The organism is Candidatus Aegiribacteria sp., assembly GCA_021108005.1.
Taxonomy (GTDB): Bacteria; Fermentibacterota; Fermentibacteria; order Fermentibacterales; family JCC-6; genus Aegiribacteria.
On record JAIORS010000155.1, the window covers coordinates 1 to 54,029 of the forward strand.

Below are 54,029 nucleotides of genomic sequence, written 5' to 3' on the forward strand. Positions count from 1 at the left end.
CGGAATCGGGGCCTGTCACCGTTTCCATTTACGATCTTGCGGGAAGACTGAGAGCGTTGCCCGTTGATGGAGAAATGGATCCGGGCACTCATGAGGTCGAAGTCTCAGGTTTGCCGTCAGGTTCCTACTACGTAAGGATGACAGCAGGTAACGATATCGTGCGGAGGGCGTTTACTCTGGCCGGGGAGTAAAGCTCTTTCTTTAATTCTTCCTGTTAATTCCCGAAGAGTTCCCTTCCTCTCCCGAATGCCTCAAGGTTCACTTCCAGCGCCTTCGGCGGCACGCGCTCTTCTATCGCCTTTTTCCAGTGGATTTCATCGATGGGCAGGTGGGGTGATACCGCGCCTATAAGTACGACATTCACTACCCTGAGGTTGCCTAGCTCCTCTGCAATCTCCACAGCCGGAACGAGTTTTACCGGAAGATGTTCATTTTCAATAATCGCGTTTACATCCGGATACTCCGCAACGCCTGTGTTAACGGTCATGGGGTTGATTTTCAAATCGCAGGTTACAAGTTTGCCATGGGGAGCAAGGTACGGCAACCATCTTAGCGCTTCCATCTTCTCCATAGAAAGGATCAGATCCGCGCATCCCTTCTCAACAAGCGGGCTGTATATCTTTTCCCCGAAACGGACGTGGCTCGATACACTTCCGCCTCGCTGAGCCATTCCGTGAACTTCGCTTTTCTTGACATCGTTCCGTGCGCGAAGGGCAGCCGCGCAGAGGACTTCGCTGGCAAGAAGAATACCCTGTCCTCCGGTTCCGCATATGATAACATTGGTTACGGATTTCATTGCAGTCCTCCCATATCCTTGGAGATGGCGTCTACAGGGCATACCTGAACACACAGATCGCAGTTGGGCCAGCAGAGAAGGCTGCTGATATCAGGCTTATCGACATCCCAGCTGATAGCGGGGCAGCCCAGTTTCATGCACAGTTTGCAGCCGATGCATTTTTCGGGGTCAAGTATTGCTACACTTTTCTTCTTCGGTCTGTAAGTCATTATGCAGGGTCTCCGTGTAATTATCACGGAGAGTTCATCACGGGCCATTTCTTCTTTGAGAGCTTCTTCCATCTCCGGTAAATCGTGTGGGTCCACTACGCGAATGTATTTCACTCCACAGGCTGCAACCATCTGCTCGAGGTCCAGGATCGGAGCGGGTTCTCCTCGAAGGTTTTTACCGGTTGTGGGGTTTTCCTGCCCTCCGGTCATGGCGGTAAGGCTGTTGTCCAGAATCATTACAGTTCCCGTATTGCCGTTATACACCATATCAATGAGCCCGGTTATTCCCGAATGAACGAATGTTGACTCCCCTATGGCCGCAACCAGTTTTCCCATTTCTTCTCTCCCGGTTGCCTTTTCAATACCGCTGAGCACACCTATTGAGGCCCCCATGCATACAGTTGTCTCCAGAGCGCTGTGGGGGGGCATCAGCCCAAGTGTATAGCAGCCTATATCACCCGTTGAGCTGCCGCCGAGTTTGCTCAGACAGTAAAACGCTCCTCTGTGGGGACATCCCGGACACAGCGCGGGAGGACGGGCCGGGAGTTCGATCTCACTGAAGGTTACCTCTTTTGTCGTGCCCGGATGAACAGCTTTCCTTACGATTTCCGGATTGAGTTCTCCCTCTATCGGGATGATATTCTGTCCATCCGCCCGAATGAGGAACCGCGCCCTGATGTTCTCCTCAAGGTAGGGATCGTTTTCCTCAACGAAGATGATCCTGTCAACCATATTGATGAATTTTTCTATAAGGCTCCAGGGTAGCGGATTGGACATGCCTATCTTCAGTACGCTGGCCTCGGGGCTTACTTCTCTGACGTACTGGTAGGATATGCCGCTTGTAATTATACCAAGGGAAGTATCCCTCTTTTCTATTCTGTTCAAAGAACATTCCGAACCCCAGACCGAAATATCTTCGAGCCTTTTTTCAACCCTGCTGTGCATCGCTCTTGCGTGGGCTGGGATTGGAACCCTTTTCTTAATATCACCCACATAGCCCTTTATGGGAATTTCTTTCCTCGGGCCGACCTTTACCATGCTCTTGGAGTGACAGATCCTTGTTGTCACCCTGAGAAGAACAGGGGTGTCGAAATCTTCTGAGATCCTCAGGCCTTCTCCAACCATATCCTTGGCTTCCTGGCTGTCAGAGGGTTCCAGAATCACTACCTTTGCGGCCTTGCCCATCAACCTGTTATCCTGCTCGTTCTGGCTGGAATGCATGCCCGGATCATCGGCGGATACTATTACGATACCGCCCGTCGCCCCGATGTAACTGAGTGTGAAGAAGGGGTCAGCGGCTACGTTAAGACCCACATGTTTCATTGCGGAAAGTACGCGTGCTCCCGCGAAGGAGGCGCCGGCGATTACTTCCATTCCCACTTTTTCGTTTGGAGCCCACTGAGCATCTATCTCATCGTACTCTTCGCCTATCGTCTCGAGAATTTCGGTCGAGGGGGTTCCGGGATAGGCCGCGGCAAAATGGACTCCGTATTCCCAGGCGCCCCTGGCAATGGCTTCGTTACCCGAAAGAAGGAGGGTTCCTTCCTTTATAGTGTTCAGTTTCTTCCTCATTTGCCGCCTTTCTTTCTATTTATCTGTACTCTTTTACATCTTCAACGGAATCGAGAACCCTGAGGACACCTCTCATCAGTGCTTCAAGTTCCTCTTCCCCCGGAAAGATAATGATTTCTCCGAGGTACTCAAGGTTATGTCCAAGCGTATCTGTCATCCAACTGTTGTTAGCTATGCCTCCTGTAATAACGACCGCGTCAACTTTTCCTGCAAGCGCCGCAGCCATAGCTCCGGCTTCCTTTGTTATCTGATATGCCATCGCCCGCAATGCCAGGTCGCAGTCCTTATCTCCCTCATTCGCCCGCTTTCTGGCTTCACCTACATGATCTGTACCTGTATACGCTATGAGTCCGCCGCGTTTCAGCAGCATTTCTTTCATGTCCTTCCAGGTGTAATCTCCCGATAGACAGAGCTTTACAAGCCCGGTTGTAGGTAGTGACCCGACCCTCTGGGGACTGAAGGGGCCTCCATCGTTGGCCTGGCTCGTATCTATCATTCTGCCTTTTCTCAAAGCGGTTACTGATATCCCGCTACCAAGGTGAAGTACAACAAGATTCAGTTCGCTTAGTTCTCTCCCAAGCTTCGCGGCAGTTTTGTATGCTACCATCCGAATATTGAGGGCGTGGCTCAGGCTTGTCCTTTCAAGTGCGGGAAGACCGGACAGTCTGGCCTCGTCTATCATTTCATCGACACAGACGGGATCAACGATAAAGGGCTTGATTCCCGCTGTATTCGCGATAGAACTCGCCAGCAGAGCACCAAGATTGGAAGGATGGTCCGCCTGAAGAGTTGAGCCATCCCTTATATCTTCAACAAGAGTTTCGTTGACTTCATAGGTTCCGCTTTCAAGTGGCTTGAACGCGCCACCGCGGCCAACAACAGCATCGAGATCCTCCAGATTGTACCCCGCCTCGATTAAAGCCTTAAGAACTATACTTCTGCGGAAATCCTGCTGGTCGAATGTTGTATCGAACTCCGCCAGTTCTTCCGGCATATGTCTTATACTTTTCTCGAATAGAAGCTCTGTTTCCCTGAACAGTCCGACCTTTGTGGATGTGCCCCCCGGATTTATGGCAAGTATCAGCCTTCCTTCATCAGCCATTGTTACCTCCAGACACCACTACTCCAAGGGCCAGCGAATTAAGTTTTGTCCTGGCTTTATCAGACCTGGAAAGCATGACCACAGGGGCGGCGGCTCCCGCTATTATTCCCCCCGCTTCCGCGTTCGCCATGTACATCAGTCCCTTCGCGAAAATGTTTCCGCACGAGATGTCCGGAGTTATCAGAACGTTGGCTCTTCCCGCCACTTCTCCATTCATTCCCTTAATCGCGGCTGCTTCCGGATCCATGGCTCCATCAACGGCAACCGGGCCGGCTACGGACAAGCCCGGAATTCCATCTGCGGATATCTTTGCGAACATTACCGTTTCGGGCATTTTCTCGTTCGGGACTTCAATTGCCGCAAGTAATGCGACAAGAGGCTTCTCGGCTCCAAGTTTTATTATCACATCTGAGGCGTTCACCGCTATCTGCCTGATAGCTTCTTCGTCCGGCGTTATGTTCATTCCACCATCGGAGATCGCCACAAGCCTGTCCTGGCGGGGAATGTGTAGCACAACAACATGACTAAGAATTCTGCCTGTTCTCAAACCGTTTTCCTTATCGAGCATCGCCTTCTGGAAAATGGAGGTTTTAAGAAGACCCTTCATGAGAATGGAGGCTTCTCCGGATCTCACAAGTCTTACCGCTTCCAGTGCGGCTTTTTCGGGATCTTCAGAATTCACGATCTCTATTCCATCGGGCAATTCCCTTCCCAGTTCACGGAGGGTTTCCCGGACACCGGCCGCTGGACCTACTATCACCGCTGATGAAAGTCCTTCCTCAAAAGCTGTTATCAATGCTTCAATTGAAGATGCGTCGTGACCCATTGGTATAGCGACCCTTGCGTCTGAAATCTCCCTGGCAGCCTGTCTGATTTCACTGAAATTGCTGAACAAGTGAACCTCCCTGATAGAATGAATCCCGGAGCTTGGATTACCGTAAATGACAGGGTAGAGTATACTATTGCAGTGGTCTGATATCTGTCATTTTTTGTATTATGTAGAGTGAATTTCTTGCAGCCAAGGCGATATTTAACGGTATGGTGGTAAAGCATGAATACTAAACCTGTTACGTCCAATCTAAAGTGCGCATGGAGTACGGCCAATTCGGTTCTTTTCGATTTCGACGGTGTACTTGCGGACAGTGAACCATTTTTCAGAAAATCATGGAACATCGCTCTTGAACCGTGGAATCATTGCATTTCGAAGCAGGACTACTGGAAATACTGGTCCTCCCTCGGAGAAGGTCTTGATGGCGAGATTCTCAGGTGCGGTCTGGAGGGGTTGGATATCCAGCGCATAAGAAAGAGACAAAAGAAAGCCTACGAGGGATTTGTGAATGATGGTCTTGTTCCTCTGTTTCCACAGACCGCGCGACTGCTTGAAATTCTTTCCTCAAAGGAATTTTCTTTTAAACGCCCCTACGGAATAGCTTCCAATACTCCTTTCAATCTCGTCCGGAAGATCCTGATTGCGGGAGGAGCGCCGGTCCCCCTCGTAGTTGGTGGAGACAGACTCAGAAAAAAACCATCTCCGGACATTTTCCTGCGGGCATCTTCAATACTTGGCTGCAATCCTTCATCGACTCTTGTGTTCGAGGACTCGTGGAAAGGCATAACTGCAGCTGAGGGGGGAGGGTTTATCAGTGTACTTGTACTGAATCATTACAACAGGAACCTTGATATCAAAAGCAAATTGGTTATCGATGGACTGGAGCAGCTTCTTGATATGATAACCGGGGGGAGCAGGCGATGAATACAATCCTCGAAGCGGATATTTTTACTTTACCGTATGTCAGTTTTCTGGCGGGACTGGTGTTCTGTCTCCTTGGAAGGAAACTGCTTGGCGTAATAGTCATTATCTTCGGATTCTTTATAGGATACACGTGGGGAGCAGTTCTCCTGTCCGATATCATGGGCAGAACCATGGCTTCGTCACCATGGATACCGTGGGTGGCGGGAGCTGCTGGAGCCGCGGTGGGGCTTTTAGCCTGGAAAGTATCGATGTTCTTTGCCGGAGCTGTTATAGGCCTCTTTATAGCAAGGGGACTTTTCCCTTCGATTCCTGGAATAGCTCATGCCGGAATCTCTCTGCTGGCGGGAATTCTTGTACAGGTATACAAAGACCCTATTATTTCTCTGCTGACCGCAATCGCGGGAGCATACATAGCTGCCGGCTCTGCGGTAATCATGCTGAACATGGTCGGCTTCCTTGACGCGATAGGAGCATATACGAAGTCGTCAAGCGCTGCTCTGGTTATAACGATCGTACTTACTCTTATATTCACATTCGTTGGTTACAAGTTCCAGACCCGCGACCTCAATACTTGAAGAAGCTTCCTGACGGGAGTATATTGCTTTGATTGTTGAATTCTCTTTACTTTCTCCGGAGGATGTTTTTGGGTCAGAGACTTATAGACTATGCTCTTGTTGCTTTAGTGATTCTCGGTGTTTTCGGGCTTTTCAGAGTATCCAGAATACTTATGCGGAGTGTGCTGACAAAACTTAAAAAGCGATACGGTGTTCTCAACGCTGATAGAATGCTTGTAACAGGGTTCTTTTTTCTACTTGCCGGATTGATGTTTCTTCCCGCGTTCACCTCACTGCTGGCGGGAATAAACAGCCGGATGCTTACGGGAGGAATGGTTCTTCACCTTGTACTTGTTGCCATCTCGGTGATACTTTTCAGCATCGCGGAGGATCTTTTCCGTGATTTTTCAAGTTGCCCCCCGCGTGAAAACTGGACTGTCAGCAGACATTTCAAATGTATCTCTATACCATTTATTGCTTTCTGGGCCACAGGCTGCGTTTTCCTTAGCCCTATATTCTACTCCGGCCTTACTGTGATACTCGCTATTTTCTACCTCTTCGCCCTTTCCTGCAGACCTTGTACAAATGCAGATGATGTGGACATGTCCAACTGATGACTGATGGTCAGATTCGCATACTTCACATAATTACAAAGCTGGCTGTTGGCGGTGCTCAGCTAAATACTCTGATATCGACAAGAGATATTTCGCGGAAAGGCTACCATTCAGATATCATTACAGGCCCTGAGCGACCATTGGAGGGGGATCTTTTTTCTCTCGGAGAGAAGTGGAACCTTAATATTATTACGATTCCTCACCTCAAGAGGAACATCTCTCCACTTTGCGATTTTCTGGCTCTGATTGAGATCAAAAGAGTTATAAGCAAAGGCAATTACGATATTGTCCATACTCACGGATCAAAAGCCCGATTTCTCGGCAGGATAGCGGCCTCCTGTTTCGGCGGTATAAAAGTAATACAGACCGCCCACGGCTGGCCATTTTACAAGTCAATGAATTCCTTGAAGAAATTTGTTTACGTCTCGCTCGAGAAAATCGGTTTTAATCTCGCGGATTTAAACATCTGCGTCAGTCCCCGAGACCGGGACAAGGCTCTGCATCACGGAATAGGGTATCTCGATGATTACAGGATAATTCGGAGTGGCGTTGAGTTCGATAAATTCCGTGCGGCAAGGGGCAATAAGGCTGAAGCCAGAAGGAAGCTGGGTATCGGTGATGAAATGGATGTCGTGGGTTCTGTTATGCGATTCTGTCCTGAAAAGGCTCCGGACATCTTTGTCAGGGTCGCTGCGGGAGTAATTGAAAAGAAACCGAAAACAGTGTTCTTCCTCGTGGGAGACGGTCCGCTCAGAATCCGGACTGAAAAACTGATTGACTCATTTAATCTGAAGGATAACATCGTTCTGCTTGGAAGCAGGAAGGATGTTGTGGAGATTCTACCGGCATTCGACGCATTTCTGATTACTTCACGCACCGAGGGTCTTCCCAGAGCTCTTCTTGAATCCCTTGCGGCCGGAGTTCCGGTTGTTTCAACTGATGTGGGCGGAATACACGAATTGATAAAGTGCGGACGTAATGGTTTTCTATCCGCTGAAGGCGATATCGAATCCCTGGTGGCTGATGTAATCAGGATTCTAGATTCCCCGGAGAAAACGAAGGAGTTAATCGCTCATGTAGATGAGGATATTGAACCGTTTTCGGCATCGAAGATGGTTGATGATCTTTTCGAGCTGTATACAAAAATAGCATCGCCCGCCATGAATGTGGTTTTTCTGTGTGATAACGAACCTTTCAACATCCCAAGAACTATTGCATGTATTATCAGAAAAAGCCCTTTCAACAGATATACGGTTATTTCTATTCAGGGACACGGCTCTCTTAAAAAACTTTCTGTAAATTTCAATCGCTACATGTCCCTTTATGGGTTTTTCTGTTTCTTCTCTAAACTTTCCTGTTTCCTGATGCTGAAGATATCGGGAAAGCTGAGGCTTCCCACGAAATTTTCCCACTCTCTGAAACAGACTGCCACAAGGGAACATGCCGGTTATTCAACTCTAGACAGGTTGAATTCAAAGCACTCCAGGGAATATCTTGAATCCCTTGATCCCGATCTCTTCATCTCCATGGCATGTCCGCAGATATTGAAGAGGAAAACCCTTGAAATACCGCGGCTGGGAGCCTGGAACGTGCATTCAGCTCTTCTTCCTGCGAATAGAGGAATGCTTCCAACATTCTGGTCACTATACCACGGGGATACACCGGGGGTCACACTTCACAAAATGGTTCCCAAACTTGATGCGGGTGGAATACTGATACAGAAGAAAATCGATTGTTCAATAAACGATACCTCTCTTCACCAACTCCTGAGCACAACAAAGGAACTTGCCGCCGAAATAGTAACCGAAGGGCTTAATGTTCTTGAAAAAGGCGATTATACGCTACTTCCTAACCTTCCGGAAAAGGCTACTGTCAATACTTTTCCTTCAAGGAAGGATGTTCTGAGATTCCGGGATATGGGTGGAAAAATAACTGGTATTATGAAAAAACGTCCGGATATCGCGATCTCATTCGACGTCGAGGAATGGTTCCAGACGTATGCGGCAAGGAAGTGGTACCCGCGGCAAGACTGGGACAGGATCGATGACAGGTTAAGCATTATCATTGATAACATCCTCCAGATCCTGGATGAACATAAAGCAAAAGCTACTTTTTTCTTTCTCGGCTGGATCGTCGAGCGTCACCCTGAATTAGTTTACAAAGTTTTGGAAAAAGGCCATGAAATAGGTTACCACGGATATAATCATGAGGAACTGAATTCGCTGACAAGGGAGGAGTTCAGCGGAAACCTTGATCGTTTCCTCAAGCTTCTTGCCTCTCTCGCAATTCCACAGCCTGTCGGATTCAGGGCTCCCAGTTTTTCATTAAGGAAAGATACGTCCTGGGCAGTTGACGAAATCAGATCGAGGGGGTTCAGTTACGACAGCAGTGTATACCCTATGTTCAAACTCCGCTACGGTACACCGGAAGCCCCGCTGAGACCATTCAAACTCAATGGCGAAAAGTCTTCCATCATTGAACTTCCGCTTGCTTCAATACCTTTGGCCGGAGAAAAGATACCTATTGCAGGCGGAGCTTATCTCAGATTTTACCCAGAATTATTACACAGAGTAATGCTTAAAAAGCTGTCAAATTTAAATATCACCCCGGTTCTGTATTTCCATCCCTGGGAGATAGATTCGATGAATATCTCAAGAAGAATGAGTTTCGTTCAGAGGTTCAGGCAACATCACAATTCCGGTAAGAATACAATTTCAAAACTACGCTGGATTCTTAGACATTACAGGGGAATTACATTAAGAGAACTGTCTGAACAGTTCAAAGAAAGCGAAATAGCTGATTTCAACTGGTAGGTAAGCCACCTGAAAGATTATTCAGGCGGCTTATCTTTACTGTATCTCTGTCCGGATTTATGGAGCCTCGATTGCTCCTACAGGACAGGCTGGAACACATGCTCCGCAGTCAATGCATGTATCGGGGTCGATCGAGTATTTATCCCCTTCAGTTATCGCATCAACGGGACACTCGGGTTTACATGCTCCGCATGCGATACATTCGTCGTTTATTGTATGTGCCATTCGTACTCCTTTCAGATCTGTCTATTGGTTAGAAAACTATTTCAGCGAGTATATTTTATGAATTGTTTATGGTCAACTATTTGCTTAACTCTCTGACCCGGATTTGATAAAAAGAAGAATCCTGTCAAGTTCATCAAAACTGTGGTAGCTTATCTCTATTCTTCCGGTCTTTCCCTTTCCCTTTATCCTGACCTTTGTTTTAAGAATTCTCTGCATCGTCTCCTGAAGCTTCCTTGTCTCAGCGGATTCCATTGATGAAGAATAGCTGGATTCTGATTTCTCCGGGACATTAAGCCTTCTAACCTTCTCTTCAAGCATCCTTACAGACATACTCCGTTTTGCCGCGTTAACAGCTATACGCTGAATCATGGCTTTGTTATCAAGTCCCAGCAAGGCTCTCCCGTGTCCCATGGTCAGCCGGCCGGCCCTTAAAATGTCAAGAACCTGTTCTGGAAGTTCCAGAAGCCTCTGGAAATTAGCAACTGACGATCGGCTCATTCCAACTTTTTCTCCCATTTCCTCCTGTGTCAAACCAAATTCGGAAGAGAGCCTTTTGAAAGCCTCGGCCTTTTCAACCGGACCAAGATCCTGTCGCTGGATATTTTCAACAAGGGCAAGAGCAAGCATCTGCTGATCATCAGCTTCCCTGACAACTACGGGAACTCTTTTCAGACCTGCTGTACTTGCCGCCCTGAGACGCCTTTCTCCGGCAATCAGCTGATAACGCTTACCTGATTTTCTTATTATAAGAGGCTGAAGGATACCCTGAGAAACTATGGATCTCGAAAGAGATTCTATTTCCTCCTTTTTCCATTCTTTCCTTGGCTGAAATGGATTTGGGTCAATAAGCTCTATGTTTACTTCCCGGGGATTTCTGGTATCGTCTTCCCTGATTCCCGGAAATATCTCATCCATTCCCTTGCCAAGCGCCTTGCGCTTTCTCTTTGTCATCTTTTCATCACCTCCCTGGCCAGGTTAAGGTAGCTTAACGCGCCTTTTGATTTCGCGTCATAAAGCAGCACGGGCATACCGTAACTCGGTGCCTCGCTGAGCTTTACGTTTCTCGGGATGTTTGTTTCATAGAGCGTTGATCCCAGAAATCCTTTCACTTCTTCCTCAACATCGCGGCTTAGTATCAACCTTCTGTCGAACATTGTAAGAACAACGCCGTTTATTGTTAACCCTGGATTCCACAGCTGCTTAACGTTCTTAACAGTATCCATCAGATGAGAAAGACCCTCAAGGGCGTAATATTCACTTTGAAGGGTTACAAGAACTTCGTTTGAGGCAACAAGAGCGTTTATAGTCATTAAGCCCAGCGAAGGAGGACAGTCTATCAGTACATAATCGAAACTGCCTGTGCTGTCTTCGATAGCTTCTTTTAACAGATATTCTCTGTACTCAGCCCCGGCAAGTTCTATTTCAAGACCGGAGAGATTTCTTGATCCCGGAATCAGCATAAGCCCCTCAACAGCGGTTTTCTTCATTACTTCTTCAAGGCTGTTCTCCCCGAGAATAAGTGTGCTGATATTTTTTTCGAGGTTCTGGCTGATACCTAGGCCTGCGGTAGCGTTTACCTGTGAATCAAAATCTATTATCAGAACTTCGCTGTTATTCATTGCCAGGCTCGCGCCAAGATTGATGGTAGTTGTTGTTTTTCCAACACCACCTTTCTGGTTGGCAATGGCTATTATTCTTGTTCCGGTCATGCAAATCCTTTTCTGAACTATCATGATGTAAAGAGTATTCTACACTGTTCTTGTGTCAGTCAGAATCAGAGACGATACTGCACCAGAAATCCGCCACGGTCAAGCGGTGGGTATTTGAGTTCAATGAAATTTTCATACTTTCGGTTTTCTGCAATCTCCGGCTGCCTGTATACGAATACAGAACCTTTCCCTGTGATTTTTCCTATAGTTTCAAGCAACGAATCCGGAGGAGCAACAGCTCTTGCTACGAATTGCTTTACTTCATTACCCGGATTGAAATCTTCAAGTCTTGCGGGAACAATTTCGCAGTTTTCAAGACCAAGCTCCCTTATTGCATAGCCAAGGAAAAGGTGCTTTTTTCTCTTTGGTTCGAGAAGGATCATTCTGAATCCCAGAATCGCAAGCACAATCCCCGGGAATCCGTTTCCGCTCCCTATATCTACCACAGTCCTGTTGATATCAACCAGAAAACCGTACAACATGGATTCCATGAAATGTCTGCTCCAAAGCCTCTGTCTTTCTTTGGGGCCTATCAGATTTACCCTGGAAGATCTTTCAAGAAGAATTCCTGCGAATTTTCCGAAGAGTTCGTACTGCTTTTCATCAATATCTACACCCAGTTCTTCAAGATCATGCTCCATGGTTCCCCTGGGAGGAAATGGCAGAGGAAGTGAAGTCATTTACCTTTCGGCTCCTTCCGCAGTGTTCCACGTGGAACGTTTTCTGCTCAGGTATATTAAAAGTCCATGAAGATCGGTTGGCCTTATTCCCTGTATCTTCTCCGCTTCAGCAAGAGTTTTTGGTCTTTCTTTCTGCAACGCTTCTCTTGCTTCCCAGCAGATTTCGTCAATCTCCATGTAGGAGTTAATTTCCATGAGACTGATCATATCTGCATTTTTTCTTGATTCATTCCTTCTCAGATTCCTTCTTATATAACCGCTGTACTTCTCATCCAGCATTACAGATCTTAGAATGCTTCTTTCAACCCCATACAAAGACGGAACCTCTTTAACAGCATTTTCCGTACTGTTGCCGGTTCTTCTGCACCACTTCAACATTTTTACGCCATCAACCGTCTCTCTTTCAAGAATACTCCTGATTTTTTCCGCTTCCTTCATATTTGCAAGTAATTTCTCTTTCTTCTTCTCTGAGAGTACTCCCGTTCTGCTAGCTTCAGCGCATATTCTTCTATCGGCATTGTCCTGCCTGAGATGCAATCGGTTTTCTGCCCTTGAGGAGAACATTCTATATGGTTCATCGACTCCTTTTCTGACCAAATCATCGATCATTACTCCTATATAGGAAAGCATCCTGGACATCTTTACCGGTTCCATACCCTTTGCCGTTCTTCCTCCGTTCGCTCCGGCTATCAGTCCCAGGCCCGCTGCTTCCTCGTACCCGGACGTTCCGCATATCTGCCCTGCTATGAAAATATTCTCTGATCTTCTAAGCTTCAGTGTGTTATCTATTTCTGAATAGTGAAAGTACGAATATTCCACGGCATATCCGTAATCAGATATTACAGCTTTATCGAATCCCGGCAGCGATCTCACCATTTTTTCCTGCGCTTCTCTTGGAAGGCTGCTTGAAAGACCGTTCAGGTAGAAATATCCTGATCTGTATCCCATTGGTTCAACATAAATTTTGTGACTGAGTCTATCCGGGAATTTTACAACTTTATCCTCGAAACTGGGACAGTACCTTGGGCCAGTTCCTTCAATTCTTCCTGCCATAAGAGGTGAAAGATGAAGATATCCCTTTGCAATCTCCATGGTTTTTCTATTTGTGTTTATCGTGTAACAAACCTCTTCTTTATCTGAAAGAATGCCACTATCGAAACTGAAACTGAAATCCGTATTCTCCGACATCTGTATTTCCAGATCGTTTGTATTTACGGAGCTTCTTACTATTCTTGCCGGTGTTCCGGTTTTAAAACGTTCCACGTGGAACATTCTCTTAACAATGTCCGTTTCAAGCGAATCGGCAGAGATATCCCCTATTCTTCCGCCTTTCCACAATTCATCTCCCCTGAACAGTCTTCCCTTCAGGAACGTTCCTGTTGCCAGCACAACTGTTTTCCCTCTTATTTTCCCGTTCTTCCTGCACCTTACCCCTTCAACCCTTTCAGTTTTACCCTCTAATTCTGTTACTTCGTCCTCCAGAATGTCTACACAGCTTCCACCAAGGTATCTCTGCTGTTCCCTGGCGTAGGCATCTGCATCCGACTGAACCCGAGGCCCCCATACAGCCGGCCCTTTTTTTCTATTAAGCATTCTGAACTGCAATCTCGTGGCATCGGCTGTTTTCGCCATTGAGCCATCCATTGCGTCAATTTCACGTACTATTGTACCTTTTGCAATTCCTCCTATTGCCGGGTTGCATGACATCTCTCCTATTCTGCTCTTTTTTGCTGATATCAAAAGGACGCTGCAGCCAATTCTTCCTGCTGCAAGCGCCGCTTCTATTCCCGCATGTCCACCACCCACAACAATTACATCGTATTCTTCCTTCATTTACCCACGCACATACCGGCAAGAGCTCTTTCCACACTTAACTGGATGTTTTCCCCTTTACCAAGCAATCGTCTCATCTCTATTTCGGCTTCTTTAAGAAGCTCTGCTGCCATGTCGTACTCGTTTGAAGACAAGTATTCCATCGCTTCTTTAATTCCTTCTTCAATTCTTTTCGCTACACCTGATAAAGACATGCTTCCGGGAAATTCTGAGATTAGTTTTCTCAGTTCCTCCATTCCCTCTTCGGTTAGCGATGAAACTCTTAGCAGTTCGCTTTTGTCTTTTCTTTCATTGATATCACTTTTTGCTTCTATTTCTATTATTTCCCTGGTCTTTTTCCTTACCCTGTCATCCGGTGGTATTCTTCCTCCTTCTGACATCCAGATTACTCTGTCAGTTCCTTCAAGCCCATTAATAACAGATTCCGATGCTGTTTTGTCCAATCCTAATCCATCTGTACCCGCCGTATCGCAGAGCTGAATTCTTCTTCCCTCTATTTCTACAAAACCTGTTGAACCATCTCTTGTTGTTCCCGGTTCGTCGGATACAAGCGCCGCTTTTTTTCCAGTCAATACATTGAACAGTGTTGATTTCCCTGAGTTTGCCGGACCCATTATCATGACTCTCTGCTTCTTTTCAAGTGATACGGTTCTTCCTTTGAATTCCTCCGCTTTTGTAACCAGCTCGCTGAAAGCATTCTCTATTTCTTCTTTGTCAACTTCAAGATGAATGTCACCGAATTCTATATTGCCTTCAACCAGTTCTCTTGTTCTTTCTATTTCCCTCAGCATCTTTCTGCATTGGTTTACAGTGTCTCCCGCTGATTGCTTTGTATCCTTCTCCGTATCCCATGATGCCGCAAGAGCTATAACCTGTACCGCGTTCATTTTTCCGTTAACGAACGCTCTTCTTGTAAATTCCCCCGGTTCCGCCCTCCTTGCCCCTTTCCTTATCAGCAGCTCAATTATTTCTCTTACCGACGAAGGAATCCCGTGACATGTAATCTCTACCATTTCCTCTCCGGTGAAACTTCTTCCCTCCGGCCACGAGATGGCGACAACTTCATCAATTGGTCTTCCGTTTTCAGTTACGTTACCGACTTTCCTTCTCATTCCTCTCAGTCGGTATCTTTCGAGTGACATTGCTTTTTCAACAATCTCGAAAGATCCCTTACCGCTCAGTCTTATTACTGATAAGGCGGAAGTTCCCTCGGGGGTTGCTAATGCGCAGATAATTTCAGCAGATTCTTTATCTCTTTTTGATTTTTCCTTTTTAGGCATTTTTCAGTTCAGCTTCAGCCCTGCTCCGCCTCCAGTTTGTTCTTAATAAGCTGCTGCTGCCATATTGTAAGCAGGTTGTTTGTAAACCAGTAAAGAGTAAGTCCTGCGGGGAATCTCATGAAGAGGAATGTCATGAAAATGGGCATCATGTACATCATGCCCTTCTGGCTCTGATCCGTCATTGTCATCTTCTGCTGCACGAACATCGCTATACCCATCATCAGAGCAAGAATCCCTATGCCGTGAAGCCCAAGAATGGGTGACGGGAAGGATATAAGTATTTCCGGTTTTGAAAGGTCATTTATCCATAACATGAACGGCGCTCCCCTTAACTGCACTGAATTCGCCAGTACTCGATAAAGTGCGAAGAAAACCGGCATCTGCATCAGCATTGGAAGGCAGCCTCCCAGCGGGTTAACACCCTCTTCCCTGTAAAGTTTCTGCATTGCGCTCTGCAGTGCTTTGGGATCGCTTTTGTACTTCGTCTGCAGTTCTTTCATCTTTGGCTGTACCTGCTTCAGTTTTGCCATTGATTTGAAACTCTTCGAGGTAAGCGGCATGAGAACAAGCTTCAGCACTACAGCCATCAGTACGATCTTAATGCCCCAGTTGCCGACAAATGATATTACCGATGTACAGAACCAATAAAGAAGCCTTCCGATATCTCTTATTATCGGCCAACCAAAATCAACAAGTCTGCTTGTGTCTCTACCCAGGGATCTTAGTCTTCCATAATCCAGAGGTCCTGCGTAAACGAATATTTTTGCATCCTGCAGCCCAATGGACGGTGATTCATCTTCGTCTGTTGTGTAAAGGTAACCGTATGCCCTTTCATAGGATTGAGGCATCATTATAACCGCGAAGTACTGTGACCTGGAAGCTATCCATTCAACGTTCCCTATTTGCACATTCTCAGTAATGCTACTGGATTTTCTATCTTTTACCTTTTCCGCATTCCACTGTGCTTTGAAATATCTTGAAACATTCGAATTTGTCTCACTTACCGGTAATATCCCTGAGTTCAGTACTGTTATTTCATCACTATTGTCTGTTTCCAGTAAAAATCCGTATCTACCCGGCGTGAATGTGTATCGTATCTCTCCTCCACCTGACGGATCACTGAACACTAATGTTTCCGGGTTTTCGCTTACAACAATCGTATCGCTCGATGAAGTTTCGTAATCAGTACTGTTCCTTATCCAACTGTTCCCGTTAAAATTTACACACCCATCAGATTCGACACCTGGCATATCTTCGTACTGAAGAAGTTTCCAGCTGGTTACAGTGCCGCCTTCTGTTGATATCTCCGCTTCTACGATTTCATTAGTTTCATCGAATATTATTACTGTAATTACTCTTTCATCGGGCAATTCTTCTGTTATATCTTTCTTGCCTGATGAATCAGATTGTAAACTGTCCTGTACTATTTCGACCGTATGTTCATCTTCCTCAATCGTTTGCTGTTCCTGTGAAATCTGCGGTACTGTCTGTACCGTGCTTTCTGCACTGTCATTAGTTGTTGTTTTTCCCATAAACTGCCAGCTTACAAACAGTACTACCGCCATCAATGCGGCTGCCAATAGAAGTCTTTTCTGATCACTCATTTACGATTCTCCCATTTATCGGGTACAGGGTCATATCCGCCATTTCTGAATGGATGGCATCTGAGTATACGCAGTATCGCCAGTTTTGATCCCTTCAATATTCCGTATCTCCCTATTGCAGTTTCCGCATAAACGCTGCATGTCGGTTTGTATATGCAGCTTGACGGAAACATTGGTGATATGAACTTCCTGTATCCTCTTATTGTACCTATGAGCAAAGACTCTGTTATTTCTTTTAACCTACCGTCTTTTTTACTCATTGGCTTTGACATGTTTCAGCAGGAATTGTTTCCTATTATTGATATCAGTTTTCCAAATTCATCACGTATTTCCGGCCATTTTGCATCCTTCAGTTTCCCTGCCGGTAATATAACTATGTCCGCTCCCACCATGTTTCTTTTTTCATTTGCCAGCCCTTTTATCCTTCTTCTAATCAGATTTCTTCTTACCGCGTTTCCACTTTTTGCGGAAAGAGAAAACCCCAGGCGAATAAATCCCAGGGTATTCTTTACGTAAACCGCCCTGAATGAAACACCCCTGAAAGCATTACCAGTTCTGAAAACCCTTCTGAACTGGCCTGCCTTTTTCAGGGTTCTCCCAGTTTCTGTCAGGGTATCAATCTTTTTCTACCCTTTCTTCTCCTTGCATTTATCGTTCTTCTGCCGCTTTTCGTCGACATTCTTTTCCTGAATCCGTGTCTTCTTACTTTCGACAGTTTGCTTGGCTGGTATGTTCTTTTCATTAAGAATCACTCTTTCCCGAATACTCGCCTTGACGAAGGCGTGATTATTGCATCAGTTTCAATAGTCAGTAAATATCATTCTCTGGAGTCAACGATTGTGAAAGCTAGCCAATATAATCATTTATGTCAAGTATTTGGGACAACTCCATTTGCATGTTCAGAGGTTATCAACATCTCTTCTTTACTATATGTTTGTTTATTGTCTAATTTCTTTAATGTCACTTATTTACCTGTTTCTATCGCTGTGGATATCTCTGTGGATAAACAACGCTTTTTACTGCGAGCCTTTATCTTAAGCTACAGTTATTGATTGGAATGCATATGGAATCTTTCAATCCTTCCGAATTATGGATCAGCTGTCTTAATGAGGCTGAAAAGAATCTCGAATCTACCGAATTTGACGCATGGCTTAAAAATTCATCCTACGAAGACATCAATGGAACCCGTCTTGTTATAAGATTCAGAAATTCTTTCGTTGCTGGACATGCTAAATCACGTTTCGGCAATATGCTTGAAGATATTGTCCGTGATATATCCGGAATTAACGAACTCGCTCTTCAGTTTGTAGGAAATCCTGCTAAAGCTGGTCCTTCCACAACTGAGAGGATTTCATCAAACAGCGTTTCTTCCTCAGATTCAACTTTTCTTCGATCAAATTACACCTTTGAACATTTCATTGTCGGCCCCAACAACCAGCTTGCCCATGCTGGCGCGCTTGCTGTAAGCCGCGATATCGATTCAACAACCTATAACCCTCTTTTCATTTACGGCGGAGTAGGTCTTGGAAAAACACATCTTATCCAGGCCATAGCGCATCATCTTAGAAAGGATGATCCTAAGAAAACTTTCAGTTACCTTTCAACTGAACTCCTTGTTGAAACTTTTATAAAAGGTGTAATTCAGAATGACTACACAAAATTCAGGAAACTTTTTCAGGGTATTGACTATCTTCTCCTTGATGATATTCAGTTTCTTAAGGGCAAGGTTGAGACTCAGGAAGCGTTTTTTCACCGTTTCAACGAACTGCACCAGCATGGTAAACAGATTGTTCTTACATCTGATAGACCACCACACGAACTTCAGGATCTGCCTGAAAGACTGATAAGCCGTTTCCAATGGGGGCTTGTCGCCGATATAAAACCTCCCGAATACGAAACACGTCTGGCCATACTCCAGCTTCTTGTCAAAGATGAAGAACTTGATGTAAGTCACGATGTTCTTGATTATATAGCGTCTTCAATAAGGAAAAACGTAAGACAACTCTCAGGTGTAATTCACAGGCTTGCTGCCATGTCCAGACTTACAGGATGCAGTGTGGACATGAATCTTGCACAGAAAGAAATCAGTTCCTCACTCGGAACAATAACAAGAAGACTGACTGCTGGTAATATCGCTTCTGTGGTTGCCGAGAGTTTTGATGTTTCTCCAAGCCAGTTGAAGGGAAAACAGAGAAAGAGGAGTATTCTTGTACCAAGACAGGTTGCCATGTCACTTATCAGAGAACTTACTTCTTTGTCTCTTAAGGATATAGGTTCCTTTTTCTCAGGCAGGGATCATTCCACAGTTCTTAACTCCATTGACAGAATAGAAGAACTCAAGCAAAATGATCCGAATCTTAATAGCAAAATCGAGGAAATAAAGAGAAAACTTATTTCCATCTAACACCAGTAAACCCAACTTCTATTTTTGTGCAGAACTTATTTTCCTGATCGTTCAATTTTCCATGATGTTCAAAAGTCTTTTCCCACAATATCATTATCCACAACTTTTCAACACTCACAAATTCCTCTTCGCTTTTCCTCATGTGACATGTCCACATATCCACATGTATAATAACTATTATTATTGCTCTCTAACTATTCTATTTATAAAGCTGGAGGAAATCTCATGATTAAACTTCTTGTCAACCATTCCGACTTGCTTAAAGGTTTGAATTGTGTCGCAACCGCTCTACCCACAAGAAGTAGTTTACCATATCTTACAAACGTGCTTCTTGAAACTGAAGGAGACACTTTACGCTTGTCCGCTACCGATCTGGACACAACGGTTATTACAACAATTCCTGCATCGGTGACTACTTCCGGTTCAATCACGCTTCCCGGAAAAAAGCTTCATGAAATAGTTAGAGAGCTTCCGGAAGAAGATGTGCGTTTCAGCGGTACCGGAAATAGAATATCGATAAATTGTGGAAAAGGTTCGTTTTCTTTAAGTGGCAACTCGAGTGAGCAGTTCCCGTCACTTCCTTCAAAAAGTGGTGTTGAACCGGTAACTGTTCCTGTAGATGTTCTTTCCGACGCGATAAGAAAAACTTCTTACGCTGTTGCGAAGGACGATTACAGGGCAACACTTAACGGAGCCCTTCTTGATATTGGTGAAAACGGTTTTGAAATGGTTGCAACCGATGGGCACAGGCTTAGCTGTATAACCCTTGGCAGTATGCCTTCGCAGGTAAACATTCATGCTCTCGTTACACAGAAAGCTTTGAATCTTTTCGCGAAATTATCCACAGATGGTGATGTTCTCATAAGGTATAAAGGATCTCAGATATCGTTTGAATTTGATGATACCATAATTTTCAGCAGGACCATAGATGGTGAATACCCTCCGTACAGAAAAGTAATTCCGGATGATAACGACTGTCTTCTTATCACAAACAGGCTGGATATGATTTCTGTTTTAAGAAGAGTAAAAACTATGGCAAATCCTTCTACACATCAGATAAAATTCTCACTTGAAAAAAATAAAGTTCTGATTCATGCGGAGAGTGCTGATGCCGGAGAAGCACACGAGGAACTTGATGCTGAATTTGATGGCAACCCATTCCAGATCGGTTTCAATGGTATATTTCTTATGGAAATCCTTCGCAATATGAGCTGTGAAAGGATAGTTATGAAAATGAAGGACAGCAATACTGCCGTTGTATTGAATGACGCTGAAGAAACGGAAGGAATTGATTTCTATCTTGCTCTCATAATGCCGGTAAAGCTGTCAAAAATAATAGAAGAATAGTTTGGGATAACTTAAACCTTGCGAAAAATCGACGGTCTGATAAACGAAGTTCTTGGTGATTATAAGCCAGATGATTATCAGAAAAGGAACAAGGCGGTAATGCTGTGGGAAGATATCGTTGGAAAGGAACTTGCGGCTTATACTAATCCGGTAGGTTACGATGGATCAATATTGCTGCTGCGTATAAAACATCCTGCCGCTTCAATGGAAATAGGATTGAGGAAAAAGGATATACTGAAAAAACTAAATTCAGTATGGCATGAAGAACTCTTTACAGATATCAAAAAAGTTTAGCGGGGAAAAAAGGAAGGTAATTTAATTTGACCGGGAATACTGAAAAATATGACGCGAATTCGATAAAAGTTCTAAAAGGCATTGAACATGTCAGAAAAAGACCCAGCATGTATATCGGCTCTACTTCACAGACGGGTCTTCACCACCTGGTCTGGGAAGTTGTTGATAATAGTGTTGATGAAGCGCAATCAGGATTTTGTACATCGATAGAGGTTGTTCTTCACAACGATGGATCGATCTCGGTTAACGATAACGGGCGTGGAATTCCGGTAGAAATGCATCAAAGTGGAAAATCCGCTCTTGAAGTTGTAATGACCACTCTTCACGCCGGCGGTAAATTCGATAATGAAGCTTACAAGACATCGGGAGGCCTCCATGGCGTTGGTGTAAGTGTAGTCAACGCATTGTCGGAATGGTTAACCGTTGAGGTTCATAAAAATGGAACTATCTACAGACAAAGTTTTCAACGAGGTGAATCAAAAGGAAACCAGGAGAAGATCGGTAAAACTGATCTCAGAGGGACCAGGATAAGATTCAAACCTGATTACGAGGAAATTTTCGAGACATCAAATATGAATTTCGAGACACTTTCCGGAAGAATGAGGGAACTTGCTTATCTGAACAATGGATTGAAATTGAGTATTACCGACAAAACACGTGAGAATAAGGAAAGAGAAGAGGTTTTCTGTTTCGAAGGGGGCCTTAGCTCATTCGTGGCATATGTAAACGAAGCAAATGCACCTCTTCATGACCCTGTGAGAATCAGCGGAGAGTTTGATCTTGAAGAAGAGGGACTGATAATTGTTGATGTAGCGCTTCAGTACAACAAGGCTTTCCAGGAGGACATATTTTCCTTTGTGAACAATATCAATACCATTGACGGAGGGACACACCTTTCCGGAATGAAATCGGCTCTTACAAGAACACTCAACGAATATGCCATGCAGAATAACATGTTCAACCGTAAGGAAGACTCTTTTTCCGGGAGCGATGTAAGAGAGGGGCTGGCAGCTGTAATCAGTGTAAAAATCCGTGATCCTCAATTTGAGGGTCAGACAAAAACCAGGCTTGGCAACAGAAAAGTTCAGGGGGCTGTACTTTCACATGTAAGCAAGGGACTGTCAACGTTTCTTGAGGAAAATCCCTCGATAGCAAGGAAGCTAATTCAGAAATGCATCGTTAATAACAGCTCCCGCCAGGCGGCAAAGAAAGCAAGGGAGCTTACAAGAAGGAAATCAGCTCTTGAAACAGCAGCCCTTCCCGGAAAACTTGCCGATTGCTCCGTGAACAACCCTGAGGAAGCAGAACTTTTCATCGTAGAGGGTAATTCAGCGGGAGGTTCAGCTAAACAGGGACGTAACAGGCATTTCCAGGCTATCCTTCCCCTCAGAGGAAAGATAATCAATGTCGAAAAGGCACAACTTGCAAAGGTCCTCAAGAACAATGAAATCAGAACCATCATCACTGCTGCCGGAACCGGTATCGAAGAAGACTTCAATATAGACAGCCTGCGATACCATAAAGTTATAATAATGACCGACGCTGACGTTGACGGTTCTCACATAAGAACACTGCTGCTTACTTTCTTTTACAGGCATATGCTTGAGCTGATAGAAAAAGGATATGTGTACATCGCCCAGCCTCCGCTGTACCTTATCAGGAAGGGGAACACCAAACGATACGCATACAATGAAAAAGAAAGAAAGAGCATAGTAAGTGAATTAGGCTCAAAAGGAATTTCAATGCAGAGGTACAAAGGGCTCGGTGAAATGAATCCTGAACAGCTTTGGGCAACAACGATGGATCCCGAAAGGCGGATTCTTCTTAAGGTCAGGCTTGAAAGCGCCATGGAGGCCAGTCACATATTTTCTGTTCTTATGGGTGATGATGTTGAACCAAGGCGCGAATTCATACAGCGGCACGCAGCCGATGTAATCAATCTGGATGTCTAGTATGCCTGATAAAGAAGTAGAAAGAACTTCAGTATGACCGAAAGGTTCGAAGGAGATCAGTTGAGCAGAAGTCAAATAACCAAACCAGATGTAATTGATATAGAAGAGGAAATGAAGCGTTCCTATATGGACTATTCCATGAGCGTTATCGTTTCAAGGGCACTGCCGGACGTCAGGGACGGCCTGAAACCGGTACACAGAAGAATTCTTTATTCGATGTACGAGCAGAAACTAACCCACAAACGCGCGTACAGAAAATCAGCAACGGTAGTGGGCAACGTTCTCGGCAAATACCATCCCCATGGGGATTCAGCGGTCTACGATGCTATGGTTAGAATGGCACAGGATTTTTCTCTCCTTCATCCCCTGGTTGATGGACAGGGAAACTTCGGTTCAATTGACGGCGATCCGGCAGCTGCATACAGGTATACGGAAGCCAGGATGGCGAAGCTGGGCGAGGAAATGCTTCAGGATATCGATAAAGAAACCGTTGATATGGTTCCCAATTTCGATGCCCGCCTGAAAGAACCGTCTGTTCTTCCCTCCGGGATACCCAATCTTCTGGTCAACGGTTCGTCCGGAATAGCTGTCGGTATGGCTACGAACATACCGCCCCATAATTTGCGGGAAGTAGTAGAGGCATGCTGCAGTATCATTGATAATCCAGATACTGCCGACGAAGAGCTTTTCAGCATAATCAAGGGGCCGGATTTTCCTACCGGCGGAATTATCATGGGTACAAAGGGTATCAGTGATTATTTCAGAACCGGAAAAGGGTCCGTCCGTGTTCGTGGCAGGATCAATATAGAAGAAACGCCAAGGGGCAGGGAAGCGATAATAGTTACAGAGATCCCCTATCAGGTAAACAAAACGAAACTGATTGAAAACATAGCCGATCTTGTCAAGCAGAAGAAAATAGTAACGATAGCCGACCTCAGAGATGAATCCGATAGAGAGGGCATGCGCATCGTTATAGAGCTGAAGAAGGATGTACTTACGGAAGTAGTCCTTAACCAGCTTTACAAACATACGAGTCTTGCGAAAACATTCGGCGCGAACTGTCTTGCTCTATGCGACGGAAGGCCACTCAGGCTAAAACTCCGCGAATTCCTGGATTACTATATAGAACACAGGCACGATGTCATAGAAAAAAGAATCGCATTTGACCTTTCGAAGGCTGAAGCCAGAACGCACATAGTTGAAGGTCTGCTTAAGGCACAGGACATAATCGATGAAGTCATAAAGGTTATTAGAGAATCCGACAGCAGCGACGAAGCCAAACCGGAGCTTATGGAGAAATTCGGTTTTTCGGAAATTCAGGCACAGGCAATACTTGATATGCGACTTAGAAGGCTTACAGGACTTGAGCGCGAGGAACTTGAGAACGAATACGAGGAACTTAGAATTCTTCTTGCAGAGCTAAGAGAACTTGCTACCAGTAGATCAAAGAGGATGCAGGTTGTTTCAGATGAACTTAAGGAAGTAGCCCGGGAATTCGGCAAAGAACGCGGAACGAAAATAGAACAGTACGCCCCGGGGGAAATAGACATAGAAGATCTTATACCGGACGACGAAATGGCAATAACTGTATCGAGGGAAGGATATATAAAAAGGCTCTCAATTGATACGTACAAGAGCCAGCACAGAGGCGGTAAGGGTATTACCGGAGCAAAAACCAGAGAGGAAGATGCTCTGGATCAGATATTCATAGCTTCCAATCACAGTTACATTCTGTTCTTTACCAACCAGGGAAGATGCTACTGGCTAAAAGTTTACAGGGTACCTGAAGCGGGCCGCACCAGCAAAGGAAAAGCTATAGTAAATCTATTGGACCTTGAACCTGATGAACGGCCAGTTGCCAACGTCTGTGTAAAGGAATTCGATGAAAACAGGTTCATACTTATGTCAACGAGCAACGGACTCGTTAAGAAAACAACTCTTTCCAGTTACAGTCATCCAAGGAAAAATGGAATATGGGCAATCAAGCTTGATGACAATGCCGAATTAGTCTCCGCTGCCATTACGAACGGAAAATGCATGATATTCCTTGCCCTTTCAAACGGGAAGGCCAACAAATTTTCCGAGAAGGAAATCCGCGCTACCGGAAGGCATACAAGAGGAGTGAAAGGCGTCAGGGTTCATAAGGACGACAGTCTGGTGGGGATGGTTGTCATGGAAAACCCCGGAAGCCTGCTTACTGTAACTGAGGGCGGATATGGCAAAAGAACCTCAACTGAGGAATACAGGCTTACCCACAGGGGAAGCGGAGGAATTATAAATATCCGCAACATCGATAGAAACGGTCCTGTCATTTCAATAATGCAGGTTTCCGAAGAAGATGAGCTAATCCTTATTTCCGCGCTTGGAATGATAATACGGCTTCCAGTTGAACAGGTAAGGGAGATGGGACGGAATACGATGGGAGTCAGGCTGATGAAACTGCCTGAAGATGACAGAGTGGTCGATTCGGCTATTGTTCCTCAGGGAAATGATGATATTGAACAGGGAGAATCAGAATAGACGTTCAAAAAGTTGTAACGATTATCGAAGCATGGAGCCGCGAGAATCAACTTCGTTCCATGAAACCTCCCGAAATTGGTAAAGGCTTCAGTCTTCCAGAGAAGAAACTTGATACATCCGTTATATCCCCCGAAACAAAAAACAGGGTAATGTCCATTCCTCTTTTTTCCGGAGAATGGAAAGCCGCCGGGGAAGCTCTTGCATTTCTGCTTGTAACAATAAAAGATAAAGATGTAGATAAATTGATTGAAAACCTCTCGAATATGCACACACCCCCTCCGGTTATGGAAGACGCAGCAGTCAAATGGTTCGCGGCTCTTACCAATCTCCCGTCGGATGCGGCGGTTGTCGCAGTTCAGGAATTTTTTCATCTTGGCTGGGTATGGAATCAAATCGGCCCCAGCACGGGGCTTGTCTTCGATGACCTTATATCATTGTTGTACAAGGTATTTCTTGTTCTTTCGGAAGCACCAGGAGACCTTTCTCTTGCCGAGAACCTGATTCAGAAAGGCATACAATGGCCTCAGCGGTTCGGTTTTATGCTTGAAAGGGCAAGAATAGGCGGGGGAAATGTTATAAGGGCTCTTTCCAGAGCAAACGAGATAATGAAAGACTCCCAGATTGTTGTGCATGAGTCCCTTGTTGATTTCGCGGTTGAGACAGGATGGTATCTTCTTGCAGAGGATGACCTTCCCGTATGGAGGTCGGTGGGAAGGAACGGGGAATCACTTTACAGGAAAATGAGGGGATTCTCCGTACAGATGGAAGCCATTCGTACCCTTTCGGGTTTTCTTGGAAAGCTGGAAGACGCGGAAGAACTGCATGCGTTGATAGAAGACGCAATACAAGACGTTATTAATGATATCGAGGGCTATCTTACAGAACAGGAAATGCACGAAGTTATCGAAAAGCTTTCCGACCAGGCAATTGAAGCCCTCAAAAGAAGAGCTGAGAGAGACATAAACCTGGAAATAATGGATCTTGAAGTCACCGATAGCGCGTCCAGTATGGAATATGGAAGAGCAATCACAGAAATAATGCTTTTCGCGGGAGCAGGCAATGCATTATACAATTGTTTCCGCGAAGTTTATTCAATAGCAGAAAAGACAAATGACAATCATCTGATAATCATGATATCAAGGCTTGCCCACGAAAGAAGTGGAAACGATTATCTGAAGAACAATCAAACTCATTATTTCCTTGATTACATTCCAATAGCGTTTCGGTTTCTTGAGGGAAAGACCAGCAAATCAGAAACAAGGCGGGTGATTAATTCTGTTGGAAGACTGATGGACTCGATATTGAAACTCGATGACCCGGAAACAGCGATAGAATCCATGAAAAATTACCTGGAAAATGTAAAGATAAACCTTGATAAATTACTGCCTTCACTAATACTTCTACTTCGAGCGGTTAAGAATGCACGATTTCAGGATATTATTTCAAAAAGCGAGATATTTACCAGTATACTTGATCTGTTTAATGAAAATTACAGGAACAGACTACTGGAAGGAGAACAGACAGACTGGCTTACACCACTCGCCGAGGAATCACTGGATTCTGTGCAGATTATCGTTCGTACACTGGGCAAGATAAAAAAGGTAGAACTCAGAGGAAGATTCATGGATAAAGTAATGGCTCCTCTTCTGCAGGAAAAGGATACGGAAGACTCTGTATTCACCGAACTCATTTCAACGGCTGTCTCTACTTATAACAGAGATATGAGCATAGAACAGCTCCGAAGAGAGGAAACAACCCTTCTAGGAAAGCTTTTCAGGGCAGAGGACAGGAGTAAAGCGCTTAAAAAAACAATGGAGAACCTGCTCAGGATTCCAGGTATTGAAGAGAAGAAGGCCAACGATCTTATCTACTCCTCAAGAATGCTTTGCGAAATACTTTCCCAGCAGGCGGTATGGATAGAAAAAACAGGACACAGGATCTTCAGTAAATTCCTTTCCTACGGGCTTACGGCATTCGTGAAAACACTGGTTGAACACCCGGACATAGGAGAAAGAATAACCGGGGTCTTCATGAGACAGATGATAGATACTATCATTCCCTCAAAGGAAACGGAAGACAGTAATGTAGCATTGTGGCAACTGAAGACCGCTTCTCTGTTTTTCGGCAAGACAATACCCCTTGCGACAGAGCTTATCTCCGATAAACCTGATGTTCTTATTCCATATCTAAGAGAGGTATCGGAGCTTTCGGTAGCCTCAAAACACGGAGAACCTGCCGGAGCGGATTTTCTTTCATGGATATCCCGCAGGCTGGAGACGGAACTGATAAACGAATTCGCCAGGAAATTGAACGACGATACTCCCTTCACAGAATTCGAAAAGAAATTTGATGCTCATAATCTTATGTCGAACTGGCGGGACATCAGGGATGCTTCATCAGCAATTGAGAAAGATATACTTGAATCGATTCAAATGCTTACCAGTAAGCCACTCTACCGTCAGATACTACTCCGGGAGGGGCGAAAACTCATAGAGGGTTTTATTGAAAACGGGTGCAGAGATCTGATTTCATCCAATACTGATAATGAAAATTCCCGCAATGAAATAGAGAAACTCAGAAAAATAGCGGAAGGCAGCGATATCATTGATATCTTCAGGGTACTTGAAAACGGAGATAATGATTCAGAAGTGGAAATTCCAGAAAAAGTCTCGAGCTTCTTCCAGGAACAGACATGTCCCCCCGGTCAGAATGCATGCAGACATTGGCGGAAAAGTGTATTTTCCACAATTGAGAACGTTCTTCTGGATATGATAATTTTGTGTGATGACAAGAAGAGTCTTGAAAAAATTGAACAGATGATAAATGATTTTGTAGATATAATCGGATATCTTGGAACCGATGATGATTTTAAACCCGGAATAGTCCTTAACGCCTTTGAGAAGTCACTGTCAAAAAACGAAGGCGGCAGGAAGATGACAGTTGATATCGCTACAAAGAATCTTGACAAAAATGTCTACAAACTGATGTGGCTGAGAAAAGCAACAAGGAAAGCAGCAGAATCTGTTGCCGGTTATATCCCCGGCAGGAAAATCTCCATCCGGCTTTTTGACAGGATTTCAAGAGAAAAATCCGCACAGCAGCAGATACTGTTCATGAAAAATTTCGGAAGGATTTTCGCCGCGCTTGAAAGTGAGATCATGAAGCGTAAACCCAGCGAGATTAAATCAGCAAGATCCGTTCTTGAACATTTATGGATCTTCAATCCGGATTCGGTTCAATCTACGTCAGAACTCGAGGCTGCAAGAGATGCAGTGGAAACGGTGGCGCAGTTCTTCCTTGAAATAGGAACCAGAACAGGTGCGGTATCCGCGCCGGAAGCCGGAGCTATAAGCCTTGGTATGCGCCGCAAGTACAGAGACAACGCGAACACTGTTGCGATTCTTATCAAATGGACGCAGGATTCGTCACGATCGGATCTTCTTACACTTGTAGAGGCGCATCAGCCATTGCTGGAAGCTGTCAGCAGAGACAGCGAACTCATACAGATGATAGACAGACTATGGAGCAACGGCAAGGCAAGGCTATATATAAGATCACTCGCAGACAGGCCTGACAAACTTAAAACGAAACTTATTCGAATAACAGGAAACAGTGTAACAGGGCACAATGACGGCATACGCTACATCTAGCTTTCAAAGAGAGTACCACAAAAACATAGCCATAGTTTCCACCGGGGGAACAATAGAAATGCTTCCGGGCCATCGCGGACTTGACATTTCCGATCATCATAACCCTCTTCCAATAGATGGTGAAGTGGTTCCTCCCGGCGTAAAAGTTGAACATATCAGATTCTGCAGCATTCCAAGCCCGCAAATTACCCCTGAGATAATGTTAAAACTGTGCCTGAAACTTGAGGAGATGTCCTCAAGTGGAAAATATCACGGGATTGTTATCACGCACGGCACAGATACTCTTGAGGAAACTGCTTTTATGGCAGATATTTATCTCAAGGGTACGATTCCTGTTGTCTTTACAGCTGCCATGAGAAGTAAGGCCGAAATGGGTGTTGACGGACCGAGAAATGTAAGGGGGGCGCTGCTCACTGCCTCAAAGCATGAAGTTCATGAATTGGGAGTTACTGTAGTTCTTAACGATGAGATTCATTCCGCCGGCAGGGTAACAAAAACATATACCAGTAATGTAAGCAGTTTTGCATCACCTGGATACGGTCCACTCGGTTTTGTTGACCAGGACCGTGTTCTGCTGCATCGAAAACCAATTTGGAGAATCCAGCTTCCGGAATGTAAACTGAAGCTGAATTCGAAGGTAGGACTGGTCAGAATTGCAGCAGGAATGGGAGCAAGGGAAATCAGATACAGCGTTGAGTGCGGCGACGATGCGCTTGTGGTAGAAGCCTTTGGAAGAGGTAATGTTCCGACCGATGTTTCCAGTGCTGTGCAGTATGCAGTTGAGAAGGGAATGATAGTATGTATAACAAGCAGATGCTATATTGGAAGAGTGCTTGGAGTATACAATTACACCGGCGGAGGAGCTGACCTTGAAAAGAAAGGAGCAATTCTTGCCGGTGACATGCAGGGGCATAAGCTAAGAATTCTACTGATGGCATCGATAGGTATAGGGATGAACGGGAATAGTATCCGGAATATGTTCGAAAGGCTTTGATAATGCTCGAGTTTGTTGACAAACAAGAACTCTTCAGCGTAGTATACTGCATGCGGCAGAGGAACAGGCAGGTGTAAATGCCCGAAAAAGGCTTTACGGCAACGTTTATTTCCAATACAGGGAAAACGCTTCGCCAGTTTAATATAATTGGATGGAAACTCTATCTTACCAGGATTCTTATGGCACTGTTCGTACTGCTTGTGTCGACAGCTGCGATAATCGTAGCATACGGTTTGATCAATACCGGTGAAACAGCGAGGCTGGAAGGAGAAATTTCTCAGCTGCGGGATTCTTTAGCCTTGAGAAGGAATATTGAATCCAGACTGGAGAGCATGGAATACGAAATACAGCGGCTTCATGAATTCAGACAAAGGCTGGAAAACATCACTTCACTTATCTCCACACAGGAGGATTCGCTTGAACAGTAGCAGAAAAGAGGAAATCTAACAATATGTCTAAAAATGAATTATCCTCAACAATGGACTCTATTCTTGGTTCCGGAAGCCAATGCAAGGGTTCCGTCAAAGTAGATGGTGGTCTTAGAATTGACGGTACAGTTGATGGAGAGGTTATTGTTTCGGGAACACTGACCGTTGGACGAGAAGGTGTAATAACCGGAGATGTAACCGTAAGTCAGGCTGTGATAGGCGGAAGGATCCAGGGGACGGTCAAAGCCGAACAACAGCTGGAACTCCAGAGTGGCTCAAGACTTGAAGGAGACATTTTTACTCGTTCTCTGGTAATAGAGGATGGGGTTTTCTTCGAGGGATCATGCAAGATGAGTCGTGGCAACGGTTCAGAGTCTTAATGTGGAAAATGTGGAAAAGTTCAGTATACTGTGGAAAACCTTATAAATGGTTAATATTCAATACATTACAAAATCACTTAAAGTAGTTTCATAAGTAATATCCACAACAGACTCTGTTATGGAGGCATAGCACAAATTCGGGTAAATAACCCTGTTAAGGATTTGTAAATAAGGAACCGTTGAATCATTCGAAAGGCTGGTATTAAATGTCTAAGCTGGGAGAACTCCACATGGAGGAAGACAGGGCTCAGCTGGAACTTGAAAAAGCTGAGAAGGAAGCCCAGAGAATAAGAATGTCCATACCTGATCTGCAGGACGAGCAAAGCAAAGAAAAAGATGATCAGCTGAAGGCTACTGTACAAAAGGAACGGGCGGAAGTTGAAAGAAAAACGGACGAACTGGCAAAAAGCCTTACCGCAGAAACAGAGAAGAAGCTTCAAAAGCTTGCTGAAAGCTCCGATATCCTTGAGAAAGCCGCGACAGAACAACTGAAAGAGTACATTCTGATAAGCGGGAGAAAAACCTGATGAGCCTTGATGCTGTTTCCAAGATAGAGATTCTGTGCCATTCTCTGAAAAGGCAAATGGTACTCAATAAAATTGAATCCTCGGGGAATGTTCATCTTATAGATCTGTCTGAAATACATGAGCCGGAATGGGAAAATTTCCTGAAACCCGCCAGTATGAACACAGATGATCTCATTGAAGAGATCTCCAGTCTTGAAAAGGCGATCCTTTTCCTGATGGAGGAATCCGCTGATGGGGCTCCACCCCCACCATCATCTCCGCTTTCAATCGGGGAAAAAGAGCTTTTACTTATTCTTGAAGACAAACGGCTGCTTGAAGACGCAAAAAGAGCCTGGATTATTGCAGTTCAGAAGGCCAAGCTGGAGGGAGCGCTGAAGGAACTCCTGCAGGAAGAGGAATTCCTTCGGTTCTGGAAAGACATGCCTGTGCCATTCGAAGAGATTCGAAGAAAAGGTAGAATAAGGATAGCCGCGGGAATACTTGAAAAGGAATCCATTGAAATAGCACATCTTCTCGAGAAGGATTTCCCACTTTTACAACTTGTAATTATCCAGAAGGACAAGAATATTGAGAAAGTACTTGCCGTCACTCATGAGTCAGTCGAACAAGAGGTAATGAAGGCACTTTTCGAACAGGGATTCTCGCAGCAGGAATTCGGGGCACGAACCGGAATGATATCTGAGCGGATAGAAGAGGTTCAGAGCGAAATTGTTCTTATTCGAAAAAGAATGAAAGCTCTTCATGACAGAGCGGTAAAACTCGCTTCCGGCCTGGGGAAATTTCGCACACTTCTTGATGCCGCCGGACTGCTTCTTGAACGTGTTAAGGCAACGAGATCCGCTCATTCCAGTTCACATGCATATCTTTTCAGGGCCTGGATACGGTCAGCGGATCTTGAAGACTTCTCCAGAAGTCTTGATAAGATAGGCGAAGTAGCGGTTGAAGAGATTGAACCTTCTGAAGGAGAAATCCCACCGTCACCATTGACGGAAAAAACAGCAGCAGCTCCATATACATTACTTACCGACATGTACGGACAGCCTACAAGAAATGATCCGGACCCTACTCCGTTGATGGCGCCTTTCTACGCGCTGTTTTTCGGGATATGCATAGGAGACGCAGGTTACGGAATAGCCCTTGCAATTGGTTCCGCTGTCGGGTGGTATCTTGTCCGCAGGCGACATGGTAACCCGAGGCTGTTTCAGCTTCTTTTCCAGGGCGGTTTGGCGAGCATTCTTGTAGGTGTTTTCCTGGGAGGCTGGTTCGGTATCGCTTTCGATAAGCTGCCGGGATTCCTTCAGGCACCGGCTAACATTCTGAACAGCCTGATTCCCGGATATCAGCCAGGTCAACCAGGGCAGGACGGGTTCGGAGTATCAAAGCAGTTCCTTTACCTCACTCTGGCGCTGGGGCTGCTGCAGCTGACAGCAGGCATCGTCGTTAATCTTGTGAAGAGATGGAAAGCGGGAGAGAAGTTCGCGGCGGTTGTTGACCAGTCCGGGTGGCTGCTTGCTACGGCGGGTCTTTTTCCATGGCTTTTCAACCATTACCTCCTGAAAGGAGCTCTTTACAATGTAAACGGCCCACTGGACGGCATATTCATGTACATGCTTGCGATGGGAGCTCTTCTGATATTTATAATGGGAGGGCGAGAAGCGGCGGGATTCGGTAAGATCGGCCTGGGAGCTTATGCGATGTACGGAATAGTGAACCTTTTGGGAGATGTGCTTTCGTACTCAAGACTTTTCGCCCTCGCGCTCTCGAGCGCCATCATAGCACAGGTAATTAATACAATGGGCGGAATGCTGATAAGTGAACTTGGAATACCTGTACTGGGGTTTGTACTCGCTGCGCTTGTCGTTATTGGAGGGCATATTTTCAACCTCGCGATGGCAGCGCTCAGCGGTTTCATACATACAGCAAGGCTGCAGTTTGTTGAATTCTTCGGGAAATTCTACGATGGAACGGGAATACCGTTCAAACCGTTGAGATACGAACCGAAATATGTGCACATTAAAAGAAATTAATAACAAAGCTCTTATAGGAGTGAAGGGAGACAATAAGTGGAACAACTCGTAGCATACATGGGAATTGCTCTGGCCTGCGCACTTGCGGGGATAGGATCAGCCGTGGGCGTCGGGATAGCGGCCCAGGCCAGTACGGGTGTGATGAGCGTAGATCCGGGAAAATTCGGCAAACTGCTTCTTCTTTCGGCATTGCCTGGAACTCAGGGAATATACGGTTTTGTGATAGCCTTCCTTTTGCTTGGTAAAGTTACTCCGGACATGAGTATGCCTGTCGCGTGGCAGATATTCACGGCCGGGATTCCAATAGCTCTTGCCGGTCTGTTCTCTGGAATTCACCAGGGGAAAGTATGCGCCGGCGGCGCAATGATGACCGCAAAGCAGCCGGATGATTCCGCGAAATCCCTTATTCTTGCGGTCTTCGTAGAGTTTTACGCTATTCTGGGGTTCCTTGTTTCGTTCCTCATGCTTCAGGGTATTGGAGCGTAACGGGGAGATGTCTCTCGAAGCGATTATTTCAAAAATAAAGGGAGATGCCAGCCAGAAAGCTGAGGCTGTCATTGAATCGGCAGAGAAGGAAAAGAACACGGCTCTGAAGAAACACTCTGAAGAACTGGAAGCAAGACACAACAGAAATAAAGAAAAGATAGAATCCGGGATAAGGGAAGAACTGAAAAGAAAAGAATTTCATGTTCGCAGGGAAGCGGCCAGGAAGATTCTTAACGCCAGAAGAGCGATGATGGATGACGCAATCGGTAAAGCGGTAAGGAACCTTGCTTCATCCGATGATTCCGAATATCTCATGATGATATCATCCCTTCTTGAGGGCTGTGATCTGAAGGGAAAAATTGAAGTTGTAATATCCACCGTAGATGAATCACGAATAACTCCGGAATACCTTGGGAAATACTCGGGAAGTGATCGTGAATTCGTCCTTTCCGAAGAAAGACATTCCGAAAACGGCGGTGTGATTTTCAAATCCGGGAAGATCAGCCAGAACGGCACTTTTCCCATGATAGCAGATCTTGCCCATGAGGATATGATTATGGAGCTTTCGGGTCTCATTCAGCTTGAGAAGACTTGATCCATGGGAGACAGTTTCATCTATGCCAACGGCAGAATAAGCGGAGAAGAAACAACCCTTCTGGACAGGCGCATGTGGCAGATGCTCATGTCATCGGTAGACCTGGAAGAGGCAACGAGGCTTCTCGGTGACACGTGGTACGGCGGTTTCATGCAGTATCACTCCATGGAGGACTGCTTGAACAAAGCTATGGAAACGACGGAAGATGAACTGCTGGAACTTTCCGAGGATAAAAGGCTCGTAAGGGGAATCCTTCATCGAAGAGATGTGAGAAACGCAAGGTATATCTGGAAAAAACTCCTTTCAGGAGAGGGATCAGAGGAAGAAATAGAGGTTGAACGGCCAGGGCTGATAGATACAGAGATTTTGAAGAAGTCTGTGAACTCCGATGAAGCCAGGGACGAGCTTCCACCTCTTTTCTCTCGGACAATTGAGGAACTTCTTGAAAATCCGGGAGCGGGTGAAGCGGAAGTGGACAGGAAAATGGACCATCTTGCCGCCGCAGTCGAAAGTGATGAACTCATTGATATAAATCACGGATTCAGGACATTCGTTATGACCAACCTCGAACAGAAGAATTTTCTCACAGCCGGAAGATGCATCATTGACGATGTTCCCAGGCAGCTCCTTCGTAAAATGCTGCTGCCGGGGGGTTATCATACTGAGGATGAAATCGAGGAAGCCTATCAGCGTAACACGTTGCCCTTGCTTATCGCGGAAACTCCGGGATTTGAACAAATCGGAGCTGCATTCGAGAAAGCTCTCGAGGATGGTTCATTTTTCGGATTCGAAAGGGAATGTGACAGGAAATTACTGGAACTGCTTGAAAAAGGAGCATTCCCTGTCTTCGGCCCGTCGCCGCTGGCGGCTTTCGTGATAAGACGGGAAATGGAAATTAACCATCTCAGGTTACTTCTTGCGGCAAAATCGGCAGGAGTAAGCGAGGACAGGCTTTCAAAGCGACTACCGCGTGAATAGGAGGCGGGATGGCTGAGGGTAAGATAGCATTTCTTGGAGACACCGACTCGGTACTCGGATTCAGGGCCCTGGGCGTGGAAACGGTAGTCCCGGAGAACGAAGCCGATGCCCGTACGGAGTTCGCAAGGCTTGTAAAGGAAAAAACCTCCATTATCATGATAACTGAAGACATGATGGACTGTCTCCAGGAACAGATAGAAGAAACTGTTCTAGCCGCAATTCCGTCGGTTGTTGTTCTTCCCGGAATTAAGGGGACTCAGAAACGGGGAGAGGATACGATAAGGGAGCTTATCATAAGGGCGGTCGGAGTAGATCTTATGTCAGAAGACAAGAAATGAAAAACGATAGGAGTTAAAACTGCAACCCACCGGAGGCACGGATGATTAAGGGAACAATAGATAAAATAGCGGGTCCGCTGGTTGTTGCGGATGGAATGAAGCAAGCCAGGATGTTCGACCTTGTATATGTATCCGATTACGGATTGATAGGCGAAATAATAGAGTTAAAGGGAGATAAAGCATCGATTCAGGTTTACGAAGAAACCGGAGGGCTTAAACCGGGCGATGTCGTGCAGGCTACAGGAAAACCTCTATCGGTTGAACTGGGCCCGGGACTTGTCACTGCTATATACGACGGGATCCAGCGTCCCCTGGATAAAATCCGAGAAGAGGCCGGTGACTGGATAACCAGAGGAATCAGTATAAGGGGACTGGATCATGATAAGGAATGGGATTTCAGTCCTGTAGCGGTCGTTGGCCAGAAAGTAACCGGCGGCGAAGTCCTCGGCGAAGTCCCCGAAACGAAACTGATAACTCACAGAGTCATGATCCCGCCGGAGGTGGTCGGGGAAATCACCTGGATGATTGAACCGGGAAAGTACAATATCGATACGGTAATAACGAAGCTGAAATCTCCATCCGGCGAAACCGTTGAATTAATGATGTACCATAACTGGCCCGTTAGAAAACCTCGCCCTATAGCGGAGAAGAGAGCTCCCGAAGAACCACTTATTACCGGCCAGAGAGTCATCGACGCATTCTTCCCCCTGGGTAAGGGAGGAACCGCATGCGTTCCCGGACCCTTCGGAAGCGGAAAAACGGTTATTCAGCACCAGCTTGCCAAGTGGGCGGACGCTGAAGTAGTGGTTTACGTTGGGTGCGGAGAACGCGGCAACGAGATGACCGATGTTCTTCAGGAGTTTCCCGAACTTGAGGATCCGAAAAGCGGGGAGCCGCTGATTCAAAGAACCGTTCTTGTAGCCAATACCAGCAACATGCCGGTGGCAGCAAGGGAAGCAAGTGTATACACAGGCATAACCATCGGTGAGTACTTCAGGGATATGGGCTATTCCGTTGCCCTTATGGCCGACTCCACAAGCAGGTGGGCCGAGGCGATGAGAGAAATGTCCGGAAGGCTTGAGGAAATGCCGGGTGAAGAGGGATATCCCGCATACCTTGGAACCAGAATCGCCGAATTCTACGAACGAGCGGGTAATGTGAAATGCATAGGAGGAGACAGAAACGGAGCTCTTACGGTAGTTGGGGCTGTCAGCCCGGCCGGCGGAGACCTTTCCGACCCGGTGGTGCAGGCCACCCTCCGTGTTGTTAAGGTATTCTGGAGCCTTCAGGCGAAGCTTGCCTACGCAAGGCATTTCCCTGCAATAGGATGGCTTGACAGCTACTCCCTCTATATGGATAACCTGAAGGAGTACTACGACGAAGAGCTTGGCACGGAATGGGTACCGATGATAAAAGAAGCCATATCCCTGCTTCAGCAGGAAGCCAACCTTCTTGAAATAGCAAGGCTTGTGGGAGCAGAATCCCTTTCACCCGAAGATCAGCTTATACTGTACACGGCAAGATCCCTAAGAGAGGATTTCCTGCATCAGAACGCTTTCCACGAGGTGGATACCTACACATCGATAGTGAAGCAGAAAGTAATGATGGAAGTTATAATGCATACCAATACGGAGATGAATAAGGCCATCCGCAGTGGTATTTCGCCAAAGGATCTTTTCGATCTTCCCCTGAAGGAGGAGATTGCGAGAATGAGTTATACCCCTGAAAAAGATATCGATGCTATTGAAGAGATAAAAAAACATGTAAACTCGCAGATCAACGATCTGATAGAGGAAGAGCAAACCGCATAGGAGGGCGGGGATATGATTAGAGAATACACTACGACTGTAGAGATCTCCGGCCCACTGATGCTGGTGGACAGGGTCGAGGGAGTTGCTTACGAAGAGCTGGTCGAGATCCAGCTTCCCGACGGAGAGATACGTCACGGCAAGGTTCTTGAAATTGACAGCCGTATGGCACTTGTACAGCTTTTTGAGGGTAGCAGCGGAACGGATATCTCACAAAGCAAAGTCCGATTTCTTGGAAAACAGGTGGAACTGGGAGTCTCCGAGGAGATGCTGGGAAGGGTTTTTGACGGCCAGGGAAGGCCAAGGGCCCCATTCGATACAGCGCCTCCCATAGTTCCGGAGAAGATGAAGGATATCAATGGAGCTCCCATCAATCCCTACGCCAGAGACTACCCCGCGGAGTTCATACAGACGGGCTTCAGTTCCATAGATGGTATAAATACTCTGGTCAGGGGGCAGAAACTCCCTGTGTTCAGCGGAAGCGGGCTTCCCCACTCCGCCGTAGCGGCACAGATAGCCAGACAGGCGAGGGTTATGGAAGAGGGGGAAAGCTTTGCTGTTGTCTTCGCCGCAATGGGAATAACGTTCGAAGAGGCCGATTATTTCATCCGGGATTTCAGGAAGACAGGGGCCATGGACAGGGCTGTAGTTTTCTTGAACCTTGCGAGCGACCCCGCGATTGAACGTATCGCCACACCAAGAATGGCCCTGACGGCGGCCGAGTACCTCGCGTACGAGAAAGATATGCATATCCTTGTTATTCTTACGGATATGACCAACTACTGCGATGCGCTGAGAGAAATCTCTGCGGCGAGAAAGGAAGTTCCCGGAAGAAGGGGATACCCTGGATACCTTTACACCGATCTTTCCTCGATTTACGAACGGGCGGGAAGGATCAAAGGCAGGAAGGGATCGATAACACAGATACCTATTCTGACAATGCCCGAAGACGACAAAACACATCCAATTCCCGACCTTACCGGTTACATTACGGAAGGGCAGCTTATTCTCAACCGTGAGCTTCACAAAAGGGGCATCTATCCGCCCATGGACGTTATGGAGTCTCTCTCAAGGCTGAAGGACAAGGGTATTGGCAAGGGAAAAACGCGAGAGGATCACGCTGACCTTTTCAACCAGCTTATGGCAGCCTATTCCGCGGGCAAGGACGCCAAGGAACTGGCGGTTATACTTGGCGCCGCGGCTCTGAGCCCTCTTGATCAGAAATACCTGAAATTCGCGGAAGAGTATGAGAAAAGATACATCAGCCAGGGGGAGCATGAGAACAGGAACATAGACGAGACACTTGATCTCGGCTGGGAACTTCTGAAACTTCTTCCAAGGAGCGAGATGAAGAGAATAGACCCCGTCCGGCTTGACAAGTACTGGCCAGCGGAAGCGTCAGACTGATGGCCATAGTTGTCAGAGCAACCCGGATGGAGCTGCTTCAGCTGCGTAAAAAAGTAAAACTTGCGCAGAGGGGGCATAAACTTCTGAAGGACAAACTGGATGAACTCATGCGTCAGTTCAAGATACTTATATCGGACTACGAAGGCGCAAGGGAAGAACTTGAAAAGGAACTTTGCGAAGCTTACGGCGAGTTCCTTTTCGCCCGCGCTGCCATGAGCGAACCGGGGTTGCTGGATGCGCTCCGGTATCCCGGAGCCAGGGCAACGGTAAAAACGTCCAGACGGAAGATAATGAACCTGGTCCTGCCGGTATTCGATGTTTCAATAGAAGGCAATGTGCGAAATTACGGAATGTTCGATACCCCCGCGGAACTTGATGAGTCGCTGAAAATCTATAAGGAGCTTCTTCCCAGGATCATTAAACTGGCGGAGCAGGAAAAGGCAATCAGTTTGCTGGCAAGGGAAATAGATACGACCAGGCGAAGGGTGAACGCACTTGAGTATAAGCTGATTCCGGAACTGGAGGAGGCAATCAGGTCGATAAGGTTGAAGCTGGATGAAATGGAGCGGGGAAACCTTACAAGGTTGATGAAGGTCAAGGAAATGGTAGAGGAAAAGCGAGAGAAAAATCGCGCCTAGCTAAGGTCGGACTTACTTATCTGACTTATTCTGACCGGATAATAGCTTTTCTTGATATAAAATCTCGTGATTTTACGTTTAATCACATATATCGGATTAAATTGAATTCAATAAATTATCGTGCTATGTTGGTTAATACTCCCTTAACAATGTTTCCGTATTTTTATCGCAATAGTGAAGAAGAAGAATCATAATAGCAAAAAAAGGGCTTGATATTTTGACTGAAATAGTTTATGAATTATGTGTGGAAGTATGATTTGAAAATTGAAAAGGAAAGGAAAAAGATGAAATCTGTTTTTATTGTTGTCATCCTTCTTGCTTCTTCACAGATGGCATTCGCTGACATCACAGAAAACTACGGCTGGGAAGGCACCGAGACTATTTTCGGCATGTATCCGGTCGATGGCTTAACTGCAACAATCGCCACTGATCCGGTACATACGGGTTCACAGTCTCTTCGCCTTGAGCGTCTCTCTTCAAGCACACCTCAGGGATATGTTGCATGGATAGTAGGGCTTCAGGACGGCGATGAAGTAACGGGCAGTTTCTGGAGATTCGATGATACACCGCTTGCACCTCCATCATGCAGAATATGGGCTCACTGGAATGATGACCCGGGTGATGTTACTGGACACAACGGAAGCGCGAGCGGTAATGACGATTACGGACCAGGCACCGGATGGGACGAAGTATCCTGGACCTGGACTGTTTCAGGCGGACACACCGGACTTGTTGTTGAAGCAAGGATTTACTCAAATCCCGGGGATATTGTATGGGTCGATGACATGACCATCGTTGCGCCGGATCACGCAACAATCCATACACCAGGCAATATGGCTCTTGAGAGCGGCACCTGGGCTGACATTAAAGCGGCATTCTAGAAGAGTATCCGGTGATATTGATAAGAAAATAATTATGATAGGAGATGATCATGAAACACCTTGTTTCCTTTGCTTCCCTGCTTCTTGTCCTTCCCGTGGCCGCTCTTGCCATCCAGACTGAAACCTACGGCTGGGAGGAATCTTTCACGGTTATAGCTGTCTATGGTAATGGTAATCCCGAACTCGAGTACTCCTCTCCTGTTTACTCAGGTGCACAATCCCTTGAGTTCTACGAATCCCCCCTGGGTGCAACGCCTCAGGCTATTATATGCTGGATACAGAACCTCGATGAGGGCGACACCGTTGCGGCATCGTTCTACGTATACGACGATACTCCCAGTTCCAGTCCTTCCGGTCGCATATGGGGCCACTATAACGCAAATTACTCGGATCCAGGCAATTACGACGGAAGCGCCGGCGGTAACAGCACCTACTCTTCCGGAATCGGCTGGGAGCAATTGTCACATGAATGGACTATCGATGCTGATTCAACGCACGCGGGCCTCATGATAGAGGGCAGGATTTACTCGAGCTCGGAATATGACACCCTCTGGTTTGACGAAATGGTGGTTACCGCTCCGGACGGCGCCACGATTGTCTGGCCGAATGTTCCCGTGGCGCTTCAGCGTTCCACATGGGGTGACATAAAAGCTTCGTTCTAGGATTTCGTTACATAGTTCCTTAATGAATGCGGGGAAGCATAAAAAACTTCCCCGCTTTCTACAGCTGTTTCAGAAAAGCTCTCCAAGTTTCTCAACCATGTTTACCACGCCCTCAAAGAGTTCAGCAGGACCGTTTGCGAGCATGTAAGCTGGCGTTGTTACAAGTTTCTTCTCTTTATCAACAACCGATTCGTTGACCGGACAGTTCACATGAATTGCCCCCATGGAATTAATGGCATCAGCTGTTTCAGGATGGGTGCCGATAGTCAGCCTTGCAAGGGGAATCGTTCTTGCGAGTATTACGGGAGCTATGCACATAGCCGCTATTGGTTTACCGGATTGTCTGGCTTCATTAATGAGGTTTTCTACTTCGGGATTGACGGAACATTCAGGACCGTCGGAAGCAAATGAGCACAGCGTAATGGCTGCTCCGAATCCCCCGGGGAACATAACAGCATCGTAATCATCCGGCTGAAGATCGGAAAGAGGCCTGATGTTGCCTCTTGCAATTCTCGCAGCCTCCGTTAATGCATTTCTGGCTTCCTTCAAGGGTTCCCCTGAGCCGTGGTCAATTGTGGCAGTCTGCAGAACATCCGGAGCGGTGAAGATAACTTCGTAACCAGCCCTGTCCAGCGCGATAAGCGCGGAAACAGCCTCGTGTATTTCGGAGCCGTCCTTGACTCCGCAGCCACTGAGTACGAATGCAACTCTCTTTCCCATTTGCTTTCCTCCCTCTGTTTTTGTTCATGAAATCAATTTATAGAGATACTAAATGAAGTCGTTACAGTCCAGTTTCGTTAAGACTTTGCCTATTTGAATTGGTAATGTATCTTTTACCCAACTTACAAAAGGAGTTGAAATGCTCAGGATTATTCTAGCCTCCATCTTTTTCGCGCTTCTTTTTTCATCCTGTTACTACGGAGCTATGCAGGGAGCTCATACGCTGGGGAAAGATCATATCACTGTGACCGGCGGAGTTACCCTTCCCGCTTATTTCTCGGCTGAATCAAAACGTGAAGCCGAAGATAACAGAATTGATTATCTTGAAACCTATCCCACTGCGGATTTTGCCATAGGAGCGACGGACAGGATAGATCTGGGAGTTTCGTCCTTCGGCTACGGAGTAGGCCCAATGGTGAAGTACAACTTTATGAATCCACATGATGCAACAGCGGTATCAGCCATGGTGAATATGAACTACGTAATTCCGGTTCAGGTTATGCTTCCCAGATTGTCCCTATGCGCAGGGCACAGGTTCGATAGGGATCTTGAGGTATTCGTTGGAAGCGATATCGGGTACGGTCCCGATCTTGCCAATATCCCTGAATCTCAGGATGGTTCTCACGATTGGGATTCGGTTGATAATACATGCTTCTCGTGCATTCGCTTAGGCTGCAAGTACGAATTGAAACCTCCCGGCAGCCCGAACGAGAACAGAACGTATATTCCCGAGTCCATACTTTTCCAGTTCTCTATACCCCTTGATATTTCAAGAAGTATGATACTCGCGGGGCTTGCGATAACCTATTAGGGACGAATTGAACCTTCTTAATGATATGCATGTACACACGAGCGACTCGCCGGACGCTGATATTCCTGCCTGGCAGCTCGTACAGCGAGGAACAGAGAACAGCCTTACGGCTATAGGCTTCGTTGCCCACCTTGACCTGAACCCCGAGGATTACTGCTATGGGGGGTTCAATGCGGAAGATTACGACGAGTCAATAAATCGCGCCAGGATTGAGTCAAAAGGTCAGATCTCCGTTATGAAGGGTCTTGAAGTTGGAGAACCCCATGTGTACGAAAAACAGGTGAAGAACATTGTTGATTATTCAAATTATGATTTCATAACCGGGGCTCTTCATTCAGTTGCGGGAATCGGCATGGTTCTTGGGGCTGAAGCCTACAATGACAGAGACCCTCTCGGTATCGTTGAGCAGTACTACGTTGAAACACTGCAAATGGTTGAAGAAGCGGATATCGATATCCTTGCGCACATGGGTCTTTTCCGTAGAGGCCTTGCGCTGGCGGGCCTGGATTATGGATTCGACGAAACGAAATGTTTTCCGGAGACGATTCGCACCATTCTTGAAACAACAATAGAAAAAAATATAGCACTGGAACTTAACACTTCAGGTTTGCGCAGAAAAGAAAAGATGACGTATCCCACACCGGAAATCCTTTCATTGTTCAAGGAAATGGGCGGAAGACTGATTACCATAGGTTCGGACACTCATCGGGAATCCCATGTTTTCTTCGGTCTTGAAAGAGGAAGAGAACTTCTCACGGACGCGGGATTCAGTGAAGTATACACTTTTCTTAGCCGAGTCCCACAAGCGTTCGGTTTGTTCTGACTCACTGTTGAATTAGTATCTACAGTAATATCCATCTTCAGTGATAATAGCCTATTTCCCTTTACATTAGCAAAATAAGTCATAGAATATAAACTGGCGGTAGAGCACCGTCATGCAAACCGGGCGAGATCCCGGGACGCAAAGCCACGGGTCCCAGCCGCTTTAGGGGAAAGCGGAAGGACAGCCGGGTTACCGTTTGACTCAATGCAAACCGGGCGAGATCCCGGGACGCAAAGCCACGGATCCCAGCCCTGGAAACAGGGAAGGACAGCCGGGTTACCAGACGTCTGTTCGGGGGGAACCCCGGCCAGGTTGAGGGGGTGCTCAGCATGAGGTTGATACCAATCATACTGGTAGCACTTCTGCCGTCGGTAATGTTGGCCAGTGTAACCATATCCTCCTGCCCCGCCAGTGTTGACAACTATGTCAGCATCGCCAGAGAGGCAATGGATAATGGGGACTACGTCACGGCATTTGCACTCTACGAATGTGCACTCCGAAGAGATCCCCGCTCTTCAGAAGCCCTTGCAGGCCGTCTTATGGCCAGGGCTTTCATGGAGGAATGTTCTGCGATGCAGATCCAGCTAAGTTCACACTGAAGCTGGCATTCCGTTGGTGCTAGGGACGGGCATTAAAGCCCGTCCCGCATTGTATGGAAATATAGACTGATCCTATTTCAATTTCTCTTTCAGTTGTTGAGAGTTGAAAATGGAGAGGATCGTGAAACTCTCCCCGCATTGTATATTAGCTATATGAAATGGTCAGCAATCATTACGACATACAACAGTGAGCAGGTAATTGAGAGGGTGCTTAACTCTCTATTCTCTCTTCCGTCAGATGAGAGGCCTGTCGATGTTATAATTGTCGATAATGCTTCTTCAGACGAAACTCAAAGCATCCTCCAATCTTATGAATGGCCATTGAAGCAGATATTCAATAAGGGTAATCTTGGTTTATCAAAAGCAAATAATCTTGGCGTGACTATGGCTGGCGGTAGCAGTTTGTTCTTTCTGAATCCGGATGTAGAAATTCTTCCAGGAGCTATAAAAGCGTTGCACAAATTCGAGGAAGAACATCCGAATGCAGCTATCATAGGGCCGGCAATGGTGGATGAAAACAATATCCGTCAGTCAACAGCAAGAACATGGCCATCACCTCTCGTAATCGCTTCACGGAGAACCTTTCTCGGAAAAACCGGACCAGGCATGAAGATAGCATCTGATCACATGAACAGATTCAATTCAACTGAAACACCGGTGAAACCTGATTGGCTGGTGGGGGCGGCTTTGTGGTTGACTCCCTCAGGTCGCGAGAGGATCGGACTCATGTCGGAAAAATACTTTCTGTATTTTGAGGATGTCGAGTGGTGCTGGCGAACCTGGCAAAGGGGAATGGATATCTGGTTTGAACCGAAAGCAAAGATCAGACACGTTTGCCACAGAGAGAGTATTTCGGGAGGAATTACACTGAATCTTCATTTTAAGAGCATGCTCAGATTTTTTGCAACACACCCCGGTGCTCTGTTTGGAGTCGGACCCGGAGGGAAATGCTGATGGATCGCAAAAGAAATTTCCTATGGATGCTTCCCATTACAGATCTTGTTCTGATTACCGGAATCTTCATGGGAGGCTTCTTGTTGAGGCACTCTCTCCTGGTAGATTTGATGGGATCAGATTTCAGACTTTCTGTCTATCATTACTTCCTGAGCGGGTTGGTGCTGGGTTCTGTTCAGATAGCTTTCATGGCAGTGTTCGGAGTGTATAAGCCCGAGTTCGGTCTCGGCATGATAGAGGAAGTTGCAGGAATCATCAGAGGAGCCTTCATGGCCGTTCTGTTCACTCTTGCTATGACTTTCATCACCAGACAGCTTCTTTTCTCCAGATTTGTGCTGATTTTCTCGTTTCCTGCTTCAGCGCTTCTTCTAAGTTTCTGGCATTCAGCATTCAGAAAGATCAGCAGTAGAACAGGAAATCCATCCAGAATCTTAATTCTGGGTATTTCTGAGGAAGCCAGACAACTTGGTATTTTCATGGAGAACCGTGCACAGCTCCCATATACTGTAGTTGATTACATCGCTCCAGACACTCCATCTGATCTGATCTCAGCAATAATTAAAGAGAAGAACGTTCAGGAGCTGGTTGTTGCCAGTCATTCGATTCCATCACCCATACTCTCGACCATCATACTTACCTGCGAAAAAATGGGAGTGCAGTATAAGATCGCTGCAGACGTCTTCGCAATTGTGAGCCTTACAGCGAAAATCGCTCATATGGGTGGAACAACACTGATCGAATCCGTTCCCGCTCCCCTTTCCGGCTGGGGGTTTGTACTGAAAAGAGTTTCAGATATTCTGCTGACAATTATCTTCATTTCTGTTCTTTCACCAATCTTTATTTTGAGTGCGCTTGCTATCATGATTGATTCCGGTTTTCCCATTTTCTATAAGCAGACAAGACTGGGCAAGAGAAACAAGTCATTCAAGATGCTTAAGTTCAGATCAATGCGTAAAGATGCACATGATGAAAAAACTGCTCTCTCCGAGGAAAATGAGCTGTCAGGTCCCCTTTTCAAGATCAAAAATGATCCTCGAATAACTAGAACCGGGAAATTCATTCGAAGATGGTCAATAGATGAACTGCCGCAGCTTTTCAATGTTCTTTCGGGCAGAATGAGTCTTGTTGGACCCAGACCGCCACTTCCGGAAGAGGTTGAAGAATACAGCAGAAGGGACTTTAAGAGGCTGCATACTATTCCGGGAGTTACCGGAGTCTGGCAGATCTCCGGGAGAAGTAATCTGGGTTTTGACGAGATGGTAAAACTTGATCTCTACTATGTTGACAATTGGTCGATCTGGATGGATCTTGCCATTCTTCTGCTCACTCCCTCGGCAGTGATCAGCGGTTCCGGAGCATATTGAAGCAGCCGGGAGTACACATGGCTGTTGATGAAATTATTCTGTCCATCCCAGTTCTAACCCAGAATTTTTATTCCAGTTCTTTCAGCAAGGATTTCAGGTAATACAATTTTACCGGATTCGGTCTGACCGTTCTCTATAAGGGCGGCCATTATTCTTGGGAGAGCAAGTCCCGAGCCGTTGAGGGTATGGACATACCGGGGTTTTCCCCCTCCGGATGGCTTGTATCTTATCATGCCTCTTCTAGATTGAAAATCCCGAAAATTAGAAATCGAGGATACTTCAAGCCATTTTTCCTGCCCGGCGGACCATACTTCAAGGTCGTAACATTTAGCGGCGGCAAAACTCAGATCGCCAGTTGAAAGAAGGGACACTCTGTAAGAAAGACCCAGCAGTTCAAGCATATTTCCCACATGATCTGTCATTTCCGTAAGCGCAGCCTCGGAATTCTCCGGCTTGACCATACGGACCATTTCAACCTTTTCGAACTGGTGAACCCTGTTCAGCCCCCTGGTGTCTTTGCCGTAACTTCCCGCCTCCCGCCTGAAACATGGAGAGTAACCAAAAATCTTTATAGGAAGGTCTTTCTCCAGGAGTACGGAATCACGGAAGATATTCGTAAGGGGAACCTCCCCCGTGGGTATAAGAAAGAGATCATCCTTCTCAATACGGTACATGTCATGTTCGAGTTTTGGGATCTGTCCTGTGGAAGTCATACTCTCGCGGTTTGCTATGAAAGGGAGCCATATCTCTTCCATTCCGGCCTGGGAGTTGAAATCCATCATCCAGTTGATGAGAGTTCTCTGTAGCCAGGCAGCCCAGCCCCGGAGAAGAATGAAATTCGATCCTGCTATAGATCCTGACGCTTTCTGGTCCAGAAATCCTCCCAGGATCTCCCAGTGGGGAAGAGGGGGGTGATCGAAGGAAGGTTTTTCTCCTGCGGTCTTTACGATTTGATTGGAGGTTTCATCCCGGCCGATAGGAACATCAATGTCCGGAATGTTTGGAAAACGAAGTTCCACCATTGCCATCTGGGAATCTACAGCATCCAGTTGTTTTCCAATTGAACCGATTCTTTTTCCGATATCCTTACTTTCAAGGATACTGACATCAGCCTCTTTTCCCTCCTTTTTCAGTGTAGAGACTTCCCTGGAAAGTTCATTTCTTCGTCTTCTTAAATCTTCAGTTTCCGTAAGGAGCTGACGTCTTCTTTCATCAAGCTCCAGCCATTCATCTATCGGGCAGGGTTCACCCTTGTTCTCGGCCGCTTCGCGAACTTTGTCAGGCATATTTCTAAGAAATCCTCTGTCCAGCATCTTAAATCTCCTTGTTCAGCTTTCGGTTCTATCAGAAATGGGGGATGAATACGAGTAGTCCTATCACAAGAGCACCCGCTGCCGCAAGCAGTACGGAAGCCGCTGCCAGATCCTTTGCCTTCTGAACGGAATCGTGCCACTCGGGTGCCGTATGATCGGCGAGGAATTCAAGAGCGCTATTCATGGCTTCAGCGGATAGAACCATTGCGACAGCTAGGGCAACGAGAGCCCACTCCCCCGAATTCAGCTCTACAAGAAAACCGACCACTACAACAAAAACAAGAGCAATCAGATGTATTCTCGCGTTCATCTGGGAGGTAAGAAGGGTTCCTATGCCTCTGAAAGCGTACTTGAAACTTCTGAGTCTGTTCTTCATACTAGAAATATACTCCAAATCCTCCGGTACTGCTCCATCTTATTCCCAGCGCAGGCTGAATCCGCTGGCTTGAACCTGCTTCATCTTCATGCGCCCCTGCGACCGCAAGCCCCACGGAGATTCCTATAGCTGCCCCGGCAATTATATCGGAGGGATAATGCTTTTCGAGGGTTACCCTTGAAAGGGCAGTAAATGCAGCAATAGCTGCTGCCGGAATACCGGCACCGGCACCGTACCTGTCCCAGAGTATAACCGCAGCGCAGGCTGTACTGGAAGAATGTCCGGAAGGAAAACTTCTGGAATTGCTTCCATCGGGTCTTGTTCTGCCCGACGCAAGCTTCATAGCGCCGGTTATACCGTAGGTCAGAAGGAGACTTTCGGTGAGCATCTGCCCGGTCTCTTCGGCATCGTGGGAAGCCGAGAGAGTTCCAACTGCCCATGTAATTGAGGATGCTCCGAGAAGTGGCAGGCCAAATGCTTTATCGCATACCTCTGAGCAGTTCCTCAGGCATCCATCTCCCATGAAGCCACCGTAGCCTCTGTGGTCTTCAAAGATGAAAGCTCCTGCAGTAGCGGCTCCACCGAGGCCAATTACCAGCAAAGGCTCTCTTGAGAACATATGATGGACATCCTCTCCCATGAAATGAAAGAAGTCATCTCCAATTACTTCTGAGAACATGAAAAATACGATTACCAGGTAAACAAAAATCCCGCTGGACAGCCTATTCCTTTTCGGCATAAAAGGTTTTGATTGTTTCGACAACCTCTACGAGCTCATTTTCCGTAAGTTCGCCAAATATTGGAATGGAAATGACTTCCTTTGAAGCAGCTTCGGAGAGAGGAAAATCTCCTTCTTTGTAACCCAGGCATTCAAAACATTTTTGAAGATGAAGAGGAACCGGGTAATAGATGGAACAGCCGATTCCATGATTTCTGAGATATTTAAGCAGTTCATCCCGCCGCGAAACTTTCAGCGTATACTGGTTGTAAACGGACCATGCTTCTTTCTTGATAACAGGAGTAATCACCTGTTTAATATCCCTGAGAGCGCGGCCATAAAAACGAGCGTTCTTTCGTCTTCCCTTGTGCCAGCCTTCAAGATGAGTCAATTTGACTCTGAGAAATCCTGCCTGGATAGCATCAAGACGGGAGTTGAAACCCACCTCTTCATGGATGTAACCCCTGCCGCCATGCTCCCTCAGACTGACTACTCTATCTGCTATCTCAGGATTGTTCGTGGTGACCATGCCGCCGTCGCCGAGAGCTCCCAGGTTCTTGGAGGGGAAGAAACTGAAGCAGCCGGCATCGCCCCAGGAACCGGCTTTCCTGTTTGACCATTTTGCTCCAATGGCCTGACAGGCATCCTCAACTACGGGAATGCGCCAGTCTTTACAGATAGACATTATTCTGTCCATATCCGCCATCTGACCGAAAAGGTGGACGGGCATTACTGCACCGATACGTGTACCTGTACTTTTGTCAACAACTCCCCTGTTTGTGATAGCGCAGTTATCCGTCAGCCATCCGGACAGGAGGTCAGGATCTATGTTGAAAGAATCGGAAAGAATATCCAGAAACACAGGAATACCGCCTGCCCTTACCACGGCCCCCGCGGAAGCGAAGAAAGTGAAAGGTGTCGTCAGAACAATATCTCCGGGTCTGACATTAACAGCCATGAGGGCAAGGATAAGAGCATCCGTTCCGGAAGCGCAGCCTACAGCCGTTTCACTGCCGCAGTAATCAGCGAATTCCTTCTCGAGCTGCTCCATTTCTGGTCCCTTTATGAACCTAGAGGTTTCAAGAGCTTCGTTGAAAACTGAACGTAGATCTTCAATTATTGGCTGATGCTGCCTGCTTATATCGAGGAGAGGAACTGCCATTTTATTTTTCCTTTCAGGAAACCTGGAGTTGATACTAATGAGCTCCCGCACCGGTAAGAACGACCTTAAGAGTTCTGATGAGAATTTCAAGGTCAAGAAAGATCGACTGATTTTCGATATAAAAGAAATCGTATCTTAGTTTCTTCGATACACTTTCCATGTCCGTATCGTACTCAAGTTTGACCTGAGCCCATCCCGTAAGGCCAGGTTTGATAGTGAGCCTCTTCTGATAAAAAGGATACATCTTCTTGAGTTCATCTATAAATACAGGTCTTTCCGGTCTTGGACCAACAATGGACATCTCTCCCATGAGGACATTAATCATTTGGGGAATTTCATCGATTCGGGATATTCTTAGAAATTTGCCTATGCGCGTTATTCTTGGATCATTCTTACCGGCCCAGACGGGACCACTTTTCTTTTCGGCATCGTTATTCATGCTTCTGAACTTGAATACCCTGAAGGGTTTACCTCCCTTTCCCAGTCTTTCCTGACGGTAGAAGACAGGACCCTTTGATTCAAGCTTGATCAACAGAGAAAGAATCAGCCATAAAGGAAGACCTGCAAGAAGAACAACAGTACTTGTGAAGTAGTCAATACATACCTTCACAACTTTCTGCCAGAAACTTAGACGCTCAGGCAGAATTTCCATGAAAGGCTGTCCCATTATCTGTGTACTGTGAACATGTCCGGCAACAACGTCAAAAAGATCGGGAACAACTTTCACCCTGACACCCTCTCCAGTGGCAGGAAGGAGAAGAGAAAGAATATCGTTATGAAAATTTGAAGCAATTGTGACAAGCAGTTCCTGCAGGGAGAAATTTTTAATGATAACGGAAAGATCCTTCACGGAACCTATAATTCTATCCTCTCGAACGGTCCGCACAGTGCCCTCCTTCTGAGGATCTATGAAACCTGTAATATTGTATCCCAGCGAGGTGTTTTCGGAGAGATAGATTTCGAGATCTGAAGCCGCTTTGCCGATTCCAACTATTGCCGCCCGGCGAACAAGGGAGCCCTTCTTTGCAAGCCTTCTTTCAAAAATGCGCATACATCCTCGTGAAATGAAAACGAAGAGAAGAAGCACGGCGTAATAAAAAACTATTATCCATCTGCCTATGGAAGCTGAGGGCGATACCAGAAAAGCACCGAAGAAGAGTATTATGAACCCGGAAGTAACCGGCTTCACAACACATTTCATCTCATCAGCCCAGCTCATATCCCAGTGCATCCTGTAAGAGCCTGATGCCGCAAAGATCAGCCACCAGAAAGGAACGGACAATAAGGACCCGGAGAATATCAGGCTGTTTGAAACGGAGACAGAATCGGAAAAAAGACTCGAGTCAAACTTTATCCATGCCGCGAAGGTCAGGGATAGAAATACTGCTATTCCGTCGAATGCCAGCCCCAGGAACAGGCTTTTCTGCTTCAGTTCGTTCCGCCTTTCGACTTCTTCCAGGTTTCAACCGGATTTCCGGACAATGTCTTTAATATACCATCTAACGCAGCGATGTTCATAAGCCAGAAGTAATAGGGAAAAAGGAGTTTTGAAGGCATATGGCGCTTCAGCAACCATCCTGCTGCGGCTGCCGCATGAAAAACACACATGAGTAGAAACGGTATCATATAAAAATTCTTATATGAAAGAAATCCCGCAAGAACTGTTGCTGCAGCAAGAAACAAACCTGAGAACCACCTGAGAACTTTATGTACAAGAAGCTGCGTGAATAAAAGAAAGTCTTTTCTTTTCAGGGCTTTTCCCGTAAGCTGAATGCAGCTGATGAACATCCAGCTTACTATCCTTACTAGCCTCCGGTACTGTTCTGAATCATCCGGAGAGGGTTCTGCGGCCACCGCATTCCCGTTGAAAACACATGAATATCCCTGTAGTCTTGTCATTACAGCCAGTTCGAAATCGTCCGATCTCCTGGGAGAAAGCGGTCTGAATAAATTCCCCCTAATCGAGAACACCGCCCCGGTAGCTCCAAGGACGGCTCCAATAGATGAACACAGCTTTTTAACAGTTGTTTCGTACTTCCAGTACATGCTTTCGCATGTATCTTCGATAAGACTGTTCCGGCGGGATCCGTCAACGCAACCCACATGGGGGTTCGAATAGGGAATAACAAGCTCACCGATTGTTTCGGGAGCGAAAACCGTATCAGCATCGGAGAAAACCAGTATTTCTCCCGAAGACAACTCCCGAAGTTTCTGTATCATCAGAGGTTTACCAATTGATTTTTCACTTCGATACAGTATTACTCCTTTGTTTCTGAAAGTACCGGCGATGAAATCGGTTTTGTCATCCGAACCATCAGAACCGATGAGTATTTCGATTGTGCCAGCGTAATTCTGCTCAAGAATATTTCGAATTCTTGACGCAATGACCTTTTCCTCATTCCTTGCCGCAATGAGCACACTGACGGAAGGCCATTCTTCCGGTTCGTTCCACGAAGAGGAGTATTTGCGGAAAAATATCGAGAGCCCCATGAGAAACAGGGGATAGATGAGCCAGGATGAAAGAAACAATCCTGTTACAATCCAGAAAAGAGCAGGAATCATTTACAGCCGTCCTCTGTATGGACAGGATTACTTTTTTTGAAAAGGTGTTTCCTGAAAGTTCCAAAAGCGCGAAAGGTTCTTCTGCCCTCCGTGAGGGGGTGTCTTACCGTCTGAATGATTTTGTAAAGAAGATACTTGGGGCGGAGATAAAAGCGCTTTCTTGCTTCATTACACCATTCCACAAGGGTTTCAGACGAAAGGCCGGGAAGGTCTACAACACAGTTGTGAAGGCCATCTTCAGTTACCCAGCGATCGAAATTACGGGTTCTCAGTTTTCCCTCTCTGCTGTACTGCCGGTAAAGCCTGGTTCCCGGATATGCCATTATCGGGAAGAACTGAGCTGTGTCCGGGGATAGTTTCAGAGACATCTGAAAAGTTTTCTCAAGTGTGCCGACCGTTTCCCCCGGATTGCCAGCCATGAAGCATCCATGAACCAGAAGATCCGCTTTCTTTGCCCTCTCGGCGAATTCCATATTCTGGTCTACTGTGGTTCCCTTTGAAATGGCGTTGAGAACGTCCTGAGAACCTGATTCGTAACCGACTATGATAAGCCTGCAGCCGGCAGCCTTCATTTTCCGCATTGCTTCCAGGGAAAGGTTAGCTCTGACATTGGCGGTCCAGGGGATAGAATTGCCATTTTTAATAAGAACCTCGGCGACTTCCTCGACCCTTTTACTGTCAATTGAAAAAGTATCATCCTCGATAACTATCTCCTGAACCCGAGGAAAATATTCTCGGAAGAGTCCAAACTCCTCCGCAACATGTTCTGCCGAGCGTATACGGTACTTTTCCCTGTGCATAACCTGGGGCCAGACGCAGAAAGAACACTTGTACGGGCATCCGCGGCTTGTAATTGTCATCACGCTCGGGAATCTCGCGGCAGCGAAGAAATAGTTTTCCGGTTTGAGATGCTTTCTGTATACATCGGCAAGGAAAGGCAACGAATCAAGATCCTCTATCATTTCCCTGGTACCTGTGTCAAAGAGTTCTCCCCTGAGGTTAAGGCAAAGCCCGGGGATTCCGGAAAGATCACCTCCACCCTCGAGTTTTTCGGCTACATCAACGATTGAGGAGTCGTACTCTCCAACAGCGATGGCATCGACCTGTGGAGCGAGGCGGAGACACTTGTGGGGAAGGGCGCTTGCATGGGTACCTACGAGCAGAACAAAAGACTCCGGGAGATAGCTTCTGATCATTGAGGCTACCCTGAGATCACTGTAAATGGAGGGGGTTGAAGTATCAATCACCGTAAGTTTTGGATTGAATTCGAGAAGCATCTGAAGCATGTCGTGTTCACTAATTCCTTCGGCGGGGCAATCCAGGAACAGAACTTCATGGCCGGCCTTTTCAAGCGCTCCCGTACCGTGAGCCAGCCAGAATGGCCAGTACAATGTTCCACTTTTGTTGATGGCCGGGGAGCGGGAGGTTCTGGAAAACCTGCCATTCATGAAGGGAGCATTAACAACAGCTGTTTTCAAGATGTAATTACCTCAATTCTGTCCGCGATTAATCCTGCGGTTTTTTCCCACGAATAGTGTTGTGATCTTTCGAGAGCTCTTTCGGAAAG

Annotated in this window: 52 protein-coding genes and 2 riboswitches; of the genes, 30 read left to right on the forward strand and 22 right to left on the reverse strand. The window is 46.2% G+C overall.

Annotation, left to right across the window (positions count from 1 at the left end):
• A partial coding sequence (locus K8S15_09595; protein MCD4776286.1) for a T9SS type A sorting domain-containing protein occupies positions 1–191 on the forward strand: 191 nt, incomplete at its 5' end.
• Positions 192–214: 23 nt separating this feature from the next.
• Here K8S15_09595 and K8S15_09600 read toward each other — a convergent pair.
• The 4 genes from K8S15_09600 to K8S15_09615 are packed head-to-tail and all read right to left on the reverse strand — an operon-like array spanning position 215 to position 4,574.
• Positions 215–796: an indolepyruvate oxidoreductase subunit beta gene (locus tag K8S15_09600; GenBank protein ID MCD4776287.1), complete on the reverse strand. Its 582-nt coding sequence runs from the start codon at positions 794–796 to the stop codon at positions 215–217.
• Positions 793–2,577, reverse strand: a complete 1,785-nt coding sequence (iorA, locus tag K8S15_09605) for an indolepyruvate ferredoxin oxidoreductase subunit alpha (GenBank protein MCD4776288.1) — start codon at positions 2,575–2,577, stop codon at positions 793–795. Before iorA ends, K8S15_09600 begins: the two co-directional genes overlap by 4 nt.
• A gap of 19 nt (positions 2,578–2,596) precedes the next feature.
• A complete protein-coding gene (buk, locus tag K8S15_09610) occupies positions 2,597–3,679 on the reverse strand; it encodes a butyrate kinase (protein MCD4776289.1) in 1,083 nt (360 codons plus the stop codon).
• Positions 3,672–4,574, reverse strand: coding sequence for a phosphate butyryltransferase (locus tag K8S15_09615; protein MCD4776290.1), 903 nt, complete (start codon positions 4,572–4,574; stop codon positions 3,672–3,674). The genes buk and K8S15_09615 overlap by 8 nt, the downstream gene beginning before the upstream one ends.
• Before the next feature lie 156 nt (positions 4,575–4,730).
• Here K8S15_09615 and K8S15_09620 point away from each other — a divergent pair, with 156 nt between their 5' ends.
• The 4 genes from K8S15_09620 (at position 4,731) to K8S15_09635 (ending at position 9,413) form a co-directional block, all read left to right on the forward strand.
• A complete protein-coding gene (locus K8S15_09620; GenBank protein MCD4776291.1) occupies positions 4,731–5,432 on the forward strand; it encodes an HAD family phosphatase in 702 nt (233 codons plus the stop codon).
• Entirely contained in the window at positions 5,429–6,007 is a 579-nt protein-coding gene (locus K8S15_09625; protein MCD4776292.1) for a hypothetical protein, read from the forward strand. The genes K8S15_09620 and K8S15_09625 overlap by 4 nt, the downstream gene beginning before the upstream one ends.
• Positions 6,008–6,075: 68 nt before the next feature.
• Positions 6,076–6,600 carry a hypothetical protein gene (locus tag K8S15_09630; GenBank protein MCD4776293.1) on the forward strand — a complete coding sequence of 175 codons (525 nt, stop codon included), beginning with the start codon at positions 6,076–6,078 and terminating at the stop codon, positions 6,598–6,600.
• The gene (locus K8S15_09635) at positions 6,600–9,413 is read left to right on the forward strand and encodes a glycosyltransferase (GenBank protein MCD4776294.1); all 2,814 of its coding nucleotides are present in this window, start codon (positions 6,600–6,602) and stop codon (positions 9,411–9,413) included. The genes K8S15_09630 and K8S15_09635 overlap by 1 nt, the downstream gene beginning before the upstream one ends.
• Before the next feature lie 57 nt (positions 9,414–9,470).
• Here the strand turns inward: K8S15_09635 and K8S15_09640 are convergent, their stop codons facing one another.
• The 10 genes from K8S15_09640 to rpmH all read right to left on the reverse strand — a co-directional run bounded on the left by K8S15_09640 (position 9,471) and on the right by rpmH (position 17,486).
• The gene (locus K8S15_09640) at positions 9,471–9,638 is read right to left on the reverse strand and encodes a 4Fe-4S binding protein (protein ID MCD4776295.1); all 168 of its coding nucleotides are present in this window, start codon (positions 9,636–9,638) and stop codon (positions 9,471–9,473) included.
• Positions 9,639–9,722: 84 nt separating this feature from the next.
• A complete protein-coding gene (locus K8S15_09645) occupies positions 9,723–10,589 on the reverse strand; it encodes a ParB/RepB/Spo0J family partition protein (protein MCD4776296.1) in 867 nt (288 codons plus the stop codon).
• On the reverse strand, positions 10,586–11,347 hold the full coding sequence (locus K8S15_09650; protein ID MCD4776297.1) for an AAA family ATPase: 762 nt from the start codon (positions 11,345–11,347) through the stop codon (positions 10,586–10,588). Before K8S15_09650 ends, K8S15_09645 begins: the two co-directional genes overlap by 4 nt.
• A 65-nt stretch (positions 11,348–11,412) precedes the next feature.
• Entirely contained in the window at positions 11,413–12,027 is a 615-nt protein-coding gene (gene rsmG / locus K8S15_09655) for a 16S rRNA (guanine(527)-N(7))-methyltransferase RsmG (GenBank protein MCD4776298.1), read from the reverse strand.
• Complete coding sequence (gene mnmG, locus K8S15_09660; protein ID MCD4776299.1) at positions 12,028–13,860, reverse strand: tRNA uridine-5-carboxymethylaminomethyl(34) synthesis enzyme MnmG; 1,833 nt, start codon at positions 13,858–13,860, stop codon at positions 12,028–12,030.
• On the reverse strand, positions 13,857–15,140 hold the full coding sequence (locus K8S15_09665) for a 50S ribosome-binding GTPase (protein ID MCD4776300.1): 1,284 nt from the start codon (positions 15,138–15,140) through the stop codon (positions 13,857–13,859). Before K8S15_09665 ends, mnmG begins: the two co-directional genes overlap by 4 nt.
• Positions 15,141–15,154: 14 nt before the next feature.
• Positions 15,155–16,744 (reverse strand): membrane protein insertase YidC, encoded by a 1,590-nt coding sequence (gene yidC, locus K8S15_09670; GenBank protein ID MCD4776301.1) that lies wholly within the window; start codon positions 16,742–16,744, stop codon positions 15,155–15,157.
• On the reverse strand, positions 16,741–17,004 hold the full coding sequence (gene yidD, locus K8S15_09675; protein ID MCD4776302.1) for a membrane protein insertion efficiency factor YidD: 264 nt from the start codon (positions 17,002–17,004) through the stop codon (positions 16,741–16,743). Before yidD ends, yidC begins: the two co-directional genes overlap by 4 nt.
• A gap of 15 nt (positions 17,005–17,019) precedes the next feature.
• On the reverse strand, positions 17,020–17,364 hold the full coding sequence (gene rnpA, locus K8S15_09680) for a ribonuclease P protein component (protein MCD4776303.1): 345 nt from the start codon (positions 17,362–17,364) through the stop codon (positions 17,020–17,022).
• Positions 17,352–17,486 carry a 50S ribosomal protein L34 gene (gene rpmH, locus K8S15_09685; GenBank protein ID MCD4776304.1) on the reverse strand — a complete coding sequence of 45 codons (135 nt, stop codon included), beginning with the start codon at positions 17,484–17,486 and terminating at the stop codon, positions 17,352–17,354. The genes rnpA and rpmH overlap by 13 nt, the downstream gene beginning before the upstream one ends.
• A gap of 321 nt (positions 17,487–17,807) precedes the next feature.
• Here rpmH and dnaA point away from each other — a divergent pair, with 321 nt between their 5' ends.
• The 20 genes from dnaA to K8S15_09785 all read left to right on the forward strand — a co-directional run bounded on the left by dnaA (position 17,808) and on the right by K8S15_09785 (position 41,060).
• A complete protein-coding gene (gene dnaA, locus K8S15_09690) occupies positions 17,808–19,148 on the forward strand; it encodes a chromosomal replication initiator protein DnaA (protein MCD4776305.1) in 1,341 nt (446 codons plus the stop codon).
• Positions 19,149–19,373: 225 nt separating this feature from the next.
• Positions 19,374–20,495 (forward strand): DNA polymerase III subunit beta, encoded by a 1,122-nt coding sequence (gene dnaN, locus K8S15_09695; protein ID MCD4776306.1) that lies wholly within the window; start codon positions 19,374–19,376, stop codon positions 20,493–20,495.
• Between the two features lie 18 nt (positions 20,496–20,513).
• Entirely contained in the window at positions 20,514–20,789 is a 276-nt protein-coding gene (locus K8S15_09700; GenBank protein MCD4776307.1) for a DUF721 domain-containing protein, read from the forward strand.
• A gap of 26 nt (positions 20,790–20,815) precedes the next feature.
• On the forward strand, positions 20,816–22,741 hold the full coding sequence (gene gyrB, locus K8S15_09705) for a DNA topoisomerase (ATP-hydrolyzing) subunit B (GenBank protein ID MCD4776308.1): 1,926 nt from the start codon (positions 20,816–20,818) through the stop codon (positions 22,739–22,741).
• Between the two features lie 33 nt (positions 22,742–22,774).
• Positions 22,775–25,261, forward strand: coding sequence for a DNA gyrase subunit A (gene gyrA / locus K8S15_09710; GenBank protein ID MCD4776309.1), 2,487 nt, complete (start codon positions 22,775–22,777; stop codon positions 25,259–25,261).
• Between the two features lie 59 nt (positions 25,262–25,320).
• Positions 25,321–28,911: a hypothetical protein gene (locus K8S15_09715; protein ID MCD4776310.1), complete on the forward strand. Its 3,591-nt coding sequence runs from the start codon at positions 25,321–25,323 to the stop codon at positions 28,909–28,911.
• Positions 28,889–29,905: an asparaginase gene (locus tag K8S15_09720; protein ID MCD4776311.1), complete on the forward strand. Its 1,017-nt coding sequence runs from the start codon at positions 28,889–28,891 to the stop codon at positions 29,903–29,905. Before K8S15_09715 ends, K8S15_09720 begins: the two co-directional genes overlap by 23 nt.
• Positions 29,906–29,982: 77 nt before the next feature.
• Positions 29,983–30,333 (forward strand): hypothetical protein, encoded by a 351-nt coding sequence (locus tag K8S15_09725; protein ID MCD4776312.1) that lies wholly within the window; start codon positions 29,983–29,985, stop codon positions 30,331–30,333.
• Positions 30,334–30,356: 23 nt separating this feature from the next.
• The gene (locus K8S15_09730; protein MCD4776313.1) at positions 30,357–30,713 is read left to right on the forward strand and encodes a polymer-forming cytoskeletal protein; all 357 of its coding nucleotides are present in this window, start codon (positions 30,357–30,359) and stop codon (positions 30,711–30,713) included.
• 206 nt (positions 30,714–30,919) lie between these two features.
• On the forward strand, positions 30,920–31,240 hold the full coding sequence (locus tag K8S15_09735; GenBank protein MCD4776314.1) for a hypothetical protein: 321 nt from the start codon (positions 30,920–30,922) through the stop codon (positions 31,238–31,240).
• On the forward strand, positions 31,240–33,267 hold the full coding sequence (locus K8S15_09740) for a hypothetical protein (GenBank protein ID MCD4776315.1): 2,028 nt from the start codon (positions 31,240–31,242) through the stop codon (positions 33,265–33,267). Before K8S15_09735 ends, K8S15_09740 begins: the two co-directional genes overlap by 1 nt.
• 57 nt (positions 33,268–33,324) lie before the next feature.
• On the forward strand, positions 33,325–33,753 hold the full coding sequence (locus K8S15_09745) for a V-type ATP synthase subunit K (protein ID MCD4776316.1): 429 nt from the start codon (positions 33,325–33,327) through the stop codon (positions 33,751–33,753).
• 7 nt (positions 33,754–33,760) lie between these two features.
• On the forward strand, positions 33,761–34,348 hold the full coding sequence (locus K8S15_09750) for a V-type proton ATPase subunit E (protein MCD4776317.1): 588 nt from the start codon (positions 33,761–33,763) through the stop codon (positions 34,346–34,348).
• 3 nt (positions 34,349–34,351) lie between these two features.
• The gene (locus K8S15_09755) at positions 34,352–35,326 is read left to right on the forward strand and encodes a V-type ATPase subunit (protein ID MCD4776318.1); all 975 of its coding nucleotides are present in this window, start codon (positions 34,352–34,354) and stop codon (positions 35,324–35,326) included.
• Positions 35,327–35,334: 8 nt separating this feature from the next.
• Positions 35,335–35,664, forward strand: a complete 330-nt coding sequence (locus tag K8S15_09760; protein MCD4776319.1) for a hypothetical protein — start codon at positions 35,335–35,337, stop codon at positions 35,662–35,664.
• 41 nt (positions 35,665–35,705) lie between these two features.
• Positions 35,706–37,475, forward strand: coding sequence for a V-type ATP synthase subunit A (locus K8S15_09765; protein MCD4776320.1), 1,770 nt, complete (start codon positions 35,706–35,708; stop codon positions 37,473–37,475).
• A gap of 12 nt (positions 37,476–37,487) precedes the next feature.
• Positions 37,488–38,879: a V-type ATP synthase subunit B gene (locus tag K8S15_09770; GenBank protein ID MCD4776321.1), complete on the forward strand. Its 1,392-nt coding sequence runs from the start codon at positions 37,488–37,490 to the stop codon at positions 38,877–38,879.
• On the forward strand, positions 38,879–39,517 hold the full coding sequence (locus K8S15_09775; GenBank protein ID MCD4776322.1) for a V-type ATP synthase subunit D: 639 nt from the start codon (positions 38,879–38,881) through the stop codon (positions 39,515–39,517). Before K8S15_09770 ends, K8S15_09775 begins: the two co-directional genes overlap by 1 nt.
• Positions 39,518–39,774: 257 nt before the next feature.
• Positions 39,775–40,398 (forward strand): hypothetical protein, encoded by a 624-nt coding sequence (locus K8S15_09780; GenBank protein MCD4776323.1) that lies wholly within the window; start codon positions 39,775–39,777, stop codon positions 40,396–40,398.
• Between the two features lie 50 nt (positions 40,399–40,448).
• Entirely contained in the window at positions 40,449–41,060 is a 612-nt protein-coding gene (locus K8S15_09785) for a hypothetical protein (protein MCD4776324.1), read from the forward strand.
• Between the two features lie 69 nt (positions 41,061–41,129).
• Here K8S15_09785 and elbB read toward each other — a convergent pair whose 3' ends face one another.
• Positions 41,130–41,780: an isoprenoid biosynthesis glyoxalase ElbB gene (gene elbB / locus K8S15_09790; GenBank protein ID MCD4776325.1), complete on the reverse strand. Its 651-nt coding sequence runs from the start codon at positions 41,778–41,780 to the stop codon at positions 41,130–41,132.
• Positions 41,781–41,919: 139 nt separating this feature from the next.
• Between elbB and K8S15_09795 the strand changes: the two genes are divergently transcribed.
• The 5 genes from K8S15_09795 to K8S15_09815 all read left to right on the forward strand — a co-directional run bounded on the left by K8S15_09795 (position 41,920) and on the right by K8S15_09815 (position 46,331).
• Positions 41,920–42,591, forward strand: coding sequence for a hypothetical protein (locus tag K8S15_09795; protein ID MCD4776326.1), 672 nt, complete (start codon positions 41,920–41,922; stop codon positions 42,589–42,591).
• Between the two features lie 7 nt (positions 42,592–42,598).
• Complete coding sequence (locus K8S15_09800; GenBank protein ID MCD4776327.1) at positions 42,599–43,414, forward strand: histidinol-phosphatase HisJ family protein; 816 nt, start codon at positions 42,599–42,601, stop codon at positions 43,412–43,414.
• Between the two features lie 105 nt (positions 43,415–43,519).
• A riboswitch (cyclic di-GMP riboswitch) is annotated at positions 43,520–43,611 on the forward strand.
• A riboswitch (cyclic di-GMP riboswitch) is annotated at positions 43,612–43,698 on the forward strand. It abuts the riboswitch before it with no gap.
• A gap of 45 nt (positions 43,699–43,743) precedes the next feature.
• Complete coding sequence (locus K8S15_09805; protein MCD4776328.1) at positions 43,744–44,013, forward strand: hypothetical protein; 270 nt, start codon at positions 43,744–43,746, stop codon at positions 44,011–44,013.
• 153 nt (positions 44,014–44,166) lie between these two features.
• Positions 44,167–44,967 carry a glycosyltransferase family 2 protein gene (locus K8S15_09810; GenBank protein MCD4776329.1) on the forward strand — a complete coding sequence of 267 codons (801 nt, stop codon included), beginning with the start codon at positions 44,167–44,169 and terminating at the stop codon, positions 44,965–44,967.
• The gene (locus tag K8S15_09815; GenBank protein ID MCD4776330.1) at positions 44,967–46,331 is read left to right on the forward strand and encodes a sugar transferase; all 1,365 of its coding nucleotides are present in this window, start codon (positions 44,967–44,969) and stop codon (positions 46,329–46,331) included. The genes K8S15_09810 and K8S15_09815 overlap by 1 nt, the downstream gene beginning before the upstream one ends.
• Positions 46,332–46,384: 53 nt before the next feature.
• On the opposite strand, the gene serS is transcribed toward K8S15_09815, so the two are convergent.
• From serS to K8S15_09850, 7 genes are read right to left on the reverse strand one after another with little or no spacing between them, the layout of a single operon-like run.
• The gene (gene serS / locus K8S15_09820) at positions 46,385–47,644 is read right to left on the reverse strand and encodes a serine--tRNA ligase (GenBank protein MCD4776331.1); all 1,260 of its coding nucleotides are present in this window, start codon (positions 47,642–47,644) and stop codon (positions 46,385–46,387) included.
• 31 nt (positions 47,645–47,675) lie between these two features.
• Positions 47,676–48,029 carry a diacylglycerol kinase family protein gene (locus K8S15_09825; GenBank protein MCD4776332.1) on the reverse strand — a complete coding sequence of 118 codons (354 nt, stop codon included), beginning with the start codon at positions 48,027–48,029 and terminating at the stop codon, positions 47,676–47,678.
• Positions 48,022–48,759, reverse strand: a complete 738-nt coding sequence (locus tag K8S15_09830; protein MCD4776333.1) for a phosphatase PAP2 family protein — start codon at positions 48,757–48,759, stop codon at positions 48,022–48,024. Before K8S15_09830 ends, K8S15_09825 begins: the two co-directional genes overlap by 8 nt.
• Positions 48,743–49,900, reverse strand: a complete 1,158-nt coding sequence (locus tag K8S15_09835) for a DegT/DnrJ/EryC1/StrS family aminotransferase (protein MCD4776334.1) — start codon at positions 49,898–49,900, stop codon at positions 48,743–48,745. The genes K8S15_09830 and K8S15_09835 overlap by 17 nt, the downstream gene beginning before the upstream one ends.
• 34 nt (positions 49,901–49,934) lie before the next feature.
• Positions 49,935–51,359, reverse strand: coding sequence for a sugar transferase (locus tag K8S15_09840; protein ID MCD4776335.1), 1,425 nt, complete (start codon positions 51,357–51,359; stop codon positions 49,935–49,937).
• Complete coding sequence (locus tag K8S15_09845) at positions 51,329–52,462, reverse strand: glycosyltransferase (protein MCD4776336.1); 1,134 nt, start codon at positions 52,460–52,462, stop codon at positions 51,329–51,331. Before K8S15_09845 ends, K8S15_09840 begins: the two co-directional genes overlap by 31 nt.
• Entirely contained in the window at positions 52,459–53,940 is a 1,482-nt protein-coding gene (locus K8S15_09850; GenBank protein MCD4776337.1) for a radical SAM protein, read from the reverse strand. Before K8S15_09850 ends, K8S15_09845 begins: the two co-directional genes overlap by 4 nt.
• Positions 53,941–54,029 lie beyond the last annotated feature (89 nt).

What these genes read in the sequence shown, in the direction of transcription:
- K8S15_09600 (MCD4776287.1), bottom strand. Translation starts at nt 796, where the DNA reads ATGAAATCCGTAACCAATGTTATCATATGCGGAACCGGAGGACAGGGT.
- iorA (MCD4776288.1), bottom strand. Translation starts at nt 2,577, where the DNA reads ATGAGGAAGAAACTGAACACTATAAAGGAAGGAACCCTCCTTCTTTCG.
- buk (MCD4776289.1), bottom strand. Translation starts at nt 3,679, where the DNA reads ATGGCTGATGAAGGAAGGCTGATACTTGCCATAAATCCGGGGGGCACA.
- K8S15_09620 (MCD4776291.1), top strand. Translation starts at nt 4,731, where the DNA reads ATGAATACTAAACCTGTTACGTCCAATCTAAAGTGCGCATGGAGTACG.
- K8S15_09625 (MCD4776292.1), top strand. Translation starts at nt 5,429, where the DNA reads ATGAATACAATCCTCGAAGCGGATATTTTTACTTTACCGTATGTCAGT.
- K8S15_09635 (MCD4776294.1), top strand. Translation starts at nt 6,600, where the DNA reads ATGACTGATGGTCAGATTCGCATACTTCACATAATTACAAAGCTGGCT.
- K8S15_09640 (MCD4776295.1), bottom strand. Translation starts at nt 9,638, where the DNA reads ATGGCACATACAATAAACGACGAATGTATCGCATGCGGAGCATGTAAA.
- K8S15_09645 (MCD4776296.1), bottom strand. Translation starts at nt 10,589, where the DNA reads ATGACAAAGAGAAAGCGCAAGGCGCTTGGCAAGGGAATGGATGAGATA.
- K8S15_09650 (MCD4776297.1), bottom strand. Translation starts at nt 11,347, where the DNA reads ATGACCGGAACAAGAATAATAGCCATTGCCAACCAGAAAGGTGGTGTT.
- rsmG (MCD4776298.1), bottom strand. Translation starts at nt 12,027, where the DNA reads ATGACTTCACTTCCTCTGCCATTTCCTCCCAGGGGAACCATGGAGCAT.
- mnmG (MCD4776299.1), bottom strand. Translation starts at nt 13,860, where the DNA reads ATGAAGGAAGAATACGATGTAATTGTTGTGGGTGGTGGACATGCGGGA.
- K8S15_09665 (MCD4776300.1), bottom strand. Translation starts at nt 15,140, where the DNA reads ATGCCTAAAAAGGAAAAATCAAAAAGAGATAAAGAATCTGCTGAAATT.
- yidC (MCD4776301.1), bottom strand. Translation starts at nt 16,744, where the DNA reads ATGAGTGATCAGAAAAGACTTCTATTGGCAGCCGCATTGATGGCGGTA.
- yidD (MCD4776302.1), bottom strand. Translation starts at nt 17,004, where the DNA reads ATGAGTAAAAAAGACGGTAGGTTAAAAGAAATAACAGAGTCTTTGCTC.
- rpmH (MCD4776304.1), bottom strand. Translation starts at nt 17,486, where the DNA reads ATGAAAAGAACATACCAGCCAAGCAAACTGTCGAAAGTAAGAAGACAC.
- dnaA (MCD4776305.1), top strand. Translation starts at nt 17,808, where the DNA reads ATGGAATCTTTCAATCCTTCCGAATTATGGATCAGCTGTCTTAATGAG.
- dnaN (MCD4776306.1), top strand. Translation starts at nt 19,374, where the DNA reads ATGATTAAACTTCTTGTCAACCATTCCGACTTGCTTAAAGGTTTGAAT.
- gyrA (MCD4776309.1), top strand. Translation starts at nt 22,775, where the DNA reads ATGACCGAAAGGTTCGAAGGAGATCAGTTGAGCAGAAGTCAAATAACC.
- K8S15_09715 (MCD4776310.1), top strand. Translation starts at nt 25,321, where the DNA reads ATGAAACCTCCCGAAATTGGTAAAGGCTTCAGTCTTCCAGAGAAGAAA.
- K8S15_09720 (MCD4776311.1), top strand. Translation starts at nt 28,889, where the DNA reads ATGACGGCATACGCTACATCTAGCTTTCAAAGAGAGTACCACAAAAAC.
- K8S15_09725 (MCD4776312.1), top strand. Translation starts at nt 29,983, where the DNA reads ATGCCCGAAAAAGGCTTTACGGCAACGTTTATTTCCAATACAGGGAAA.
- K8S15_09730 (MCD4776313.1), top strand. Translation starts at nt 30,357, where the DNA reads ATGTCTAAAAATGAATTATCCTCAACAATGGACTCTATTCTTGGTTCC.
- K8S15_09735 (MCD4776314.1), top strand. Translation starts at nt 30,920, where the DNA reads ATGTCTAAGCTGGGAGAACTCCACATGGAGGAAGACAGGGCTCAGCTG.
- K8S15_09740 (MCD4776315.1), top strand. Translation starts at nt 31,240, where the DNA reads ATGAGCCTTGATGCTGTTTCCAAGATAGAGATTCTGTGCCATTCTCTG.
- K8S15_09745 (MCD4776316.1), top strand. Translation starts at nt 33,325, where the DNA reads ATGGGAATTGCTCTGGCCTGCGCACTTGCGGGGATAGGATCAGCCGTG.
- K8S15_09750 (MCD4776317.1), top strand. Translation starts at nt 33,761, where the DNA reads ATGTCTCTCGAAGCGATTATTTCAAAAATAAAGGGAGATGCCAGCCAG.
- K8S15_09755 (MCD4776318.1), top strand. Translation starts at nt 34,352, where the DNA reads ATGGGAGACAGTTTCATCTATGCCAACGGCAGAATAAGCGGAGAAGAA.
- K8S15_09760 (MCD4776319.1), top strand. Translation starts at nt 35,335, where the DNA reads ATGGCTGAGGGTAAGATAGCATTTCTTGGAGACACCGACTCGGTACTC.
- K8S15_09765 (MCD4776320.1), top strand. Translation starts at nt 35,706, where the DNA reads ATGATTAAGGGAACAATAGATAAAATAGCGGGTCCGCTGGTTGTTGCG.
- K8S15_09770 (MCD4776321.1), top strand. Translation starts at nt 37,488, where the DNA reads ATGATTAGAGAATACACTACGACTGTAGAGATCTCCGGCCCACTGATG.
- K8S15_09775 (MCD4776322.1), top strand. Translation starts at nt 38,879, where the DNA reads ATGGCCATAGTTGTCAGAGCAACCCGGATGGAGCTGCTTCAGCTGCGT.
- K8S15_09785 (MCD4776324.1), top strand. Translation starts at nt 40,449, where the DNA reads ATGAAACACCTTGTTTCCTTTGCTTCCCTGCTTCTTGTCCTTCCCGTG.
- elbB (MCD4776325.1), bottom strand. Translation starts at nt 41,780, where the DNA reads ATGGGAAAGAGAGTTGCATTCGTACTCAGTGGCTGCGGAGTCAAGGAC.
- K8S15_09795 (MCD4776326.1), top strand. Translation starts at nt 41,920, where the DNA reads ATGCTCAGGATTATTCTAGCCTCCATCTTTTTCGCGCTTCTTTTTTCA.
- K8S15_09805 (MCD4776328.1), top strand. Translation starts at nt 43,744, where the DNA reads ATGAGGTTGATACCAATCATACTGGTAGCACTTCTGCCGTCGGTAATG.
- K8S15_09810 (MCD4776329.1), top strand. Translation starts at nt 44,167, where the DNA reads ATGAAATGGTCAGCAATCATTACGACATACAACAGTGAGCAGGTAATT.
- K8S15_09815 (MCD4776330.1), top strand. Translation starts at nt 44,967, where the DNA reads ATGGATCGCAAAAGAAATTTCCTATGGATGCTTCCCATTACAGATCTT.
- serS (MCD4776331.1), bottom strand. Translation starts at nt 47,644, where the DNA reads ATGCTGGACAGAGGATTTCTTAGAAATATGCCTGACAAAGTTCGCGAA.
- K8S15_09830 (MCD4776333.1), bottom strand. Translation starts at nt 48,759, where the DNA reads ATGCCGAAAAGGAATAGGCTGTCCAGCGGGATTTTTGTTTACCTGGTA.
- K8S15_09835 (MCD4776334.1), bottom strand. Translation starts at nt 49,900, where the DNA reads ATGGCAGTTCCTCTCCTCGATATAAGCAGGCAGCATCAGCCAATAATT.
- K8S15_09845 (MCD4776336.1), bottom strand. Translation starts at nt 52,462, where the DNA reads ATGATTCCTGCTCTTTTCTGGATTGTAACAGGATTGTTTCTTTCATCC.